Source organism: Nocardia sp. TBRC8007, assembly GCF_056629435.1.
Window position 1 is genome coordinate 288,068 of record NZ_JBWSOR010000003.1, and the last position, 54,499, is coordinate 342,566.

Below are 54,499 nucleotides of genomic sequence, written 5' to 3' on the forward strand. Positions count from 1 at the left end.
GCAGGGCATCGCCACCCGTGTGGTGTCCATGCCCTGTGTGGAGTGGTTCGACGCGCAGGACAAGGCTTACCGGGACGAGGTGCTTCCACCCGCGGTCACCGCTCGCGTCGCCGTCGAGGCCGGTATCGCGATGCCATGGCACCGGTTCACCGGTGACGCGGGCGAGATCGTGTCGATCGAGCACTTCGGCGCTTCCGCCGATTACAAGACCCTGTTCCGCGAATTCGGTTTCACTCCGGAAGCCGTCGTTGCCGCCGCGCGGCGCACGCTAGAGAACGTGAAGGGATAAGCGCTCATGGCTCAGAACGAAAATCTCGCCGGCCTCTCCACGGCGGGGGTGTCGGTATGGCTCGACGATCTGTCCAGGACACGGATCCGGTCCGGCAACTTGGCCGATCTGATCGCCACTCGCAGCGTCACCGGGATCACCACCAACCCGACGATCTTCCAAGGTGCGCTCAGCCAGGGCCATGCCTATGACGATCAGGTGAAAGAGCTTGCCGCGCAAGGCGCCGACGCCACCGCCGCGATTCGCACCATCACCACCGACGACGTCCGGGCCGCCTGCGACATACTCGCTCCGGTCTATGAAGCGACAGACGGGGTGGATGGCCGAGTCTCCATCGAGGTCGACCCCCGCTTGGCGTTCGATGCGGACAAGACCGTAGCGCAGGCGGTCGAGCTGTGGAAGGTCGTCGACCGCCCCAATCTGTTGATCAAGATTCCGGCCACAGTGGAATGCCTGCCCGCGATCACCGCAGTGCTCGCGCAGGGCATCAGCGTGAACGTCACGCTGATCTTCTCGGTCGAGCGTTATCGCGCGGTGATAGCCGCTTACCTGGACGGCGTGCGGCAGGCCGTGGCGGACGGATACGACCCGGCCACGATTCATTCCGTCGCTTCGTTCTTCGTGTCCAGGGTGGATACCGAGATCGACAAGCGGTTGGAGACGATCGGCACCCCGGCCGCGCTCGCGCTGCGCGGAAAAGCCGGTATCGCCAATGCCCGCGCGGCCTATGCCGAATATCAGGACGTATTCGACGGAGGCTCGCATGCCTCCACCTACGCGACACTGGCCGCGGCCGGCGCGAATCGGCAACGGCCGCTGTGGGCCTCTACCGGCGTGAAGAATCCGGAATACCCCGACACGATGTATGTCACCGAACTGGTCGCACCCGACACGGTGAACACGATGCCGGAGAAGACGCTCGAAGCGGTCGCCGACCACGGTGCGAGCCACGGCGATACCGTCACCGGCACGGCCGCGGCGGCCGAAGAAGTCTTCGACCAGCTCGTCGCGGCCGGTATCGATCTCGACGACGTATTCGCGGTGCTGGAGCGCGAGGGTGTCGACAAATTCGAGAAGTCCTGGGCGGAGTTGCTTTCCGCCACTACCGAAGAGCTGCGCTCGGCCTGCTCTTCCACCGAGTCCGGGAACAGCTGACCGATGACCGGTACCCCGTCCACCAAGCAGCAGGCCGCGACCGAGTGGCAGAACCCGCTTCGTGTCAAGGGGGACAAACGACTCCCTCGTATCGCGGGACCGTGCAGCATGGTGATCTTCGGTGTCACCGGTGATCTGTCTCGGAAGAAATTGATGCCGGCCATCTACGACTTGGCGAACCGGGGGCTACTGCCCCCGGCCTTCGGTTTGGTCGGTTTCGCCCGCCGCGACTATGCGGACGAGGATTTCGCCGCAGTCGTGCTCGATGCGGTGAGAACGCACTCGCGTACCCCGTTCCGTCAGGAGGTCTGGGATCAGCTCGCCGAGGGCATCCGATTCGTCCAAGGCAGCTTCGACAACGACGCGGCGTTCGCCGAACTCGCCGATACGCTGGCCACTCTGGACAAGGAGCGCGGCACCGGCGGCAACCACGCCTTCTACCTTTCGATCCCGCCGAAGACCTTTCCGCTCGTGCTCGATCAGCTCTCCGAAAATGGTCTGGCACAACGTAAAGCCCCCGACGAGTTCGGCCGCAGACCATGGCGACGCGTGGTGATCGAGAAACCGTTCGGGCACGACCTGAAAAGCGCACAAGAGCTCAACGCTCTGGTCAATCGGGTGTTTCCAGAGGAGACAGTGTTCCGTATCGATCACTATCTCGGTAAAGAGACCGTACAGAACATTCTGGCGCTGCGCTTCGCCAACCAGCTGTACGATCCGATTTGGAACGCCAACTTCGTCGACCATGTACAGATCACGATGGCGGAAGATATCGGCTTGGGCGGTCGCGCGGGCTATTACGATGGTATCGGGGCCGCACGTGATGTCATCCAGAACCATCTAATGCAATTGCTGGCGCTCACCGCGATGGAAGAGCCGATCAGCTTCGAGCCCACCCAATTGCAGGCCGAGAAGATCAAGGTGCTCTCGGCGACGCAGCTGATCGAACCGCTGGACGAGACCACCGCGCGCGGGCAATACGCGCAAGGTTGGCAGGGCAGCGAGCACGTCGTCGGTCTGTTGGACGAGGAGGGGTTCGACCCGCATTCGCGGACCGAGACCTATGCCGCGATCAGCCTGGAGGTCAACACGCGCCGGTGGGCAGGCGTCCCGTTCTTCCTGCGTACCGGTAAACGACTGGGCCGCAGAGTCACCGAGATCGCGGTGATCTTCAAACGGGCCCCGCACCTGCCGTTCGACCAGACCATGACAGCAGAGTTGGGGCAGAACGCACTGGTCATCCGGGTACAACCGGACGAAGGCGTCACCACGCGATTCGGCTCGAAGGTGCCCGGCTCCGGTATGGAGGTGCGTGATGTCAGCATGGACTTCAGCTACGGTGAGGCATTCACCGAATCCTCGCCCGAGGCCTACGAACGGCTGATCCTCGACGTGCTACTCGGCGAGCCCTCCCTGTTCCCGGTGAATGCGGAGGTCGAATTATCCTGGCGCATATTGGATCCGGTGCTGGAACGCTGGGCCACCGATGACATGCCCGAACCATACGAGGCGGGTACTTGGGGCCCGCCCTCCGCCGACGAAATGCTCGCCCGCACCGGACGGGAATGGCGGCGGCCATGATCATCGACATGCCCGAGACCAGAACCAGGGAAGTCACCAAGCGCATTGTGCGACTGCGCGAGAGCTACGGCGTGATCACGATGGGCCGGGTACTGACCCTGGTAGTGTGCACTCTCGACAGCTCCGAGGCCGAGGAGGCTATCGACGCGGCGAACGACGCCAGTCGCGAACATCCCTGCCGCGTGGTGGTGCTCGCCCGCGGCGACCGGAAAGCTGCCACCAGGCTGGATGCGCAGATCCGTGTGGGCGGGGACGCCGGAGCCGCCGAAGTGATCGTGCTCCGACTACAGGGCGAACTGGTCAACCAGGAAAGCAGCGTCGTCATCCCGTTTCTCCTGCCGGATACACCGGTGGTCGCCTGGTGGCCCCGCGGGGCCCCGGAGTTCCCGGCCAAAGACTCGGTAGGACGCCTGGCCTCCCGGCGCATCACCGATGCCACCTTCGCCGCCGACCCGCAGGCGGCGATCAAGAGACGGCTCGGTTCCTATGCGAGCGGCAATACTGATCTGGCATGGAGCCGGATCACCTACTGGCGCGCACTGCTGGCCGCGGCTATGGATGAACCGCCGTTCGAACCGGTGAGTTCGGCGATGGTGTCCGGGTTGCGCGACGAACCCGCCCTGGATGTTTTGGCCGGCTGGCTGGCCACTAGGCTGGGCTGCCCCGTACACCGCCGCACCGGCCCGCTGCGCGTGGAGTTACACCGCCCCACCGTCTCTATCGCGATCGAGCGGCCCCAGACCGGCCGCACCGCGACACTCACCCGCACCGGCGATCCGGTCCAACGAGTCGCGCTGGCGCGCAGGGAGACCCGTGACTGCCTCGCTGAAGAACTACGCAGATTGGATGCCGATGACAGCTACGCGGAAGCACTGGCCGGAATCGAGAAGGTGATCTATGAGTAACCGTACCGATTCGTCGTTCCCCCGCGACACGGTCGAGGTCCATCTCGATGTCGAATCGCTGGTCGCTACCGCGGCAGCCCGCTTCGTCTCGGTGGTCACCGCGGCCCAGGCCGAACGTGGCTCGGCCTCGGTAGTGCTGACCGGTGGCGGCACCGGTATCGCACTGCTGGAGCAGGTGCGCAAGTCGCCAGGAAATATCGATTGGTCCCAACTCGATGTGTTCTGGGGCGATGAGCGTTTCGTACCGACGAGTGATCCGGAGCGCAACGCGTTGCAAGCCGGACAGGCGCTGCTCGACCACGTACCGGTGGACTCGGCGCGAGTGCACCCAGTGGCCGCCTCCGACGGTGAGTACCCCGACCCCGTGGAGGCGGCAGCCGAGTACGCTGCGGCCGTGCACGCCCATCTCGCCGACCACGGCGCATTCGATCTGCATCTGCTCGGCATGGGCGGCGAGGGGCACGTGAATTCCTTGTTCCCCCATACCGAGGCAGCGCGCGAGGAGCACGAACTCGTTGTCGCCGTGACTAATTCACCAAAGCCGCCGCCGGTACGGGTGACTCTCACCATGCCCGCCATCCGGAGGGCTCGCCATGTCGTACTGGTGGTCAGCGGCGCGACCAAGGCCGAGGCGGTCGCCGCAGCTATCGGTGGCGCATCCCCGCTGGACATTCCGGCGGCGGGCGCGACAGGCATCGATTCCACCACATGGTTGCTCGATCGGGAGGCTGCGACGGCGCTGAACTGAGCTCGACAGTCAAGTTTCGATATCAGACCTGATATTCCCGTAAATTTTCCCGCTATCCTCTAGCGATTACAGGATATATCGCAACTTACGCCCCGCTGTTAGTTGGGGTATGTGGGATGATCGTTCGGTGACCGAGCAGGCGCCAGATCTGGACGAGCGGTTCTTGACCGCGCTCGCGGAACTCGCTCCGCGACCGAGCCGACCGGCGAACCTGCCGATTGTACCCGGCAATACGATGACTGGCGCGGCATGCCTAGAACTGTTCGAGTCGCAAGCGACCAGCAGGCATCTAGACCTCGCAGCCCGGCGCCTGGGCGGCGCCCGGCGCGGTTACTACAGCATCGGCTCTTCCGGTCACGAAGGTAATGTCGCAGTGGCCGCGGCCCTTCGGGTCACCGATCCTGCCCTGCTGCATTATCGATCCGGGGCGTTCTTCGTGCACCGGGCTCGTCGGATTGCCGGTGTCGACCCGATCCGGGATGTGTTGCTCGGGGTAGTCGCCGCAGCGGCGGACCCGATTTCCGGCGGGCGGCACAAAGTGTTCGGCAACTCAGTGGCCAATGTTATTCCACAGACCTCCACCATCGCCTCGCACCTCCCACGCGCGGTGGGGTTGGCGTTCGGCATCGATCGCGCGACACGGCTGAATGTTCCCGGACCATGGCCCTCGGACGCGATAGTGATGTGCAGTTTCGGCGACGCGTCGGTGAACCATTCCACTGCGACCGGGGCGATCAATACCGCAATGCATACCGCGCACCAAGGGATTCCGGTGCCGGTCTTGTTCATCTGTGAGGACAACGGCATCGGGATCAGTGTCCCTACCCCTTCGGGCTGGATCGAGCAGGCGTTCGGCCACCGGCCCGGCCTACCATACTTCAGCGCGGATGGATGCGACGTCCTCGACGCACTGCAAGCCGCGCACACCGCCGTCCAATGGGTGCGCGAGCACCGCGGACCCGCATTCCTCCATCTGCGCACCGTGCGGCTGCTCGGACACGCGGGCTCGGATGTCGAAGCCGCCTACCGGCGCCCTGCCGACATCGCCGCCGATCTGCTCCGCGACCCGCTGCTCACGACGGCACGGCTTCTGGTCGGATCCGGTGTGACCACGCCCGCCGATGTGCGCGCCCGATACACCGAACTGGGACACCGCGTCGCCACGGCAGCCGAACGCGTGTGCCGGGAACCGAAACTCGGCTCCGCCGCAGCAGTGATTGCGGCGATCGGTCCGGCCCGACCCGCACTGGTGCGCGCCGACGTGCATCGATCCGGTCCACTGCCGGACCAGCGGCCTGCTGCGCCGAGTCGGACGAACACCAGCCCGACAACAGCACTGAACGACACTCCTGACATCATCAGCGAAAACGACACTGCCGAGCAGAAGGGTCCGACAACCCTCGCCCAAGCGATAAACAACACTCTTCGGGAGCTGCTTTCCCGTGATCGCGATGTGCTCGTCTTCGGGGAGGACGTCGGTCGCAAAGGTGGCGTGTATGGAGTGACCAAGGGATTGCAGAAATCATTCGGTGCGCGCCGGGTGTTCGACACGCTGCTCGATGAGCAGAGCGTGCTCGGTACCGCGCTCGGAGCGGCGCTGGCAGGCTTCGTACCGATCCCGGAAATCCAATACCTGGCTTATCTGCACAACGCCGCCGACCAGATCCGTGGTGAAGCGGCTACACTGTCGTTCTTCTCCGACGGTCGATTTCGGAACCCGATGGTGGTGCGGATCGCGGGCTACGCCTATCAGAAAGGCTTCGGCGGACATTTCCACAATGACAATTCGATCGCCGCGCTGCGGGATATCCCCGGAGTAGTCCTCGCCTCCCCGGCCCGAGCCGACGACGCCGCAGCCATGCTGCGCACCTGCGTATCCGCGGCCAGAGTGGATGGCAGAGTGTGCCTGTTCCTGGAGCCTATCGCGCTGTATCACACCCGCGACCTGTATATACCCGGCGACGACGGCTGGTTGGCGCACATGTCACGCACCGAGCACGTCGAGATCGGCCGGGCTCGCGTCTACGGCGATGGCAAAGACCTGACTCTGGTCAGCTTCGCCAACGGCATACCGATGAGCCTGCGCGTGGCGCGACAGCTGGCGCGCCAGGACATCCACGCACGCGTGCTCGATCTGCGCTGGCTGGCTCCACTACCGGTGCACGATCTGCTGCGGCACGCACGTGCGACCGGCCACGTGCTCGTCGTGGACGAAACCCGCCGTTCCGGCGGCGTATCCGAGACAGTGTTCGCGGCCCTGATCGACGCTGGTTTCTCCGGAAAGCTCGCGCGGGTCACCAGCGCGGACAGTTTCGTACCACTCGGCCCGGCTGCGGACACCATATTGCTCGACGAAGAACGAATCGAAGCTGCCGCGCGCGCACTCTCGGGGAACGAGGGGACAACCCCGGTCCAGACCCCACGGCACCGTCGAGCACGACTTTCCATGGAGCTCGATTCGGCCACAGAGTAGTGGAGAAGAATAGGGGACAGCGTGTAGGTGATAGCGACCAGCGGCGGAAGGAAGTACCGATGACCGCGATGTCCATGCTCGGCGAGGTACGACCGGAGCACCAGCACACCGCAGATGGCGACAGGGTGCTCCTGCGCTACCTACGTTCTTTCCGAAGCCCGGTACTAGAGGTGTGGACGGCGGCCACCGAACGCGGCCGACTCGGCCGTTGGTTGGGCACTGTCTCCGGCAGTAACGACAATTTCACCATCGAGTTGCTCGACGGTCCCGTCTGCGGACCGGTCACCGTGCGCGTGGACCACTGTCAGGCGCCGCACGAACTGGTCGTGCACATCGACGGATGTCTGTGCGAGATCGACATGAACCAGATCGGGGTCGTCACCACGGTCGAACTCACTCGTCGCCACGTCCGCCCCACCGACGCGGGCGCCATCGGCCCACGCTGGCAATACGTGCTCGATCGTCTCACCGCTTATCTCGACCGTCAGCCGCTACCGCACTGGCCCTGCTATCCGAAGCTGGCCGACGAATATCGGTAGCCGATTCCGAGGCTTTCTGAACCTGGAAGGGCGCGGAGGGATGTGTGGCCAGATCGCGCAGATGCGCGGCGATCAACGCGTTCACCTCCTCGGTGCGTTCGAGTTGCACAAGGTGGCCCGCATCCGCGACCTCGGTCACCGCGCGCAGGTCGACGACGTTCTTGCGCATGATGGCCAATGGGTCATGTCCACTGAACCCCTCCATATCGGGATCGTGATCGCCGTAAAGAAAGTATGTGGGTACAACAACTTTCGCATTAGCGTAATCAGCGGTGAGTTCCCAGTTACGGTCCAGGGCCCGGTACCAGTTCAATCCACCGGTGAATCCCGTGCGTTCGAAATCCCGCGCCACAACATCCACCTCGTGTTCGCTCAGCCAGCGCCACGGCAGTGCGGGCGCCTTCGGCAGCACATCGAGATAGCCGGTGCCCTCCGCCGGGAACCGCCACGTGTCCAGATAGTGATAGTCGGCACTGAGCGCGTAGTACACACGAGTGAGAAACTCCTTCGGCCGGGCGCCGAGTTCCGCATCGGCGACGCCTGGGGTCTGAAAATAGTGCAGGTGCAAGAAATGCTGGGCGGCGGCCTTCGCCCACAATTGCGACGGAGTGCGCCGCGGTCGCGGTGCGAACGGATTGTTCAGAGCGATCAAGCCGCGCACCCGCTGCGGGGCACGTAACGCCAGCTCCCACACCAGCACGGCGCCGAAGTCCAAGCCGACGAACACCGCGTGCTCCGCATCGATATCGTCGAGCAGACCGAGCAGGTCGGCGCAGACAGTGCGATTGGTATAAGCCGCGGGCTCGGCCGGAATATCGGTCTGTCCGTAGCCACGCAGGTCGGGCGCGATAGCGCGGTATCCCGCCGCAGCGACCGCGGGAAGCTGGCGGTGCCAGATATACCAAGTATGTGGAAAACCGTGACAGAAGATTACCGGCTGCCCCTCCCCCTGTTCAGTTATATGCATGCGGATGCCATTTGTCGTCACAAATCGTTGCGTGAACTCCATACAGCCCTCCCAGAGACCTAGAACACGTTATCGTTTCACGGTAATGTTCCGGTTCCGTGAACGGAATACCCGACGGGCTCGAAGGAAAGATCGCGGTGGTCACCGGCGCCAGCCGCGGCATCGGCAGAGGAATCGCGCTGGAGCTGGGCGCGGCAGGAGCCACAGTGTTCGTCACCGGGCGCTCGGTGACTCAAGGAAAGCTACCCGGCACGGTACACGCGACAGCCGCCGACATCGACGCGGCGGGCGGAATTGGCATTCCCTTCGTCTGCGACCACCGCGACGACGACGCGGTAGAGCGACTGTTCGAACTGATCCGCGGCGAGCACGGCAGGCTGGACGTGCTGGTGAACAATGTCTACAACTCCCCCGCCGCGGCTCGCTGGCTCGGCAAGCCGTTCTGGGAGGTCCCCCCGACCGTATGGGACGAGACCTTCGACGTAGGCGTCCGATCGCACTACGTAGCCGCTGTCTTCGCCGCACCACTGTTGATCGAATCGGGTGGATTGATTGTCAACATCTCCTCCCCCGGAGCGAACAGGTACATGCACAACGTCGTGTACGGCGTTGCGAAAGACGCATTGGACCGGCTCACCACCGATATGGCACACGACCTCGCGGGCACCGAGGTGACTGTAGTGTCGCTCTGGCCGGGAATCGTAGATACCGAATTACTGCAGCTGGTTCCGCCCGACACACATGGTCGACGCCTGGTCACACTGCCCGGCGAAGGTACGTTCGATCTTGCCGGGGCACAGACACCACAGTTCTGTGGCCGCGCGGTCGTCGCGCTGGCCACCGACGCCGGGCGCCACTCACGCACCGGCTTGTCCTGGCAGGTCGATGATCTCGCCGAGCACTACGGCTTCACCGATATCGACGGACGGATTCGGCGCACCGATTAATCCAACCAGGGTACGCCGGGCATGCCGCCTGTATCAGGACAGTACGCTATGACGGGAATCACGGCACGTTGGGCGATGGCCCGATCAAGCGAATTTGATCTCCAGGCCGATACCGAGAATGGCGATCAGCCAGACGATACCGACGAAAATGGTGACTCGGTCGAGGTTCTTCTCGGCAACGGTGGAGCCGGACAGACTGGACTGCACACCGCCGCCGAACAGGCTGGACAGACCTCCACCCTTAGCGCGGTGCAGCAACACCAGCAACACCAGCAACAGGCTGGTGACGATCAGGAGGATATCCAGGAACATCCGCATGCAGGACAGTCTATGTGGTCGGCGCGATCACACCGAATCAGGCACTCGGTGGCCGCTTGCCCGGATGCTGGTCCGGCGGACTGGGATGGCCTCTCCGATCATCCGAGGGTAAAAGGGGACAGCGAACAGCCCGGCATCACAGCGAGCGATACCGGGCTGTCGTGCGGAGTTTTGAGACGGATCAGGGAAGAGGTCCGCCCGCGGCGATCGCGGCGAGAGTGGCGAATTCGCCACCCGCGAGTGAAGCACCGCCGACCAGGGCGCCGTCCACCTCGGTTTGCGCAATCAGCTCCCCGGCGTTCTTGGTGTTCACCGAACCGCCGTAGAGCACGCGAATCTCCGCAGCGATCGCGGGCGAAGCCAGCTGGGCCAGTTCGGCGCGGATCGCGCCGCAGACCTCTTGGGCGTCGGCCGGCGTCGCGACCTTGCCCGTACCGATCGCCCAGACCGGCTCGTAAGCGATGACGATCTTCGAGATCTCTTCCGCCGTAAGCCCCTTCAGCGATCCACGCACCTGCTCCAGGTTGTATTCGACGTGCGTGCGGGCCTCACGGATATTCAAACCCTCACCGACACACACGATCGGGGTGATCCCGTGCTTCAGCGCCTGCTTGGTCTTGGCCAGCACAGTAGCGTCGTCCTCGGCGTGGTATTGCCGACGCTCCGAGTGCCCGACCACGACAAAGGCACAGCCCAGCTTGGCGAGCATACTCGCGCTGATCTCGCCGGTGTAGGCACCCGACTCGTGCACCGAGACATCCTGCCCGCCGTAGCCGAGCAAGAGCTTGTCGCCCTCCACCAGCGTCTGCACGCTGCGGATATCGGTGAACGGCGGCAGAACCACCACTTCCACCTTCTCGAAATACTTCTCGGGCAGCGCGAAGGCGATCTTCTGGACCAATGCGATGGCCTCTAGATGATTGAGATTCATCTTCCAGTTGCCCGCGATGAGCGGTTTGCGTGCCATGATCAGTCCTCCAACACCGCGATACCAGGCAGTTCCTTGCCCTCGAGATACTCCAGCGAAGCGCCGCCACCGGTGGAGATATGCGAGAAACCATCCTCCGGCAGGCCGAGCGCACGAACTGCCGCGGCCGAATCGCCGCCGCCGACCACGGTGAACGCGCCCTTTCCTGTGGCGGTCGCGATCGCCTCGGCGACCCCTCTGGTGCCTGCGGCGAATGCCTCGAACTCGAATACACCCATCGGGCCGTTCCAGAAGATGGTCTGTGCCTCGTTCAGCAGGGCAGTGAAACGTTCCACCGATTCCGGCCCCACATCCAATCCCATCCAGCCGTCCGGGATCTCGTGTGCGGGCACCACCTTCGATTCGGCGTCCGAGGCGAAGGCGTCGGCTACCACGACGTCACGTGGTAGATGGATGACATCGGCGTATTGGTCGAGCAGTCGTTTACAGGTGTCCACCATCTCCTCTTGCAACAGCGAGGACCCCACTGCGAGACCCTGCGCGGCGAGGAAAGTGAAACACATACCCCCGCCGATGACCAACGTGTCGACTTTCGGCGCGAGTGCTTCGATGACAGCGAGCTTGTCGGAGACCTTGGACCCGCCGAGCACGACCGCATACGGCCGCGCCGAACTCGCGGTGAGCTCGGCCAGCACCTCGGCCTCGGCCGCGACCAGCGTGCCCGCGTAGTGCGGAAGCAACGTGGCCACGTCGTACACCGAGGCCTGCTTGCGGTGCACCACACCGAAACCGTCGGAGACGAATGCGCCATCGGCACCGACCAGCTCGACCAGTGCCGCGGCGAGCTTTCCGCGTTCGGCGTCGTCCTTGCTCGTCTCGCGCGGATCGAACCGGATGTTCTCCAGCATCAGCACATCACCGTCGGTGAGCCCCTCGGACCGCGCGAGCGCATCCTGCCCCACCACATCGCCGGCCAGCTGGACATTGCGCCCCAGTTCCTCGGCAAGCGCGGCGGCCACCGGCGCTAAGGAGAACTTCGAATCCGGTTCTCCCTTCGGACGGCCGAGATGGGCGGTCACGATAACTTTGGCGCCCGCGTCGGCCAGCGCCTTGATGGTCGGCGCCGAGGCGATGATCCGGCCGGGATCGGTGATCCGGCCATTGTCGAGCGGAACGTTCAGGTCGGAGCGTACGAGCACACCCCGGCCCTCGATGCCTTCGGCGAGCAGTTCTACGAGTGTCTTGACGGACATGCGCGTCAGAGCGACTTGCCGACGAGGCCGATGAGATCAGCGAGGCGGTTGGAGTAGCCCCACTCATTGTCGTACCAGGAGACCACCTTGACCTGATCATCGATCACCTTGGTCAGCGGCGCGTCGTAGATCGACGAGGCCGGGTCGGTGACGATGTCGCTGGAGACAATGGGGTCGGTGTTGTACCGGAGGATACCCTTCAACGGCCCCTCAGCAGCGGCCCGATAGGCGGCGTTGATCTCATCGAGCGTAGCGGACTTGCGCACAGTGGCGGTCAGGTCGGTGACCGAACCCGTGGGCACCGGTACGCGCAGCGCGTAGCCGTCCAGCTTGCCCTGCAGCTCTGGTAGCACCAAGCCGATAGCCTTCGCGGCGCCGGTCCCGGTCGGCACGATGTTCAGCGCGGCGGCGCGGGCACGACGCAAGTCGCCGTGCGGGCCGTCTTGCAAGTTCTGATCCTGCGTGTAGGCGTGGATGGTGGTCATCAGGCCGCGCTCGATACCGAACTCGTCATCGAGCACCTTGGCCAGCGGGCCCAGACAGTTGGTGGTGCACGAGGCGTTGGAGATGATGTTCTGGCTGCCGTCGTACTTGTCGTCGTTCACGCCCATCACGATGGTGATGTCCTCGCCCTTGGCCGGAGCGGAGATGACGACCTTCTTCGCGCCTGCGGCGAGGTGCCCTTTGGCCTTGGTGGCATCGGTGAAGATGCCGGTGGACTCGACGACCACATCGACGCCGAGATCGCCCCACGGCAGCGCGGCGGGCCCCTCCTTGATGGCCAACGCCTTGATCCGCTGGTCGCCCACCACGATGGTGTCCTCACCGTCGAGCGAGACATCCTGCGACAACCGGCCAAGGATCGAATCGTACTTGAGCAGGGTCGCGAGGGTCGCATTGTCGGTGAGGTCGTTGACCGCGACGATCTCGATATCGGTGGTGCCGAGCGCCTTCTGCGCCTCCACCGCCCGAAAGAAGTTACGTCCGATACGGCCGAAGCCGTTGATGCCTACCCGGACAGTCACGTTATCGCTCCTCAGCTTTCCAGCAGATCATTCCGATGCCTACTCACACTAATGCCCTGCCACGGCCTCGCCACACGCACTGGTGTACCTGCGGACTGAATACCAGGTCAGACGACCGGCCGTCCGTAATTCTCCATCGAATACGCGAGGTATCGCACCGAGAAACAGGCCGAGGGGTACGCGGTACGAACGGTTCAGGCTTCATCGAGCAACTCTGCCGTGACAGCGGATTCCGTATCGGGCACACCGAGTTCCTTGGCGCGCCGGTCCGCCATCGACAACAGCCGCCGGATCCGGCCCGCCACCGCGTCTTTCGTCATCGGCGGATCGGCGAGCTGACCGAGTTCCTCCAGTGATGCCTGACGGTGCTGGATACGCAGCCTGCCCGCGGCGGCGAGATGATCGGGTACGTCGCCACCGAGGAGCTCCAGTGCGCGTTCCACCCTGGCTGCCGCGGCGACCGCGGCCCGCGCCGAACGACGCAGATTGGCGTCGTCGAAATTGGCGAGCCGGTTCGCGGTCGCGCGGACCTCGCGGCGCAGTCTGCGCTCCTCCCAGGTCATCCGGGTGCCGTGGGCGCCCATCCTCGTCAGCAGGGCTCCGATCGCCTCGCCATCGCGCACCACGACGCGGTCGGTCCCACGCACCTCCCTGGCCTTGGCCGCGATCCCGAGCCTACGGGCCGCTCCGACCAGTGCCAGGGCCGCCTCCGGTCCCGGGCAGCTGACCTCGAGTGCCGAGGAACGCCCTGGTTCGGTCAGTGAGCCGTGCGCGAGAAACGCGCCACGCCACGCGGCCTCGGCGTCCGCGACACTGCCACCGACCACCTGCGCGGGCAAACCACGCACTGGACGACCACGGACGTCGAGCAAACCGGTCTGCCGGGCCAGCGCCTCCCCTTCCTTGGAGACACGCACAACATACCGGGAGGTCTTGCGCAGTCCCCCGGCACCGAGCACATGCACGTCGGAGCCGTAGCCATAGAGCTCGAAGATCTCCCGGCGCAGCCGACGCGCGATGGAACCCATGTCCACCTCTGCCTCGACGATCACCCGACCACTGACAATGTGTAAGCCACCCGCGAATCGCAGCAATGCGGACAATTCCGCCTTGCGGGAACTCACCTGTGACACCGCGAGCCTACTCAGCTCGTCTTTCACATCGGCTGTCATCGCCACGAGACGCGCTCCTTTCCACCCAACCCGGAACGCACATCCTGCCCCATGTGTCGTCCCTCGACTCGAAGCCCTGCCATATGCGGCCGAGGTTGCCGGATCACGTGATCCAGAGCGACGGCGAGTTTTCCGGGATGATGCCGACCTGTTCCCCCTTCGGCGACATCGGAGAAGATTACTCGCGCCCGCAATTGTTCGGCAGCCCTGGCCACATGTTCCCGCTCACGCCCCTCCGGTACCGAGCCGGAGTCCACCAGCACCTCGTCGACCGCGAATTCCGGTGCGTGCTGAGACAATACATGCAAGTGCCGTTCCGCGGAGAACCCGGCGGTCTCCCCCGGCTCCGCGGCGAGATTCAGTACGAGGATCTTCCGCGCCCTGGTGTATACCAGTGCCTCGCGCAGCTCAGGCACGAGCACATGGGGAATCACACTGGTAAACCACGATCCGGGGCCGAGCACCACGATATCAGCGTGTCCGATAGCCGACGCCGCCTCCGCGCTGGCCGGCGGATCGGAGGGAATCAACCGAACCCGGCGAACCTTACCCGGCGTCGTCGCGATGGCGACTTGACCGCGAATACAACGGCTCACTCGTGGGTCTGCTTCCAGCCCGGAAACATCCGCCTCGATATCGAGCGCGATCGGCGACATCGGCAACACTCGTCCCGTGATACGCAATATCTTGGCAAGTTCGTCGAGCGCGGCGACCGGATCACCAAGCACTTCGGTGAGCCCGGCCAGAATCAGGTTGCCGACGGAATGCCCGGCCAAGGCGCCGGTGCCACCGAACCGGTGCTGCACGGTATGCGTCCAAGTCCCGTCGGCATCCGCGGCCAGAGCCGCCAGCGCCATGCGGAGATCCCCCGGCGGCAGTGCTCCCAGCTCGGCGCGCAGCCGACCGGAAGAACCACCGTCGTCGGCGACAGTGACCACGGCACAGATCTCTCTGGTCAACCGCCGCACTGCGGTCAGCGTCGCATAGAGGCCGTGCCCACCGCCCAACGCGACGATACCTGGACTGGATTCCCAGCCGGTCATTCGCGCCCCAGGTCTCGATGCACGACCCGGACCACATCGGCCGATCCGTCCGGCCCGTCGGTACTCTCGCTCATCAGCTCGCCCAATGCCTCGGCTATCGCGACGCTCCGATGTTTTCCTCCGGTGCAGCCCACTGCGACCGTCATGTATCGTTTCCCCTCTTGGCGGTAACCGTTCGTCGTCAGTTCGACCAAGTGATGGCAAGTACGCAGGTAGTCGTCCGCCCCAGGGCGCGACAATACATACTCGCTGACCACGGCCTCCTGACCTGTCTTTCCCCGCAATTCCGGTATCCAATGCGGATTGGGTAGAAAACGCACATCCAACACCATGTCGGCATCGAGCGGAACCCCGTACTTGAAACCGAAGGACTGCACGGTGAGTTGCAGCGCGCTCGGCGCGCCACCACCATAGGCCTCCTCCAGCTTGCGGTGCAGCTGGTGGATGGACAACTCGGTAGTGTCGATCACCAGGTCAGCGGCGGCCTTCACGACTGAGAGCCGCACTCGTTCAGCGGAGATACCCGCCGACAGCGTGCCATCCTCGCTCTCGCTCTGTAGCGGATGTCTGCGCCTGACGAAGCCGAAGCGGCGGATCAACACATCGTCGGAGGCCTCCAGGAACAGGACCCTGGTACGCACACCTCGGTTGCGCAACTGCTCGACAACCACCGAGAGATCACCGGTGAAGAATCGGCTGCGCACATCCATGACCAGAGCGAGACGGCGGATCGGCGGCTTCGCCGCCGATCCGAGCTCGACCATCCGGCCGAAGAGCTCGGGCGGCAGATTATCCGTGACGTACCAGCCGAGATCTTCGAGTACGCGCGCAGCGGTACCGCGTCCCGCGCCCGACAGCCCGGTCACGATCACGACCTCGACTTGTGGGTTCGCTCTGCCACGGATGCCGGAGAAACCCGCCCGCCTCGCGCTCGACGACGGGCTGCCCGTACTTCTGTTCGATTCGACGCGTGTCATGTCCCACCGAATTCGTCTCTGGATACCTTCCGATCATCGCGCACCATGTTCGGTATCGGGTGCAAACACACAACGTACGCGAAACCAGAACGTCAAGTGCGGTGACTACTCGGACCGGAGCGCGGTGCGGACCGCTTCCGCTGTCGCCACCCCGATACCGGGCACCTCCGTGATCTGCTCGATCGTGGCCTGCTTCAGCTTGGCCACCGACCCGAAATGAGTGACCAGCGCGGTGCGACGCGCGGCGCCGAGACCGGGCACCGAATCCAGCACCGAGGCAGTCATCCGCCGTGAGCGTTTACTACGGTGGAAGGTAACCGCGAAGCGATGCGCCTCGTCGCGGACGCGCTGCAGCAGGTAGAGAGCCTCGCTGTTCCGTGGCAGGATCACCGGTTCTCGCTGACCCGGCACCCAGACCTCCTCCAGCCGTTTAGCGAGGCCGATCACCGCGATATCGGTGATGCCGAGCTCGTCGAGCACTTCAGCGGCCGCCGCGACCTGAGGTGCGCCACCGTCGACCACATAGAGATTGGGCGGGTAGGCGAATTTGCGCGGGCGACCGGATTCTGGATCGATACCAGGGCGCGCGGTGAGCTCCATTGCTTCGGTAGCTCTTTCCGGCTCGACAGGATCTTCGCTCTCCGGCGTGTCGCGCTCACGGCGCAACCGGAGAAACCGGCGACGGGTCACCTCCGCGATGCTGCCGACATCGTCGGACCGGCCGTCTCCTGCTGCCTCCCGGATCGTGTAATGACGGTAATCGGACTTGCGCGCGAGACCATCTTCGAAAACCACGAGCGAAGCGACCACATCGGTACCCTGCACATGACTGATATCCACACACTCGATGCGCAGCGGCGCGGTGTCGAGTTCCAGCGCATCCTGGATATCTTGCAGTGCTTGCGATCTCGAAGTCAGGTCACCCGCGCGCCGGAGTTTGTGCTGAGCCAGTGCCTCCGCCGCATTGCGCCGCACGGTCTCGGCGAGCGCCTTCTTGTCCCCACGCTGCGGCACACGCACCCGCACCGCCGAGCCGCGCAACCGTGACAACCACTGCTGGAGCTGCTCGATGTCGGCAGGCAGCTCGGGCACGAGCACCTCACGCGGCACCACCATGGCGGGCTGCTCGTCGGCCGCCTGCTCGGCCACCGTGACCTGCTCACCATAGAACTGCGTGAGAAACTGCTCGACCAGCGCGGCGAGTTCACCGCCCGCTGCGGGGACATCGACAGCATCGCCCGATTTGTCGACCACCCAGCCGCGCTGGCCACGAACCCGGCCGTCCCGAACGTGAAAGACTTGTACCGCTACCTCCAGCTCATCGGTAGCGAAGGCGATCAGGTCGGCATCGGTGCCGGTGCCGAGCACCACTGCTTGTTTCTCCAGCGCGCGGCGTAGCGCTTGGACGTCATCGCGCAGCCGGGCGGCGAGTTCGAAGTCCAGCTCTTCGGCGGCGGCATGCATACGGCGTTCCAGCTCCCGGACCAAACGGTCGGTACGGCCGGCAAGGAAGTCGCAGAAGTCATCGACGATCCGACGGTGCCGCGCAGCGCTCACCCGCCCGACGCACGGCGCCGAACATTTGTCGATGTAGCCGAGCAGACAGGGACGACCCATCTGACTGTGCCGTTGGAAAACTCCCTTCGAACAAGTACGCGCGGGAAACACCCGCAGCAGCAGATCAAGGGTCTCGCGGATCGCCCAAGCATGGGCGTATGGGCCAAAGTAGCGGACACCCTTGCGCCGCGCGCCACGGTAGACGAACAGCCGAGGGTATTCTTCGTTCAGGGTGACCGCGAGCACCGGATATGATTTGTCATCCCGGTAACGGACATTGAAGCGCGGATCGAACTCCTTGATCCAGTTGTACTCCAGCTGCAGCGCCTCCACTTCAGTGGCGACGACTGTCCACTCGACACTCACGGCCGTGGTGACCATTTGCCTGGTGCGTGGATGCAGGCTCGCTACATCGGCGAAGTACGAATTCAGCCTGCCGCGCAAGCTCTTGGCCTTACCGACGTAGATGACCCGCCGATGAGCATCCCGGAACTTGTAGACACCGGGTTCGACCGGAATGGTGCCCGGCGCGGGCCGGTACGTCGCTGGATCTGTCACTCGTCCAGCCTATCCACCAGACCTGACAATCCGACGTGGCCGCGTTGCCCGGTCATCGTTATCCGACCGTCAAGGATCCCGGATACCGAACCATGCCTTGGCCTCCGGTCGGCCCAACAGGTGTACCACGGCCGCCGAGGCACCGAGCGAATACCCTGCGGCGGCGACGCCGACCAGCGGCGGGACCGTCTCGAGATCACCTATCACATACCACCCGACAACAGCCTGCAGGAGCGCGAAACCCATTGCCAGCGCGCGCACGAAGCACGCTCCTTCGACAAACCCGAAGGCGAGCAGTCCGAGCGCCCAGGCGACACAGAATTGGGTGGCTGCCGTAGCTGCCGCGTCCGCGCCACGGGTCAGTCCCATGAGCACCGGGTAGACCAGCGCGAACCCCGCCATACCGAATACGGCTTCCCGCGCCTCTCGAACCGCCTCCGGCATGGCCATTTCCGCACCGGAGGCCGATTCTTCACCACAGTACGCTGCGCTCATGGACGCACCCCTGTCGGTACCGAACGAACCGATATACCCGATGAACCTCCTGACCGGACCGTAACACGGTCCTATCCCGGACAACTCGAACTTCGACAACTCGGACTTCGACAACTCGGACTTCAGCAACTCGGCTTCGACGATCGGTAGGAGCAGGCACCAGGGCGAAGCGGCAACCGAGCACGGTGGCTCCGCCATCAGCGGTAAGGGCGATCTCTTTCGAGGAAGTCGACCAGCCAGGGCCCAGGTAGCGGGATATAGAGTCCCTAACGTGAACCGCAAGCAAAGAATCAGCGTCGCCATCATGGCGCTTGTACTCGCCACCGGAACGGCTACAGCCTGTTCCTCTGGCGAAGACCAGGCGAACGGCATCTGCGAGATCGTCCCGAATGGTACGCCGGTGGCTGCGACCGCTTCAGAGTCGACAGACAAGGGCGCGAAAGATCTGAGCACCCATCCCGAAGTCGCGACCGGATACCGCGCGGACATGACGCCGGTGCGCACACACACATTCTCGGTCTCGACCGCCAACCCGGTGTCGACCAAAGCCGCGTGCGAGGTGCTGCGGGACGGAGGTACCGCCGCAGACGCCATAATCGCGGCGCAGACCGTGCTCGGGCTGGTCGAACCACAGGCCTCCGGTATCGGTGGCGGCGCCTTCCTGCTCTATTACGACGCGAACACCAAGACTGTGGACGCTTATGACGGTCGCGAGATGGCGCCCGCTGCCGCGACCGAGAATTATCTGCGCTGGATCAGCGACACCGATCGCACAGAGCCCACACCGAACACCCGGGCCAGCGGCCGCTCTATCGGAGTGCCCGGTGTTCTGCGGATGCTCGAACTGGCCCATCGCGACCATGGCAAGACCCCATGGCGCGAGCTGTTCGATCCCGCCATCGGGCTCGCTGATCGCGGATTCGCGATCAGCCCCCGTCTTGCGAGTCAGATCGCCGATTCCGCGAAAGACCTCGCTATCGACGAGAACACCAGGACGTACCTCCTCAATCCGGACGGCAGCCCGAAGTCCGTCGGTACTGTGCTCACCAACCCTGCCATGGCCAAAACACTCAACGCTGTCGCCACTGAGGGCGCACAAGCCTTCTACACCGGCGCCCTCGCCGACGATATCGTCGAAGCCGCGGGCAGCTCATCCAGCGGGCGCACCCCAAGCCTGATCACAACCGAGGACCTGAACGGCTACCAGGCGAAGAAACGCACAGCACTGTGCTCCGACTATCGCGAACACGAGATCTGCGGCATGCCCAGTCCATCCTCTGGCGGCCTCACCGTCGCCGCAACCCTGGGCATCTTGGAGAACTTCGACCTGTCGGCCCTGCCTCCGGACGAGATCGACCGTAACGGCGGGAGGCCGAAGGCCGAGGCCGTGCACCTCATCTCGGAGGCCGAACGTCTCGCCTACGCCGACCGCAATAAATACGTGGCAGACACAGATTTCATTCCTTTGCCCGGAAATTCGGCGCAGACCCTGTTGAACAAGGATTACCTGCGCCAGCGCGCCCAGCTGATCAACCCCGACCACAGCATGGGCACCGCACGAGCAGGCGATTTCGGCCCGGTCCCGCTCGGCGTCGGTCCTCAGCCCCCCGAGCACGGCACCAGCCATATCTCGGTTGTGGACCGATACGGCAACGCCGCCAGCATGACCACCACTGTCGAGTCCGCGTTCGGTTCGTTCCATATGGTCGACGGCTTCTTCTTGAACAACCAACTGACCGATTTCAGCGCCGACCCGCTCGGTGTCGACGGCGTGCCGGTGGCCAACCGTGTCCAACCGGGTAAACGCCCGCGCAGCTCGATGAGCCCCACCCTGGTGTTCGCCAAGAACGCCGATGGCTCGCGCGGCGAACTCACCCATGTCGTCGGTTCGCCGGGCGGTTCTGTGATCATTCAGTATGTCGTGAAAACCCTCGTCAACCTGTTCGATTGGGGACTGGACCCGCAACAGGCGGTCTCCGCGGTCGCGTTCGGCGCCGGTAACAGTCCGGTCACCGGTGTCGGCGGCGAGCATCCGGCGATCAACGCCACCGATAACGGCGACCACGATCCGCTCGTGCTCCAGCTGCGCCACCTCGGCCATCAAGTATCGGTCGCGCCACAATCCAGCGGCCTCAGCGCTTTGGAACGCGACGGCACTAACGGCTGGATCGGCGGTGCCGATCCCCGCCGTGAGGGTGTGGTCCTCGGCGACACACACTAGGGGCGACACGCACCAACAAGGTCATCGCGCCGATCTCGCTGTCCCTGAGTGCGCTTACCGACTCCGGTGAGCGCACTCAGGGACAGACCGGTGATCGCGGTTTCCCGCTCGACGTCTCCCCTAGCGCCCCTCGAGACACCGACATCCCGGCATACGCACTGCTCGAAAACACAGCTGGGAACTGATCAAGCGTGATAACCCGAGCCGCGCGGACAGTCGGCGCAAGACCGGAGAACTGGTTGTGCCGCAGCGCCGATCAGCGGCCGGTTTCGGTCACTGTATATTTCGCTCCGAGTTCGCGCAGCCGGTCCATGGCGCGCGCCGCGTGCTCCTTATCGTTGGAACGAATAGCCAGTAGAGGGACGTATTCGTCGTCGATCAATTCCAGACGCGCCCAGGATTTCCGATCCGGAAACGACACACCCTGAATGTACTTCCAGGAGAAGTCTTTGTCGCCCATAACGTTCCGCACAGTGACGCCATGGGCACCGGCTCGCACTCTCGGCCTGGTCAACAGCAACACCGCCGCGCCGCCGAGAACACCGATGACGATCATCGCGATCTGGTCGACAAACCGGAAGTTGACACCGGTCGACCCGGTACGCAACGTGACGCCACCCACAGTGAATATGACCGCGATCAGCACCGCCACGATCCGGGACGTCCGCACTGCGCGCAGCGGACGTACCTCGAACTCCCATTCGAGCGCATCGCCGGGGGCCGCGTGCGCACTCGCATTCCTCCGGAACAGACGGTCGATCGGCATCACTGCGCGGACCACCGCAGGGAGCGCAACGTCAGAGCGGCGTCCAATGCCGCGGCAGCGGCCTGCTCACCCTTGTTCTCCAACGAATCGGGCAGTCCGGCTCGATCGAGTGCCTGCTGTTCGTTATTGGTGGTCAGTACCCCGTTGGTGACCGGGGTTCCCTCATCCAGGGATACCCGGGTGAGCCCAGCGGTCACGGCGTCGCAGACGTACTCGAAATGCGGTGTTTCGCCACGGATCACCACACCGAGCGCGACCACCGCGTCATGTGTCCTGGCCAGTTCCTGAGCCACCACCGGCAACTCCATGGCTCCCGCACAACGCACCACTGTGATGTGCTGAACGCCGGTATCTTTGGCCACTCGCTCAGCATTCGCGAGCAAAGTGTCGCAGATCCGCGTGTGCCAACGTGATGCGACGATGCCCATGGTGAGGGCCTTGGCGTCGGCCAGAGCGAAGGTTGGTACCCCGGTACCGCTCATCGATATCCACCTTTCGGAGTCTGCCCGCAGGTCAAGGTGCAGTCTCGCCGAGATCTAGTTCTTCGAGATCCAGCTCGTCGAGACCGATCAGATCATGTCCCATCCGATCCCGCTTCGTGCGCAGATAGTGCAGGTTTTCCGAGTTGGCGCGCAACGGCATCGGCACCCGCTCGGTGATCCGCAGGCCGTAACCGTCCAAGCCGACCCGCTTGGCCGGATTGTTGGTGAGCAGCCGCATCGAACTGATGCCGAGATCTACCAGAATCTGCGCACCGGTGCCGTAATCGCGGGCATCAGCGGGCAACCCCAGCTGCAGATTCGCCTCGACCGTGTCATGCCCGGAATCCTGTAACTGGTAGGCCTGCAACTTGTGCATCAGGCCGATGCCACGCCCTTCGTGGCCGCGCATGTACAGCACGACACCACGTCCTTCGGCGGCGACCATCTCCAGCGCGGCATCCAGCTGTGGACCGCAGTCGCAACGCAGTGAGCCGAACACGTCTCCGGTCAGGCACTCCGAATGCACGCGCACCAGGACGTCCTCGCCGCCGCTTATGTCGCCGCGCACCAGCGCGACATGTTCGACCTCGTCGTAGATGCTCTGATAGCCGACAGCCTTGAACTCGCCATGCGCTGTGGGAATACGCGCCTCGGCAACCCGCACCACGTGCTTCTCGTGCTTACGCCGCCACGCGATCATATCGGCGATGGAGATCAGCGCGAGTTCGTGCTCGTCGGCGAACACGCGCAACTCCTCGGTGCGGGCCATATGGCCCTCGTCCTTCTGGCTGACGATCTCACAAATCACGCCCGCCGGCCGCAACCCCGCCATCCGCGCGAGATCCACAGCGGCCTCGGTGTGGCCAGGGCGGCGCAGCACGCCGCCGTCCTTGGCGCGCAGCGGCACCACGTGACCGGGCCGGGTGAAGTCGTCGGCCTTCGCATCGGCATCAGCCAGCAGCCGCATGGTGGTCGCACGGTCGGCACCGGAAATCCCGGTGGTAATGCCTTCCCGTGCGTCCACCGAGACAGTGTAGGCAGTGCCGTGTTTGTCCTGGTTCATCGCATACATCGGCGGAAGGCCGAGCCGATCACAGTCGTCGCCGGTAAGCGGGACGCAGATGTAACCGGAGGTATAGCGGATCATGAAGGCGACCAATTCCGGGGTGGCCTTCTCTGCCGCGAAGATGAGGTCGCCCTCGTTCTCGCGATCCTCGTCGTCGACGACGACAACCGCTTTACCAGCGGCGATGTCGGCGACTGCGCGCTCGATACTGTCGAACCTGGTCACGTCTGCTGCGCTCCATCTCGAAATAGGTGCCCTACTACAGTACTGTGCCCGGTTCGTCACGCCTGCGGCACCGCGAGATTGCTGTATGCGCACTACGCCAGGGCCGTTCGGCGTCGCGCGACCGGATGAAGCGCAAGCCTGGAGCGTCGACGAACAAGAAGCATCCGGACACGCATCGACCGGCTCCGTACCGGAGCTATCGCTGGTCGAATCGTCCCGAACCCCACTCAGCCGCGCTGCTGGAGGCGTTCGACGTATTTGGCGATGACATCGACTTCCAGATTCACCAGAGCACCGACGGAAGCCGCGCCGAGGTTGGTCAACGAGAGTGTGGTGGGGATAAGGGAGACCTCGAACCAGTCCCGGTCGTCGTTCTCACCCAGCTCGTCCGAGACGCCGAGGGTTGACACGGTGAGCGAGACACCGTCGACAGTGATCGAGCCCTTTTCCACCACATAGCGGGCAAGGTTTCCTGGCAACGAGATCCGCACCACGTCCCAGTTCTCGGACGGGGTGCGTGCGAGCACGGTGCCGGTACCGTCGACATGTCCCTGCACCAGATGGCCACCGAGTCTGCTGTTCAGCGCGGCAGCGCGCTCCAGGTTCACCTTGGCACCGAGCCCCAGTGCGCCGATGCTGGAACGGTTGAGCGTCTCTGCCATGACGTCAACGGTGAACGAGTCCGCGTCGATAACGTCGACAACGGTCAGGCACACCCCGTTCACGGCGATCGAATCGCCGTGAACGGCGTCGGAGGTCACCAGCTTGCCCTTGATCGTCAGCCGCGCGGCGTCGGTCAGCTGCTCGCTGGCGATTATCTCGCCGAGTTCCTCGACGATGCCTGTGAACATATGCCATGACTCCTGTCGCATCGTTGTCGTCCGATTGCCGGACGACATGGACGCCGGTCGCGGCGTCCGCGTCTGTTCAGACTGTCTGTTCAGACTAACGGCGCCACGTCGTAGCGATAGCGCGCATTCCACTCCGTGCGTGCGCTGGCTCTGCGGGACCGAAGCAGACCGCCGACCAAGCCGATGACACCTCCCCTCTGGACACAACCATGCCGCGTATTCATACGTGAAAGACGAGAGAAGCGATATCGTTGTAAAGCCGATTCGCCCGTTCAATGGTCGACACGAGCCGTTCTTCACACCGGCCCTGAATCTATGCCGTGCCACTACAAAGCCGTGCCACTACAAAGCCTGACGCACCATGCTCGACTGCTCGAGGAAAACAACGTTGGGAAAGAACGAATTCTGCACATCTGGGGGCGCGATGATTACATTTCTCGATTCGACGCCGGAGGCGCGATGTATGCGGTACGTCCGCGAATTCCGCCTTCCCGCGGCACTGGATACCGGCTCGCACCATATCCTGCTACGCATCGGCATCGATTACGGTGCCATCAGCATGCCTACCGAGCTGGGCGAACAGGTATTGCGGCGATTGACCCAGGAGGGGATCGCCGGTCCGGTCATCGACCATCCCCGGGCCAGACGGTGGACCTTCCTTACCGGTCCTGCTCGGCCCGGCCTGCTCGGCACCGCGGTCTCGGCCGAATTGTTCCGGCTGTACGCCACGGTGGCAGGCGCGGGCTGCCAGGTCGTGCTGCCCTCTCCGGACGATGAACGTACCGGCTACCGGACCTGGATCCGATCACCCGAGAACCCCGCGCGCCGACCATCGCTGAACATGGTGCTCGCGGCGATACGCACCACCGCCCGTGAAATCCGAGCCATGTAGCTCATGCCCGGTCGGGTAGTCCGGTCAGCGCGTGTGCACCGCCGCCTGCCTGCGCAACGCCTGCACGGCGCTGGCCGGGTCGGCGGTGCTGTAAACTGCGGACCCGGCGACGAAGCAGTCGACCCCCGCTTCCGCGGCGGCCTCGATGGTGTCGGTGTTGATGCCGCCATCGATCTCGACCAGCAAGCGCAGCTCGCCGGAATCGACCAGGTTGCGCACGATGCGCGCCTTCTCCAGCACCCGCGGGATGAACGCCTGCCCGCCGAACCCTGGCTCCACGCTCATCACCAGCAGTGTGTCGAACTCTCGCAGGATCTCGAGGTATGGCTCGATCGGTGTGTCGGGCTTCACCGAGAGCCCCGCCTTGGCACCCGCGGCACGGATATCGCGCGCGACCGCGACCGGATCATCAGTGGCTTCTGCGTGAAAGGTCACGTTGCGCGCGCCTGCTTCCGCGTAGGGCGGAGCCCAGCGGCCCGGATCCTCGATCATCAGATGACAATCCAGCGGGATATCGGTCACCTTCAACAAGCTTTCGACCACAGGGAGGCCGATGGTGAGGTTCGGCACGAAGTGCGCGTCCATCACATCGACGTGCAGCCAATCGGCGCCGGCGACAGCCTCCACCTCATCGGCGAGACGCGCGAAATCAGCGGACAGGATAGACGGGGCGATCATCGGCGCGGCCGGGCGCGGGTAACTCGGGGTGGGCACAACGGGGAAGTCTAATGGTCGCCGAGGTTGTCCGGCGCGAGAGTGGGTAGCCTGCATAGGGTGATCAATATTTCGGCGGAACAGGGGCTCTACAGCACTCCGGTAGAGATTCGGGTGGCTGCGTCGGTGACACAACTGCCCATTGTGCGTGGGCTCGCCGAAACTCTCGTCCTCCTCAGTGATTTCACACTGGACGAGGTGGCCGACATCCGACTTGCCGTCGATGAGGTCTGCTCGACGCTGATCGCTCTCGCCGCTCCGGAAACAAGCCTGAACTGCCGGTTCACCGTAGGGGACACCGAACTCTTCGTCCGGGTCGACGGCGTGGCAAGCAAACAGGGACTGCCCGACCAGCACAGCTTCGGCTGGCATGTACTGCGCACACTCACCGACGCGGTGGACGCGACGCAGGATTCGTTCGATGCGACAGTTTCCGGATATCCGACGACGGTGCGGTTCCGTCGGGTCCGGGGGAAGGCGTAGTGGCGGACGAGGATACCGTGTTCGATTCCCAGCAAGACGACGATGCCGACACCCTGACCACAGAAGAGGACACCGAAGACAGCGAAGCCCTGGAAAATTCCGACACGGTACCCGGTTATGACGATGTCGGCGTGCTCTTCCAACAGCTCGCCGCCACGGAGACCGGGTCGGCGCGGCATACCGCACTACGTGCGGAACTGATCAACCGTTGTATTCCGCTCGCCGATCACATCGCCCGCAAGTTCAGCGGACGCGGTGAGCCGTTCGACGACCTGACCCAGGTGGCCCGAGTCGGACTGGTACATGCGGTGGACCGTTTCGACGTCGAGCGGGGCTCCAACTTTCTGTCCTTCGCGGTGCCGACCATCATGGGTGAGGTCCGCCGGTACTTCCGCGACAACACGTGGGCTATGCGTGTCCCCAGACGAGTCAAGGAGACTCACCTGCGCATCGGCGCGGCGATCGACTCCCTCTCCCAGTCCCTCGGCCGCTCGCCGACCGCCAAAGAGATCGCGGCGGAACTCGGGGTGGAACCGGACGAGGTTACCCAGGCTGTCATCGCTGGCAACGCATACCAGCCCAGCTCCATCGATGCGGCCACGCTCGGCCGCGAAACAGAGGCCTCGCTGCTGGACACCCTCGGCGAGGAAGAGTCCCAGTTCGACCGGGTCGAGGAGTATGTCGCGATCCGACCGCTACTGGCCGGGCTGCCCGAGCGGGAACGCCGCATCCTCACCATGCGGTTCTTCGAATCGATGACCCAGACCCAGATCGCCCAGCAGATGGGCATCTCCCAGATGCACGTATCGCGTATCCTCGCGAAAACACTTGCTCGCCTGCGCGAACAGTCCAACCGGGAATGACCGTGCGCATCGAGACGCGCGGCCGAGGGGATTCACACTGCTCGCGCGGGAGTTCAGCGTGGCTTGCGCAGCGCAGCCAGGAACATGGCATCTGTGCCGTGCCGGTGCGGCCATAGCTGTACTCCCGGTCCGTCTCCCGCATCGGTGACATTGGGCAACAGATCGCGGGTATCCACGTATTCCGCACCGAACCTGCGTGCGACAACAGCGACAACAGATACGGTCTCAGGTAGATGTGGTGAGCATGTGGAGTACACCACGACCCCACCTGGGCGCAGCAGATCCCACGCGGCGGCAAGTAATTCGCGTTGCAATACGATCAGCTCACGGACATCGGCGGGAGTACGCCGCCAGCGCGCTTCCGGCCTCCGCCGCAACGCCCCGAGACCAGAGCACGGGGCATCCACCAGGATGCGATCGTACCCCGGAGTCAACCCACTGGCCCGGCCGTCCGCGACATGAACCTCGACCGGGAGATCGTGCACTGCCTTACGCACCAGTTCAGCGCGATGCTCAGCAGGCTCGACCGCGTCCACCTGGAAACCATCGACCGCGGCGAGCGCTCCTAGCAACGCGGCCTTGCCCCCTGGCCCTGCGCACAGATCGAGCCAACGGCCGTTATCCGGGCCGTCGAGACAAGCCCGGGTCAGCGCGAGCACCACCAACTGGCTACCTTCGTCCTGGACGGCCGCCATACCCGCACGCACCGGTTCGAGCTTGCCTGGGTCACCTCCGTCCAGGTACACCGCATACGGCGACCATTGCCCTTGCGTACCGCCGGTCACCAGCGCGAGTTCCTCCGCAGTGATGTCACCGGGCCGGGCTACCAGATGTACCAGCGGGCGGGCATCGTCGGCGGCGAGCGCCTCACGCAATTCTCCTGCCCGTGCGCCGAGCGCGTCGGCGAATGCCTGCGCGATCCACACCGGATGCGCGTACTCGAAAGCCGACCGGCCCACCGGGTCGACGGGAGCAAGCATCTCGATCCACTGTCGCATGGTCTTCTCCCCCGCCCGGCGAAGCACAGCGTTGATGAAACCAGCCTTACCCACGCCGAATTCGGCGCGGGCCAACGTCACCGAGGTGTCGACGGCGGCGTGTGCGCCGATCCTGGTCCGCAATAGCTGATAGACACCGAGCCGCAGCACATCCAGCAGCGGTCCATCGATCTCGTCGATCGGCCTACCAGCCCCCTCGGCGATCACCGCGTCGAGCAAGCCGAGGGACCGGCACGCACCGTAGGCGAGTTCGGTCGCCAACGCCGCGTCGCGTCCGGACAATCCCCGTTCTCGCAGCAGTGCAGGCAGGATGAGATTGGCGTATGCGTCCCGTTCACGCACCGCGCGCAGCACCTCCCAGGCGACCGACCGCGGCGGTTCGACCGCTTCCCGGCGAACTGGCCCGCCGGTAGTCCCTGGTCCTTGTCGCGTTACCGCTTTCGGTACGGTACGGGCCGAGCGCCGTTGCGTGGAACGATCCGATCTGTCCACCTCCGACCGCCGTTGCCCCTCTGATCCGCGCCGCTCCGCCCGATCGCGCCCATCCTTATCGCCTCGGGACCGCTGCTCAGCCGCCCTCGGTCGTCCCCCGCCGTTCCGGTCTTGCTGCCGGGCCACGCGCGGGGACTGCCCCTGCGCACGGATTCGACCAGACGCGGCGGACCGGTCAAGGCGACCGGACCGATTCGCGCGATTCTGCGCACCGACTTGTTCGTCCCGTCTCCGGCTGCGCTCGTTGTCCTCACCGGAGCGATTGTCGCGCGCGCTCATTCACCCACCATTCCCGGTCGCAACCGAGCACCACGCGCCCAGTCGAGCGCGGCCATTATCCGTTTGCCTTGCGGCTGCACCTGGCCGAGCCGCACGGCAGTGGTGGCGGTGCCGATGTAAACGCCCGACTTGCGGACTTCGATCACCCGCTCTGGCAGTACCTCTTCGACCAGCTCGACCGGGCCGAGCTTCACTCGAGTGCCATCGACCTCGGTCCATGCCCCTGGTGCCGGAGTCACCGCACGAATCCGCCTGCTGATGGCCAGCGCGGGCTGGCTCCATCGAATGTGCCCGGCCTCGCCACCGAGCTTGGGCGCATAAGTTATCCCCTCGTTGGACTGCGCGATCGCCTGCACAGTGCCGTCCTCCACTCCGTCCAGCGTCGCTTCCAGCAGCCGAGCACCACTGTCGGCCAGTCGTTGCAGCAACATCCCCGCAGTGTCGGTGACCGAGATCTTTTCGGTCACCACTCCGAACACGGGGCCGGTGTCCAGTCCGGCTTCGATCTGAAAGACGGTCGCCCCGGTGATCTCGTCGCCCGCGTCGATCGCCGCCTGTACCGGCGCGGCGCCACGCCAGGCGGGCAGTAGCGAGAAATGCAGGTTGATCCAACCGAAGCGCGGGATGTCGAGTATCTGTTGAGGAAGAAGCGCACCGTAGGCCACGACCGGACAGCAGTCCGGCGCCAATTCGGTGAGCTGCGCGATGAATTCCGGCTCCGTCGGCCGCCGCGGGGCCAGCACCGGAATGCCGTGTTCGTCGGCCAGCCTGCCGACCGGCGACCGAGTCACTTTCCGGCCACGTCCGGCCGGCGTGTCGGGCCGGGTCAATACCGCGACCACTTCATGGCGCGCCGATTCCAGCAAACACCGCAGCGACGGTACCGCCGGTTCCGGGGTACCCGCGAAGACGATGCGCATCAGCGGTCCGATCCGAACAGATCGGACCGGCTGACATTACTCAACGAGCGTGTGGATCGCATCGTCGACCCCGCCGCAAACCAATCGGATTCACGAATGAACCGCATCGCTTCCTTACGCTGCGCCGGATCGAGCCGATCGATGAACAACACGCCGTCCAAGTGATCGGTCTCATGCTGCACACACCGAGCCAATAACCCCTCGGCCTCGAATGTGACCACGGCACCGTCGAGGTCGACACCGGACGCGCGCACACGCAACGCCCGCCGCGTGTCATAGCGCAAGCCAGGGATCGACAGACATCCCTCCGGGCCGACCTGCTCCTCGTCGCCGACGACCTCCCATTGCGGGTTCACCAGATGCCCGGCGGCGTCTCCGGTGTCGTAGACGAACACTCGTAGCCCGACCCCGATCTGCGGCGCGGCCATACCGACCCCACCGTCGTCGTGCATGGTCTCGGTCAGGTCGGTAACCAGCTGTCGCAGCTCTCGGTCGAATACAGTGACCTCCGCGGCACGAGCACGCAAGATCGGGTCGCCGAACAGGCGAACTGGCTTAATGGTCACGACTGACTCCCGGAAGCGAACGAATATGGTCGCCTCATTCTAGTGAGGCGACCGGAAATCCCTGATCCACCAGCCAGAAGCTGGTAGAACTCCTGCGCGGTCCGGGTGGAGTGTCGATCCATCCGCCCAGCCGCCCGGAACGATCCTGATCGGCAACCCGAATCGGTCGACCGAGCTTCTATCTGCCAACGATCATCGTCCGCGTCCGCGGCGACTGCCGATGGCGTCGATGGATCTCGGGCGATACGGTAGCAACTACGAATCGCGTGCAGGACAGTGGCAATCGTGTCAATACACGTAGGACAGCACGCTCATCATTCCCGCTTCGGCGTGGTACGCATTGTGGCAATGCACCATCCATTGTCCCGGATTATTCGTGTCGAGATCGGCTTCGACGGTTCGCATCGGTAACACCAGCGAAGTGTCTTTACGAGGCCCATTGCCGGTGGAGTTGTGTACCTGGAACGTATGGCCGTGCAGATGTATCGGGTGATACATCATCGTATTGTTGATAAAGCGCAACCGAATTCTTTGTCCTGCGGTGACGTCCAGATCCGTGTGATTGGGGAACGCCTTCCCGTTGATAGTCCAGATGTATTTCTCGGCGTCGGAACCGAGTGTGAGATCGAGTGTCTTGTCCGGTTTCCGACTCGGCAACCGTACCGCTTCGGCGGCAATCAGCTTGTCCGCGGTGATCGGGGGAGCATCGAGTTCGGCTGGATGTATATCGGCTGATGGTGCGGCGCCTCCGCCGGTACGGATCAGGGCGAATCCTTGGCCGGACTTCCCTTCGGCAGAAGCGACAAGCGGGAATACCCCGTCTGCCAAGTCGATGACCACGTCATAGCGTTCACCCATACTGATCAACAGACTCGCGCCCGTGACCGGTTGCACCGGGTAGCCATCGCTATGAGTAACACGCAACTGATGACCGCCGACCGCCACTCGAAAAGCGGTGTCCGCGGCAGCATTGATGATCCGCAGCCTCATCCGCTGTCCCGGCCGTCCGGCGAAGGTCGCCGGATCGGTACCGATCTTGCCGTTTATCAGGTAGAAGGGATAACGCACGTCACCGGCGTCGGAACCCAACGGCCTGCTGGGATCGACACGCATCGGCATCTTCGATGAACCGCCCATGTGCATACCGCTATGGCCCATACCGCCCCCCATATGCATTCCCGCCATACCCTTGTCACGCAACTGCTGCAACTGTTTGTCCGGGTTGCGGCCATCGATGCCGTCGAGCCAATCATCCAATACGACAACGGCCTCCAGGTCGTAGCCGGTGCCGTCCGCGGGATCTTCGACGATCAGCGGCGCGTAGAGTCCTCTGTCGAGTTGGACCCCAACGTGCGGATGGAAGAAATAGGTACCGGCATCGGGCACGGTGAACTCGTAACGAAAACTCTTCCCTGGTTCTACGGGCGGCTGGGTCACGCCAGGCATACCGTCCATATCGTTACGCAATGCGATGCCATGCCAGTGGATTGTCGACGGGGCAGGCAACGCGTTGGTGAACTCTGCTCGTAACACCTCGCCGCGGGTAAGGCGAATCTCCCGCCCGGGAAGCCTGCCGCCATAGACCCAGGTCTGCACTTGAATACCACCGAGATCCACCGTGGTGGGCTCGGCACGGAGCGCGACTTGTCGAACTGTCGCCGAAGCGGATCGGCGGTTGTTCTCGGCGGCCAGGACCGCGTCGGAATCGGGCTGGACGAGAGTGGTCGAGGTCTGCCCATCCTTGCTGCAGGCGGCGAGAGCTGTGGCCGCGGCGACGCCGGTGCCAAGTGCGAGGAAGCCGCGTCTGGTCATTGGTGTCGAATGCGGGGACTGTCGGGACAGCATGGTGGTTTCTCCCTGATTTCTGGTGTTCGAGTGCTGCGTCCTCGTTGTTCAGGACGCCAGGTGTGCGGTATCCCGTGCGACGCGATGGCTCGGCGCCATAGGTATCGAGACCGTCGGCGCAGCGAGGTCGAGCGGGCGGCTCGGTAGATGTTCCACACCGGTCGCCACAAGCCGGGGAGAATGCGCCCGGTATGCCTGGTCCGGCACACCGGCTTCAGACCCCACGCAGAGCGAAATGCGATCGGCTACGGATTCCGAGCAGGCGAGACTGCCTCCGAAACGCTCGGCGCGCGGAAGCGACCGACTCTGTCAGATCCGCAAGATCGTCAACTCGGCCAGGGAGAGCACTGTCCACGGTGGTGGACGTGCTTGGTCCGCTCGGGGGTGACGAGGCTTCGACAGAAGACTGCCGCCGATACCGGTCCCGAACCAGTAGAGCAGTGCGAGACCTATCGCCAGGGTTATATCGGACAGGATGAACACACATGCGTGCGTCACTTCGTGCCCGCCGTCATGGTGTTTGGTACTCAGTGCGGAATCAGAGGGTTGGCCGTGGTCGACTATTCGCAGCACTGCGGCAGCGGGCTCGGCCACCGTATTTTCGGGGTGAGCGTCGGAATGACTCCACAACGGGCTGATATGCATGACAACGATGCCGAACAGCAGCACCAGCAAGCCGAGGGTTCGGGTCGCGCCCGGTCCTCGAAACGGAAGGTGCCGAAAGATCACGTCGACATGATAGGCGCGCTGCGGAAGCACATACACACCAACCCGTATGGGGTATACCACATACTGCCTGCGGCCAGGACCACACACCGCAGCGACACGGCAATCCCGTTCTGGCCGAACTGGTCGTCCGAGACGGGATTCCGGAGCACTCGCCGCAGAACACCTATGATTCGAGGACACCTGCCATCAACACCTCGACGGCGGTAGGAGGACATGCCTGTTCCCCGCATCGTCCGCCGGAGATCGCAGGTCACGAATTCCCCGCAATGATCACTTCGGGAATACCGGTACCTAGTGGGACCGGTCGGCATACCGGGGCAGGGCTGCTCGGGTCGAGCACGTTGAGCAACAACCCCTGCACGAACGGGTCGTACACCATGTGGAAATGCCCGGTGAGGTCGACCGGGCACAGATCCTGCAGGACCAGGTTCCTGGCGCCGGGCCCTCGCAACTCGATGTTGTCGAACGGCTGGATCATTTCATCGACACGGCTGCCGATGGTCACATATTTCACACCAGGGACGGTATCGCCGCCCGCATTGAGATCGAGCATGATCGGTGATCCCTCGGCCTGCTGAACCGCAGCGAGCGACGTCATCCACGCGAACACATGCATGGCACCGGGAATTGCCTCGACGAGGGGCACCAGCCCGTACATCTCACCACCATAACTGGGCGAGGCTAGACCGACCCACTGCTCGACCTTGGGCGCGCCGCCGAGCTTATTGGTGTAATAGCGCGTCACAACGGCACCTTGGGAGAACCCGACCAGATCGACCTTGCTCGCGCCGGTAGCCGCGAGTACCCGGTCCACGAACTCCCCCACCTGATGGGCACTCAACACCAGATCACCGGTTCCATAGCTATCCGCGCCAGGACTGCCGCCATAGTTCAGCGCGAACACGCAGAATCCGGCCGCGGCCAAATGCGGCGCGATGACCGACCAGTCGGAATAGGCCGTAGAGTCGGTCCCATGCGCGAGCACCACCGGCCGGGGATGCTCAGCGCTCGGTACGCAGTCGAAGTTGTTAGTGCCCATCGGGGCCACATTCAAATGGTTCTTCTGATACCGCGCGGCGGCCAGATGGTCGGACTGCGGTGGCCCGTAGTTCATCGGTACGTCGGGCGGACGGAAGTTACTGGGCTCAGCCGACGCCATACCGGAGCCCAATACGGTGGCTCCGGCGAACAACCAGGCCAGCATGACGCTCCGCAAGGGTGAACAACTCCGAATTACTGATCTACTCCGCTGTTGCATATCACAATAATCCCCTTGATCGGATCGGATTTCCTACTTGTCGGGCCGTTTCACATCCGTTCGCTGATCTCGGTGAGGAGTTCCGCGGCGCGTACATCACACCATGTCTGCCCGGCTGCCCCGAGCACGACCCGGATATCACCAGCACGACCTGCCCACGCCCTTCGAACAGCACGATCATCCATTGTCGGCGCTCGCCCTACCTCAGCCGATGTCGATCGGGTCGATCTGGACGCGTAAAGGGGCTTCGGAGCGGTGTGTGCTGCGCACCGCCTGGGCGGTGCGTAAAGCGTGCGCCAGTGCCGCTCCGGAAGCACGCTCTACCCGCAGCAGCACCCGCTCGACCTCGGCGGAAGAATCGCCGGAGGAGAAGGGCTTGCGCGCGCCGTTCGGCAACGGCACCGGGCCCAATCGGTCGACGGTTTCTGGCAGATCTGCCGCGGAGAGCAATCCGGCGATAGCGTCGATAGTGCCGTCGATCGCGGCAAGGCGGACCGCGGGCGGAAACCCGACCTCGGCGCGCGCGGCCACCTCGGCGCGCGCTGCGCCCACCGGATCCCAGCGGACCAGCGCCTGCACAGTGGGAATCGACGGCTCGGCCATCACGATGGCCTGGCCATGTGCGCGGACTAGCGCGGCAGCGGCCATCCAGCGCCGCAACGCGTCCTCAGCGGCCCGCAGATCCGCACGACCGAGTAGTGCCCAGCCATCCAGCAGCAACGCGACCCCGTAACCACCGGGGACCATGGGTTCGGCACCCACAGTCGCGACAACAACCTGCGGCCCCGGCTCCACAGTGTCGAGCACAGCTCCTCCTCCGGAACCACGGATCGGCACACCGGGAAACGCTCGGCCGAGCTCCTCTGCTGTGCGAGCCGCGCCGATCACCGCTGCGCGCAATGCACGCGACCCGCAGGTAACGCAGCGGAACGCGGCCTCGGCGATGCCACACCAGCGACAAGCGGGACGCTGAGCGACCACACTGGTTCCTGCTGCCGATCCGCGTGCCTCGGGCAGGGTGAGCGGACCGTTGCAGCGCCTACACTGAGCGGAGGTGCGACAAGTAGCACAGGCCAACGCTGGGATGTAGCCACGGCGTGGCACCTGCACCAATACCGGCGCGCCCTCGCGTAATGCGGCACGGGCCGCCGCGAACGCGACACCGGGAATCCGGACCGCGCGCGCGACCGGGTCGCGTTCCAGCGCGATATCGCTGTCACCAGGAGCGCTGATTCGCGGAACGGCTTTGCGCAACACGGCACGATCGGCGATCACATCGTGCGCCCAGCCAGAATCGACCAGCGCTTGGATTTCCGCGGTCCGCGCGAAACCTGCCGCCACAAATGCCGTCCCGGTCTCGTGTGCGCGCAGCAACGCCACCTCGCGCGCGTGCGGATAGGGGGCACGCGGTTCTGCGTAAGTACCGTCACCGTCGTCCCAGAGGGCGATCAGCCCGAGGTTCACCGCAGGCGCGAAAACGGCGCTGCGGGTGCCGACCACCACCCGCGCTGCACCGCGCAGCACCGCAAGCCAGCGCCGGTATCTGACCGCGGGGCCGAGACCAGCCGCAAGACCGACTACTGAATCCCCTACCAACCGAACACATTCCGTCAATACGCGATCCAGATCTCGCTGATCAGGGACTATGAGGATCGCGCTGCGCCCATGCCTGGACACTGCGGCAGCGAGCTCGGCCAGTCGCCGCGGCCAGTTCTCGCCGGGCAGCGCTTGCCAGGCCGCACGCGCGCCTTTCCCCTGCGCCAACGCACCGAGAAAGGCGTCGCCATGGACGTACCGCTTCCATGCTGTGATGTCCACAACGCTGTCCGAGAGCGCCGGAGCCTCCGGCATACCAGCTGATACAGCCGAAGAATCCTGTGCCACACAATCATCGATTTCTGTCGTGGACAGAAACGACACCCGCAGATCCACACTCGCATGGTGTATTCGTGCCGAATGCGCCGACATTTCTCGCGATTCGGCCTCGACCGCGTCGGCCACCACCGAGGGAGCAAGCACGGTTTCACCACAGGCATCGGAAACATCCCTTGCCGCAGAGGGTTTTCCGGTTCTCCTGTTTTCGGTGCGGGCATGGCGCGGGGGAACGGCCAGCCGCAGTACATCAGCACGGGTACCCGCATACCGCGCAGCCACTGCGGTAGCCAGCTCGAAGATCTCCGGCGTCAACACACGTTCGCCGGAGACGACCCGCTCCAGCTCGACCAACTTGCCACTGTGATCACTGCGTGCAAGCCGGGTGATCAGATAGCCGTCGACGAGACGGCCCGCGAAACGCACCCGAACCCGAACCCCCGGCTGGGCGATCTCGTCCAGCTCAGGGGGAACCAAATAATCGAAACAGCGGTCCAGGTGCGCCGGTGTCAACAGTGGAAGCACGCGTGCGATCGGGCACCGCACTGCTGACGAGCCCGCGACCGGATTATCCGCCGGTTCGGCGGGAGCGCCCGCCACGGGCTCGCTCACTCCGCCTGATCAGGTCAGAGACCGACGGCCGCACGCAACTTGTCCGCGCGGTCGGTGTGCTCCCACGGCAGATCGACGTCGGTGCGGCCGAAATGACCGTACGCGGCTGTCGGCGCGTAGATCGGGCGCAGCAGGTCGAGATCGCGGATGATCGCGCCGGGGCGCAGGTCGAACACCTCGGTGATCGCGGTGGAAATACGTACCGGATCTATCCGTTCAGTACCGAAGGTCTCGACGAACAGCCCCACCGGAGCCGCCTTACCGATCGCGTAAGCTACCTGCACTTCGACCCGGTCGGCCAAGTCGGCGGCGACCACATTCTTCGCGACCCAGCGCATGGCGTACGCGGCCGAGCGATCCACCTTCGACGGGTCCTTGCCGGAGAAAGCGCCACCACCGTGGCGAGCCATACCCCCATAGGTGTCTACGATGATCTTGCGGCCGGTCAGGCCCGCGTCGCCCATGGGGCCACCGAGCACGAACTTGCCGGTCGGGTTGACCAGCAGCCGAACCTGCGAGGTGTCCAAGGATGGCACCTCCAAGTCTGCGAGCACCGCGTCGACGACTTTCTCCCGGATATCAGGCGCGAGCAGGTTGTCCAAGTCGATATCGGCAGCGTGCTGTGTGGAGATGACGACCGTGTCGAGGCGAACCGGGCGGTCGCCGTCGTACTCGATAGTGACCTGCGTCTTGCCGTCCGGACGCAGGTAGGGAAGCACACCGGTCTTGCGCACCTCGGTCAGCCGACGCGATAACCGATGCGCGAGCGCGATCGGCAGCGGCATCAACTCACGAGTATCTTTGGTGGCGTAGCCGAACATCAGGCCCTGGTCGCCCGCACCCTGCCGCTCTATCTCGTCGTCGGAGCCACCGATACGCGCCTCATGCGAGGTGTCCACCCCCTGCGCGATATCCGGTGACTGCGCACCGATCGCGATGTTCACACCGCACGAATTACCGTCGAAACCCTTTGCCGAGGAGTCGTATCCGATCTCGAGGACCTTGTCTCGGACGATACGCGGAATATCTGCGTAGGCCGACGTGGTGACCTCACCGGCGACATGGACCTGACCGGTCGTCACGAGGGTCTCCACCGCGACCCGGCTGCGCGGATCTTCCGTGAGTAACGCGTCGAGAACGGAATCGCTGATGGCATCGCAAATCTTATCCGGATGCCCCTCGGTCACAGACTCACTGGTGAAAAGCCGGCTGCCGGAAGTGCCCACAGTTCTTCCTCTCCCTCAACGGGTTACTCGTATCGGCTTGTGACAGTAGCGTGATCCGCTACCCCGCAACCCTCTTATTCCAGACTATTCCCATACCGCCGCTGCGACGAACCCGCCCCGCACAGCTCGTCCCGCTTGCGAAACACACGATGTCGGCGGATGACGCCAACGAATACCAGCTGATCAAAGGACGATCCTGACAAAAGCGCGGCCGAAGCCGACGCAGCGAAGATCAACGCAACAGCGCACCCAGCGCATCGAGCACCCGGCTCGCGAGCAATGCCTTCGAGCCGTGATCGAGCGCCTGCTCGGTGCCGTCCGCACCGAGCAGCCAGCCATCGTTGGTATCCACCTCGAATGCCTTGCCTTCGCCCACCGCGTTGACCACCAGCAGATCACAGCCCTTGCGTTTCAGCTTGGCCCGAGCATGGGTGAGGACATCGCCGTGCTCGTCGCCGGTCTCCGCAGCGAAACCGACGATAGCGGTGTCGGGCAGCTGACCGTCGCGCCGCGCCTGCACCAGTCCGGCGAGGATATCATCGGTCTTGGTCAACGTGATGACGTCTGGCTCACGCGCACCCTTCTTGATCTTGGCCGCAGCCACGTTGGCCGGCCGGAAATCCGCGACAGCCGCAGCCATGATCACCGCGTCTGCTCCGACGGCGTGCTTGTCGACAGCGGTCTTCAACTGTTCGGCGGTGGTGACGTGCACCAGGTCGACGGCAGCGGGCGCGGCCATTTCGATCGTATTGCCCGCGATCAACGTGACCTGAGCGCCGCGCTGAGCCGCCACCCTGGCGAGGGCGTAGCCCTGTTTACCAGAGCTACGGTTACCGAGAAACCGCACAGGATCCAATGGCTCCCTGGTTCCGCCTGCGGTGACGACCACCCTGCGACCGCTCAGATCGCGCGGAATCGCGTCGGCGCGCTCCAAGAGCAGCGACGCGAGACCGAAGATCTCCTCCGGTTCGGGGAGCCTTCCCGGACCGGTATCGACACCGGTGAGTCTGCCTGCGGCAGGCTCCATGACGACCGCGCCGTGCGCGCGCAGTGTCGCCACGTTGGACATCGTCGCCGGATGCTCCCACATCTCAGTGTGCATCGCCGGCGCGAACAGGATCGGACATCGGGCCGTCAACAAGGTGGCGGTAAGCAAGTCGTCGGCACGACCGGTCGCAACGCGCGCCATGAGGTCGGCAGTCGCCGGGGCGATGACCACCAGATCCGCCTCCTGCCCCAGCCGAACGTGCGGGACCTCAGGCACATCATCGAAGACCCCGGTACGCACCGGGTTCCCGGACAACGCTTCGAAAGTAGCCGTGCCGACGAATCGCAGCGCCGCCTCGGTGGGGATCACCCGGACGTCGTGTCCGGTCTCGGTGAATCGCCGAACCAGCGAACAAGCCTTATAGGCGGCGATCCCCCCACCTACGCCGACGACGATCCGAGTAGTCACTGCCCCTCCGGTAGTCACTGCCCCTCCGGTAGTCACTGCCCCTCCGGCTTGGTCGTAGTCACGGCGAACCCGGCTCGCCTCACTCGCCTTCGGAGTGTTCGAGTAGGTCGGCGTGGATTTCGCGCAATGCGACCGACAGCGGCTTCTCTTGCAACCCCGGCTCGACCAGCGGGCCGACATACTCGAGGATGCCGTCGCCGAGCTGGTTGTAGTAGTCGTTGATCTGACGGGCCCGCTTGGCCGCGTAGATGACCAGGGCGTACTTGGACGAGGTACGCTCCAGCAACTCATCGATCGGCGGGTTGGTGAGGCCGACCGGCGTGTCGTAGGCGGGCGCGGTCTTGGTGTCCGTACTGCTCACTAGGGGACTCCTGCTGTATCGGATGTCACATGAGCGAGGGGCCTTGCAGTCACGCGGGCTGTCTCTTCTCGGCCCTGATCACTCCGGCCCTGATCACTCATGCACAGATGGGGTCACGAACTCGAATTTGTGCTAACGAACAAGGATATCAACTGCTCACACGCGCTGGTCACCTCGTTGTTGACGATGACAGTGTCGAACTCGTCACATGCCGCCAACTCGGTCCTGGCGGTTTCCAACCGGCGCTCGATCACCTCGGGCGGCTCGGTACCGCGTGTTCGCAGCCGCGCCACCAGCTCGTCCCAGCTCGGCGGAGCGAGGAACACCAGGATCGCGTCCGGGATCGCCTGGCGCACCGACCGCGCGCCCGCCAGATCCACTTCGACCAGCACCGGGCGCCCCTGGGACAAAGCGGCGCGCACCGGCCCGGCAGGGGTGCCCGACCGCTGCAACCCACCATGGATATCCGCCCACTCGAGCAGTTCGCCCGCCTCGATCATCTCATCGAACTGCGCACGGGACACGAAGTGATAGTCGAGGCCGTCGACCTCCCCGGGCCGCGGGGCCCGGGTCGTTGCCGACACGCTGAAGACCAGGTCGGGCAATCGCTCGCGGGCGCAGCGGACCACGGTGGACTTGCCCACGGCCGAGGGGCCGACCAGTACGACCAGCCGACCCTTCCGCATGTGTTCGGTCACTCTCGTCAGGCGTCGAAATCGAACCGGGCCAACAGCGCCTTGCGCTGCCGATCACCGAGTCCGCGCAACCGGCGGGTGGGAGCGATCTCCAGCTCGCTCATGATTTCCGCCGCCTTGACCTTGCCCACCTTCGGCAGGGCCTCCAGCAGCGCCGACACCTTCATTTTGCCGAGGATCTCATCGGTCTCGGCATCGGTGAGGACCTGCTTCAGATTGGTGCCGCCACGCTTCAAGCGCTCCTTGAGCTCCGCCCGAGCGCGGCGAGCGGCAGCCGCCTTCTCCAAAGCAGCGGCGCGCTGCTCGTCAGTCAGCTGGGGAAGGGCCACGGTTCCTCCGTCTCATCGTTCATTGCATCAACTCCCGCCGGTAACCCGGCAGTCCCAGCGACCGTACCCACGCCGTCCGTCAATTGCGAACCCACCCCCCAGGTCAGCGCATGATTCCGGATGTTTTCCGGATGCCGCGAGCATACTCGCGGCACGCCGTGGGTCAATCCGCGCCACTGTGCAAATCGTACCGCCTCTGCCACGAAATACCCCGCTATCAGGGCGTTTCCGACGCATCTGGCGGTTGCGGAAAGGTTGCGATATCGGTGTGCGCCACTTCGGCAATCTCACACCCGCGCGACCAGGAACTTTCTCGAAATTCTCCGCGTGTCGTATGCTACCCGTGCGTGTCGGGCATCACATCCAGCCGATACACACCGACGGCGATACACACCGACAGTATTGTGCGCATATCGGCGGTACCATGCCGCAGCAGCCAACCAGGTGCGAGATTCGGACTTGAGTATCTCGCCCCCGGATTACCTCTGCAGAAACGCGAACGTGTCCTGCAGCGCGTGTACGCAGGCACGCAGCGTCGGGACAGCAGGTCCTTCCCACAGCACCTCTCGCGAGATACTCGGTACAATATGCCGCAGGATCGATTCGGGAACCAGATCACGAATGGTTTCCGGGCCACCGCCCTGGGCACCGACGCCCGGCATGAGAATCGGTCCGTTGAACGCGGACATATCCGGCGCCTCGACCAGCGTGGCACCCACCACTACGCCCACCGAACCGAACCGAGCGCCCGCATTGCGCGCTGCGGCCTCGTCTACCATTGTCTGCGCGACTGTGCGCCCTTCTGCGGCGACTGCCCGCTGTACCTGAGTTCCTTCCGGATTCGACGTGGCTGCCAGCACGAACACACCACGGTGATTGGCCTCGGCCAAAGTCAGAGCCGGTGCCATGGCACCGAAGCCGAGGTAGGGCGAGACCGTCACCGCATCAGACCCGAGCGGTCCGTCGGCCAGCCAGGTACGGGCGTAGGCCGCCATGGTAGAGCCGATATCGCCGCGCTTGGCATCGGCGAGCACCAACGTTCCCGAAGCGCGCAGCACCTCGATGGTGCGCTCCAAGACGGCGATTCCACCGCAACCATAGGCCTCGAAGAACGCGACCTGCGGTTTGACCAGCGCGACCCGACCGTCGAATGCCTCGACGCAGATCTCGGCGAAGCGCTCCAGCCCCTCCACATCCTCGGTCAGGCCCCAGGCCCGCAATAGTTCCGGATGTGGATCGATGCCGACACACACCGGGCCGAAGTGCCGCATCGCGTGCCGCAGCCTGCTACCGAAGGATTTCATCGCACTCGCTCCGTCTCGCGGTAGCTCATCCACGGAGCACCGAATGCAGTTCCTGCAGAGAGCGCACCCCGATCCCACCGTTGATGCTGGCCTCGATCCCCTGCACCGCGGCAGCGGCGCCTTGCACAGTGGTGATGCACGGGATGTTCGCACCTACTGCCGCACTGCGGATCTCATAACCGTCCACTCGAGGACCGGAATTGCCATACGGAGTGTTGAACACCATGTCGACCTCACCGTCCCTGATCTGATCCACAATCGAAGGAAGCGGGCCTTCTGCCCCCTCCAGGTATTCCGGCTGAGAGTGCTTGCGCACCCGCTCGCACGGGATACCGTTACGGCGCAGCATCTCCGCGGTACCTTCGGTGGCGAGAATCCGGAACCCCAGGTCGTTGAGGCGCTTCACCGGGAAGACCATCGCACGCTTATCCCGGTTGGCGATCGAGACGAATACCGTGCCCTCGATCGGCAGCGAGCCATAGGCCGCGGTCTGACTCTTGGCGAAGGCGGTACCGAAATCGACATCGATACCCATCACCTCACCGGTGGACTTCATCTCTGGTGACAGCAGCGAATCCACACCGCTGCCGTCGACACGGCGGAACCTGTTGAAGGGCAACACAGCTTCCTTGACCGCGACCGGAGCGTCCAGCGATACATGGCCACCATCGCCTTCGCTCGGGAGCATTCCCTCGATGCGCAGCTCGGCGATGGTGGCACCGAGCATGATCCGCGCGGCAGCCTTGGCCAGCGGCACTGCGGTGGCCTTGGAGACGAACGGAACGGTCCGGCTGGCCCTCGGATTGGCTTCCAGTACGTAGAGCACGTCATCCTTGAGCGCGTATTGCACATTGAGCAGGCCCTTGACACCGATCCCCTTGGCCAGCGCGATGGTAGACCGACGCACTGCCTCGATATCGCTGCGCCCCAGCGTGATCGGTGGCAGCGCACAAGCGGAGTCACCGGAGTGGATGCCCGCCTCCTCGATATGCTCCATCACACCGCCGAGATAGACTTCCTCGCCATCGCACAACGCGTCGACGTCGATCTCGATCGCATCCTCCAGGAACCGGTCGACCAGCACCGGATGCTCCGGGCTGAGCTCGGTCGCACGGGAGATGTAGCCCTCCAGGGATTTCTCGTCGTAGACGATCTCCATGCCGCGCCCGCCGAGCACATAGGACGGGCGCACCAACACCGGATAGCCGATATCCATGGCGATCTTCTTCGCTTGCGCGAAGGTGGTCGCCGTACCGTATTTCGGAGCAGGTAACCCGGCCGCGACCAGCACATCACCGAACTCGCCACGGTCCTCGGCCAAGTCGATGGCAGCCGCGCTGGTACCGACTACCGGTACCCCCGCCTCGGTGAGCCGCTGGGCGAGACCGAGCGGAGTCTGACCGCCCAACTGCACGATGACACCCGCGACAGCGCCGGACTCGCGTTCGGCATGGTAGACCTCGAGCACGTCTTCGAAGGTGAGTGGCTCGAAGTATAGCCGGTCAGCGGTGTCGTAGTCGGTGGAGACGGTCTCGGGGTTGCAGTTGACCATCACCGTCTCGTACCCGGCCTGCGACAATGTCTGCGCCGCGTGCACACACGAATAGTCGAACTCGATGCCCTGGCCGATCCGGTTCGGCCCGGAACCTAGGATGATCACTTTCGCACGTTCACGCTGCGGTGCGACTTCCGACTCGGCCGCGGGGTCGAGTTCATAGGCTGAGTAATGGTACGGAGTCTTCGCCTCGAACTCGGCAGCGCAGGTGTCGACGGTCTTGAAGACCGGACGGATATCGAGCCGGTGCCGCAGAGCCCGCACACCGCTTTCCCCCGCCAGTTCCGGGCGCAACGCAGCCAGCTGACGATCGGACAGTCCGTAGTGCTTGGCCCGGCGCAGCAGGGGCTCGTCCAGTACAGGCGCGGCGATGATCTCGCAACGCAGCTCGACCAGAGCAGCCAGCTCAGCGACAAACCACGGGTCGATACCGGAGGCCGCAGCGACATCCTCGATGCTTGCACCGTGGCGCAGCGCGCGCTCGACCTGATAGATACGCCCCTCGGTCGGTGTACGCAGATCGTCGAGAACAGCTTGAACATCGGCCCATCCACCGTCACCCTGGGTCCAGAAGCCAGTGGCCTTGGTCTCCAGCGAACGCAGCACTTTGCCCAACGCCTCGGCGAAGTTACGTCCGAGCGACATCGCCTCGCCCACCGACTTCATGGTGGTTGTCAGCGTGGGGTCGGCACCGGGGAACTTCTCGAACGCGAACCTTGGCGCCTTGACCACGACATAGTCCAGCGTCGGCTCGAAGCAGGCCGGGGTTTCCTTGGTGATGTCGTTGACAATCTCGTCGAGTGTGTAACCGATGGCCAGCTTGGCGGCGATCTTCGCGATCGGAAAACCAGTCGCCTTGGAAGCCAGCGCGGACGAGCGCGACACGCGCGGGTTCATCTCGATGACGATCAAGCGGCCGTCCTGCGGGTTCACCGCGAACTGGATGTTGCAGCCACCGGTGTCGACGCCGACCTCCCGCAGGATGGCGATGCCGAGATCACGCAGCTTCTGATACTCGCGATCGGTGAGCGTCATGGCCGGGGCGACGGTGACCGAGTCGCCGGTGTGCACGCCCATCGGATCGACGTTCTCGATCGAACAGACCACCACCACGTTGTCGCGGCCGTCGCGCATCAACTCGAGCTCGTATTCCTTCCAACCGAGAATGGACTCCTCGATGAGAACATTCGCAGTGGGTGAGGCAGCCAGACCACCACCGGCGATACGGACGAGATCGTCATCGTTGTAGGCCATGCCGGAGCCGAGCCCACCCATGGTGAACGAAGGACGCACCACCACGGGGAAGCTCAGTTCGGCAACCGCCTCACGAACCTCGTCCATGGTGAAGCAAACCCGCGATCGGGCACTCTCCCCGCCCACCTTGGCGACGATGTCCTTGAACTTCTGCCGGTCCTCACCACGCTGAATGGCGTCGAAATCAGCGCCGATCAACTCCACACCGTATTTCTCCAGCACACCGCGCTCATGCAGCGCGACCGCAGTATTCAACGCGGTCTGCCCGCCGAGTGTGGCCAAGATGGCGTCCGGGCGCTCCTTCTCGATGACCTTCTCCACGAACTCCGGCGTGATCGGCTCGACGTAGGTGGAGTCGGCGAACTCCGGATCGGTCATGATCGTCGCCGGGTTCGAGTTGACCAGCGATACCCGCAGGCCCTCCGCCCGCAGCACCCGGCACGCCTGCGTGCCGGAATAGTCGAATTCGCACGCCTGGCCGATGACGATCGGGCCAGAGCCGATCACCAGGATGTGCTCGAGATCCTCGCGACGAGGCATCAGGCTCCTTCCATGAGACCGGCGAAACGGTCGAACAGATATGCGGCGTCATGTGGGCCCGCAGCGGCCTCGGGGTGGTACTGCACCGAGAAGGCGCGGCCGTCGAGCAGCCGGACGCCCTCGACCGTGCCGTCATTGGCGCAGACATGACTCACCTCGGCTGTACCGAAGGGAGTATCGAACCGCTCGCCCTGCTCACCTTCCAACGCGAACCCGTGGTTCTGCGCAGTGATCGAGATCCGGCCGGTCTCGTACTCCACCACTGGGATATTGATGCCACGGTGGCCGAACTTCATTTTGTAGGTGTTCCGGCCGAGCGCGCGGCCGAGAATCTGGTTGCCGAAACAGATCCCGAACAACGGCAGCCCCTTGTCGAGCACTCCACGGGTCAGCTCGACCGCACTATCGGCGGTAGCCGGGTCACCGGGGCCGTTGGACAAGAAGACCCCGTCGGGCTTCAGCTCGAGGATCTCTTCCACTGTCGTAGCCGACGACACCACATGCACCCGCATGCCGCGCTGGGCGAACATACGCGGGGTATTGGTTTTGATACCGAGATCGACCGCGACAACAGTGCACCGGTACTCGCCATCCGGCTCGATTGTGTACAGCGCGTCAGTGCTCACCTCGCCCGCCAGGTCGGCACCCAGCATCGACGGTTGACCATTGACCCTGGCCACCAGCTCGTCGGCGGCAGCGAGCGCGGCTCCGGAGAAGATACCCGCCTTCATCGACCCACGAGTGCGAAGATGGCGCACCAGCGCACGAGTGTCGATCCCCGCGATACCCACGACCTGCTGACGTTCGAGCTCCTCGAGTAGCGTCGTCGTCGCACGCCAATTGGAAGCACGCTGCGCTGGGTCACGGACCGCATACCCGGCGACCCAGATCTTCTCGGACTCGTCGTCTTCGTCGTTCCAACCGGTATTGCCGATCTGCGGCGCGGCTGCCACCACGATCTGCCGGTGGTAGGACGGGTCGGTAAGGGTCTCCTGATACCCGGTCATCGCGGTGCAGAACACCGCCTCACCGAGCGTCTGGCCCACCGCGCCGTAGGCCCGGCCACGGAATACCCGGCCATCCTCCAGCACAAGTGCTGCGTCTGTTCTCGCTCTGCTCGCGACAGCATCAACCCCCACCCTGCTCCCAGCAGCATCAACCCCCACCCTGCTCCCACCCGTGTCGCGCGTCATCCTTCGTTATCTCCCGTTCTCGTCCCAGCCTGATCCGCTGGCGAAAGCTGCCGCCAAGCTGGATAGACCGACTTGTCGTCACCACGGAAACCGGTATCGACCTCGGTTCCGGTCGGCAGCACCCAACGAATGACCAGCACACCGTCTTTTGTCATCACCTTGCCCGCATGGCCACGTTCCGTACGCACCGCGATGATGGACTTCTGTGGAATCCAGATCGCCGCCGCACCGTGGCGTTCGAGCAGAATTCCTCGTTCGAACCGCGTGAGCTCCGCTATCGCTCGAAAACCCAGGTCACCCACCGTGATCCGGTCCTGCCAGCTGGGCGCGACGGTACTGCCGAGATACAGGCCGGTGGTCGGCTCCAGCACCTGCGCACCGAGTTCGGTGGGCACGGTAGGCAAGTCACCGATACGTTCCGCCTGGCGCATCGCGCGGTTGCGCCAGCCTCGGTACATCAACCAGAGGCAGGCGGCGAACAGCACGAGCAGCCCGACAACCCAGAGTATTCGCTCCATTCACGAACCTCCCGTACTCGATCTGCGACACTCCCAGTGCCCTGGTCGAGCACACTTCGCTCCCCTCTCCGGACCGGTCACGCGGGCCACAGTGCCTCGCGGGATACCCGCACCAAGTCGGCTCCGCCGAACGAATGCGCCGGGATCGCCGCTCATCCGCGCCTTCGCACGTCTATACTGCGGCACGATCGCCCCTTACCTTGCCCCCGCGGGCGGTCACCCGGCCACGCAGCAGCGTCGTCGTTACCCGAGCCGGGAGGACCATCTCCTCGAACGGGGTGTTGTTCGAGATACTCGCGAGTTCGGTCCCGTGCACCGTCCAACTCGCGGCCGGATCGACCAATGTCAGATTCGCGGGCTCACCCACCTCTAGGGGTCTGCCGTGTTCATCGAGACCCACGATCTGGGCAGGGCGCTCGCTCATCACGCGAGCGACGCCACGCCAGTTCAGCAGCCCCGGCTCGACCATGGTCTGCACGATGATCGACAACGCCGTCTCCAGACCGAGCATGCCAGGACGAGCAGCGGCGAACTCACAACACTTGTCCTGCTCCGCGTGTGGCGCGTGGTCAGTGGCGACACAGTCGATGATCCCATCGGCCAGAGCCTGCCGCAGCACGGCGACGTCAGAGGCTTCGCGCAACGGTGGGTTGACCTTGTTGACCGCGTCGTAGGTCTCCAGCCGGGAGTCGTCGAGCAGCAGGTGATGTGGAGTGACCTCGGCGGTGATCGAGATTCCCTGGGACTTCGCCCAGGTGATCAACTGCACGGTGCCCGCGGTGGAGGCGTGGCAGATATGCACCCTGGCATCCGCGTCCCTGGCCAGCAGAGCATCGCGCGCAACGATGGACTCCTCAGCCGCTCGCGGCCATCCCGACAGACCGAGCCGAGCGGCGTTCGGGCCCTCGTGGGCGACCGCACCCTCGGTCAGCCGCGGCTCCTCGGCATGCTGGGCGATCAATACCCCAAGCGAGTTCGCGTACTCCAAGGCACGGCGCATAACCAACGGGTCATACACACAGTGGCCGTCGTCAGAGAACATACGCACCGCCCCGACCCCTGCGGCCATGGTGCCCATCTCGGCGAGCTGTTTACCTTCCAGCCCGACAGTGACCGCTCCGACCGGGTATACATCGACCAGGCCGACCTCTCTGCCACGTCGCCATACGTGGTCGGTGACCACCACCGAGTCGGCCACCGGATCGGTATTGGCCATCGCGAATACCGCGGTGTAGCCACCGAGCGCCGCGGCGGCGGAACCGGACTCGATGGTCTCGGTATCCTCCCGGCCCGGTTCACGCAAGTGGGTGTGCAGGTCGACGAAACCTGGGAGCAGGATCTGTCCCCGCGCATCGATGACATCGCCGTCGACCGCGTCCAGATCGGTGCCGATCCGCCGGATTTCACCATCGGTGACGAGCACATCGACCGGCTCACCCTCGCCGTAGCGCAATACGCCTTTGATCAGCACTGCCGAGCCCTCCGTGGTCACACTCCGCTGCTGCCTCCGAGCCTGACCGCTCATGCTGTTCACGCCACCGCCTCCTGTACCCCGACGAGCAGGCGGAACAAAACTGCCATGCGCATATGCACGCCGTTGGTGACCTGTTGCAGCACGGCGGCTTTCGGCGAGTCCGCGACCGCGGAGGCGATCTCCATGCCGCGCAGCATCGGGCCCGGGTGCAACACGACGGCGTGGTCTTCCAACAGGGCGAGCCTGCGTTCGGACAGGCCGTAAGCGATCGAGTATTCGCGGGCCGACGGGAAGAACCCGCCGTTCATCCGCTCGGCCTGCACCCGCAGCAGCAGCACCGCGTCCGCACCGAACAGTTCGGCATCCAAGTGGTGTGAAATGCGGGCGGGCCAGGCGGTAACACCGACCGGAAGCAGCGTACGCGGGGCGACCAGCACTACCTCGGCACCAAGGGTGGCCAGCAGGAAGACATTGGACCGCGCTACCCGACTGTGCAGGATGTCGCCGACGATGACGACTCGTTTGCCTTCGATATCGCCGAGCCGCTGCCGGAGTGTCAGCGCGTCCAGCAGGGCCTGGGTGGGGTGTTCATGGGTACCGTCGCCTGCGTTCACGACCGCCGCCCCACCGGTGGGTCCGGCCGCGACCGCCCATTCGTCCATCCAGCGGGCGATCTGATGCGCAGCACCCGAGGCCGGGTGCCGGACAATCAGCGCGTCGGCGCCTGCGGCGTTCAGCGTCAGTGCCGTGTCACGCAGCGATTCCCCCTTCGCGACCGAGGATGCGCTCGCACTGACATTGATCACATCCGCGCTCATCCATTTGCCGGCAACTTCGAACGAGACCCTGGTCCGAGTGGAATTCTCGTAGAAGACGGTCATCACAGTGCGACCACGCAAAGTGGGTAGCTTGTGCACCTCACGGCCGAGCAGAGCCTGTTCGAACCGTTCGGCCTCGTCGAGCAGTTCCGTCGCGGCGCCGCGATCGAGATCGGTGACAGACAACAAATGCCTCACGCGTCCGTTCCCTCCGCCGAGCCGCGTCGTTGCACTGGAACGACGCATAGGAAGGACATCATGCTTCCTCCTGGTACAGATAGACGCCGTCGCGGCCGTCGTGCTCAGTGAGCAGCACCGAGATGTCCTCGGACCGATTGGTTGGCACGTTCTTGCCGACGTAATCGGCACGAATCGGCAGTTCTCGATGGCCACGATCGATGAGCACCGCCAGCTGCACGGCACGAGGACGACCCAGATCGCGCAGTCCGTCGAGCGCGGAGCGGACTGTACGGCCGGAGAACAGCACGTCGTCGACCAAGACCACCAGCGCGTCCTCGATACCGCCTTCGGGAACCGAAGTACGTTCGAGCGGCCGGTGTGGACGGCTGCGCAGGTCGTCGCGATAGAGCGTGATGTCGAGTGAGCCCAGCGCCGGGCGGACACCAGCGAACTCCTCGATTTTATCGGTGAGCCGCGTGGCCAGCGTGGTGCCACGGGTGGGGATGCCGATGAGCACCACGCGCGGAGCGTCCGACTCATCCGCATCCAGCGCGGTCTTCTCGATGATCTGGTGCGCGATGCGCGCGATGGTCCGGCCGACATCCGAGGCCGACAACAGCTCTCGTCCCGCCCACTGTCGAGAATGCCGCCGCGATATCTCGGCAGCACCCGGCTTGGCGGCCCGCCCTTCGGGCACAGCCATGCCGACCTCCTTCTCCGCCTCACGGGACGGTCCGTTAAAGGATGCCTTACGGAAAGCAGCCTAGCAGCGCCCCGACTCCCACTTTCACCAGGCATATCGCACTGTGAGCTGAACCACCCGGAAGCCTCGTCGCACTCCCGCGCGACCGACCCCGCATCGTTCGCCGGCATCCGTGTCTGGCGGCTGATCACCGGACCGAGCCCGTCGCGGCGAGGACCTCTGGACTGCGCGACCGCGGATAAGGTGGGACAATGCAAGCCACCCTGGAATCCCATATCCGGGCCGCCAACGCACTCACCACACGGTGGTGCGCGGAGCTGGGCGAGCGTGACTTCGTAGCGTCCGGTACAGGGGTGTGGCCGTTGCTGGCGATACTCGCCACCGCGGCAGAGGGACAAGCACGGGACGAGCTGGCGACGGCGATCGGAATACCCGCGGCGACAGGGGAGGATGCGGCATTGCGGTTGCTGCGCGACCTCGACCGTGCGGAGACGGTGGCAGCGGCGCTCGGCGTGTGGGTGCACCGTGACCTCCCGCTGCACGAGGCGTGGTCCGGACGACTGCCCCCGGACATCGTCGCACGGTTGACCGAGCAGACCGCGCTGGACCGCTGGGTGACCCGGCACACCGATGGCCTCATCGAACGCTTTCCGCTCGCGGTAGATCCTGATGCGCTGTTGGTACTCGCCACCACGCTTGTCTCGAAGACCTGTTGGCGCGAACCCTTCGATGTCGGGATGTTGTTGCCGGAAGACGGACCGTGGCAGGGGCGGCACTGCCCCGGACTGTTCCGTACGAGCACCGACCTGTCTGCCGTCGCGATTCTGGACGCCCCGGAGCCTGTCACACGAGTCATCGTCGAAGGGGTCGATGACCTCGATGTCCACCTGCTGCTCGGTGCGGGTGCGCCCGGCGCAGTACTCGGAACGGGACTGGCGGCCTTATCGGCGACAGTACCGATGCGCACTGGCCTTCCTGTCGGAACCGAAGGGCCCGGGCTCAGGGTGCGCACCGAGACAGTCCGATCGAACACCGACGAGCTGCGGATTCAGCTGCCTTCCTTCGAACTTCGATCCACCCACGATCTCCTCGCCGAATCCGACCTGTTCGGCCTGACCGCCGCGACCGACTGCACCCGTGGTCATTTCCCCTCGGTCTCCCCGGTGCCACTCTGCGTCGGTCAAGGGGCCCAAGAAATCCTCGCCCGATTCAGCAATGAGGGTTTCGAAGCGGCGACGGTGACTGCCTGCACCGTACACGCGGTGAGTGCGCCGCTGTGGCAACACCGTGCGACTGTCGTCTCCGCGACGTTCGACCGACCGTTCGGCTTTCTCGCCGTGCACCGGCCGACAGGTTCGGCGGTCGTCGCCGGGTGGGTCGCTACCCCGCCGCCCATCGATTCCGGGTAACCGTCGGGTTGCCGACATTCGACAGTCCGGTCGAAAGCGATGTCGCGAGCACAGGAGCCGCAGTCGGAATGCTGCCATGATGGCGGATGTGCCCGAACGGATCGAGTCCATTGATCAGCCTCCACCCGCACCTCACCCGATACCGGTACCCAACGGACGCCAGCGACTCAGTGTCCTGGACTTGATCCAGCTGGCATTGTTGCTGGCTGGTCTGCTGTGCGTGGTCACCGGGCTGCTACCCAGAGACGAGGCGGTCGCGAATATGCGCCGCATCAGCCCCCTTCTGCTGTTCCTCGGCAGTGTGATCGTACTGGCCGAACTCACCAGAAAAGCCAAGGTCTTCGACACTATCGCCCATCGTCTGGCGATTCTGGGTCGCGGTCACTACCCGGCGCTGTTCTTCCTATGCGTACTGTTCGCTTCGGGTACCACCATCCTGCTGAATCTGGACACCACCGCGGTGCTCATCACCCCGGTAATGCTGGCGCTGGCCGCTCCCACACGGATTCCGCCGCTACCATTGGCCATGACCACGCTCTGGTTGGCCAATACTGCCAGCCTGCTGCTGCCGGTCTCCAACCTCACCAATCTGCTCGCCGCGGATCGGATAACCCTGTCTGCAAACGAATTCGCAGCGAAGATGTGGGCACCACAGCTGGTTTCGATCGGCACGACAATGGCGTTCCTCTGGCTGTGGTACTGGCGGCGTGGGCGCCGCGAGGCCGATCGCTATCTGCCGCCCGAGCCGATCCGCCCGGCGAATTTTCCGGAACGCGCACTGCTGTTCGCCACCGGCGGGGCATGCTTGCTGTTCATCTTCACGATCCCATTGGTCGGCGACCGGATCGGTCTCGCAGCCACCCTCGCCGCAGCCGTCTCAGTGGCGGCCTTCGCGATCTTCGACCGTAACGCGCTGCGACTGTCACTCATCCCATGGCGACTACTTGTCTTCGTAGTCGGGCTGTTCCTCGTGATGCCCACACTGAACAGATTCGGCCTTGCCGATCTGATGCATACCTTGATCGGCACCGGTCCGGACGGGTCCGGCGCCTATCGGGCCGCCGCGACGGGCGCCGCCCTATCTAATCTCGCCAACAACCTCCCCATCTACACCGCGGGTGAGGCGGTGATCGCGACACAGAACAGAGAGCAACTTCTCGCGCTGCTGATCGGGACCAATATCGGCCCGATCGTCACCCCATGGGCTTCGTTGGCCACTCTGTTGTGCCTGGAATTCTGCCGCACCCACGATGTCCGTATACCGATGAAGCGTTTCGTGCTGACCGGTCTCGCTCTCGCTACCGTGGCCACGACCACCTCCGTAGCCGTGCTGCTGGCCACAACCTAGTGGTCACTTCCACAACCGTCGACGCCGTCACTCGGCCTTCGGTATGCGATCTCCGATCGAGTACGAGATGAAGCAGTCATCCATCCAACCCGTGGCCTGAAGTCCAGTATCCCGACTCCGAGAAAACCGGGGAACATCACGGTGCGCATCGAACTCGGGGCGGTTCACAACCTACGATTCAAGGTCTGTCCAACAAATCGCATGTTATCGACCCGATCGAAGTCCTCATGCGCGCAGTCGACCTGAACGACTTCGATGCTGCCTGCGATGTATCCATGCCAATCCTGCATCAATCTCGTTCCGGTCTCCGAGATTCTGTTTCCTGAAGAATCAAGAGCGGCTTCGAAGAGCAGAGCGTTACCGGAGAAAACCGGTGACGAGTAACTCTTGGCCATCTTGATGTTGTTCAGCGTTATTTCCATTGCCCGGTCGAAACCGTCTCTGAGGGCCGGTGTGTCCAGCTGGTCTCCGTATCGGTCGGCCGCCCAGACGCTCAACTGCTCTATGACTTCGCTGTCGGGTATGTCGGGCAGCGGGTTGTCCGGGTCCGAGGGGCTGCTGTCGATGAGTCCGAGAAATACCACTGAGCGTCCTCTGGCTTGGAGTTCGCATGCGGTGGCATGCGCTACGGTCCCACCGTAGGACCATCCGAGTAGATGTATCGGACCGTGTTCTTGAACGTCGATGATCTGGTCGGCGTAGTCCGACACCATCTCTTCGAACGAGGTCGCGGTCTGTGCACCGTCCAATCCTCGGGACTGGATGGCGTAGATCGGCCGGTCCGCTATCTCCAGTGTCAGTGCGTGGTAGAACCACCCCATGCCTCCACCCGGGTGGATACACCATAGCGGCGGCAGCGCTCCGGACTCCCGTAGCGGCAATAGTGGCTCGAACATCGTCTCGATGTTCCCCTCGTCGAGTCGTGTGACCAGTTGCGCGATGGTCGGGGCGTCGAATACCCTCCGGATCGCGACCTCCACCCCCAGCACCGACCGGATCCGGCTCACCAACCGCGTCGCCAACAGTGAATGCCCACCCAGTGCGAAGAAGTTGTCGTCGATACCGACCCGGC

Annotated in this window: 50 protein-coding genes (1 of these 50 only partly in view); 14 read left to right on the forward strand and 36 right to left on the reverse strand. The window is 64.2% G+C overall.

Annotated elements, in window-relative coordinates:
• The 7 genes from tkt to ACX4ZE_RS05540 all read left to right on the forward strand — a co-directional run.
• Positions 1 to 289, forward strand: partial view of a transketolase gene (tkt, locus tag ACX4ZE_RS05510; protein ID WP_480272198.1) — the end only. 1,853 nt of this gene lie to the left of the window's left edge; only the last 289 of its 2,142 coding nucleotides appear in the window; its start codon lies beyond the left edge, outside the window; it ends in the stop codon at positions 287 to 289.
• 6 nt (positions 290 to 295) lie between these two features.
• Entirely contained in the window at positions 296 to 1,444 is a 1,149-nt protein-coding gene (tal, locus tag ACX4ZE_RS05515) for a transaldolase (protein WP_480272199.1), read from the forward strand.
• Between the two features lie 3 nt (positions 1,445 to 1,447).
• Entirely contained in the window at positions 1,448 to 3,025 is a 1,578-nt protein-coding gene (gene zwf / locus ACX4ZE_RS05520; protein WP_480272200.1) for a glucose-6-phosphate dehydrogenase, read from the forward strand.
• Positions 3,022 to 3,930: a glucose-6-phosphate dehydrogenase assembly protein OpcA gene (gene opcA, locus ACX4ZE_RS05525; protein WP_480272201.1), complete on the forward strand. Its 909-nt coding sequence runs from the start codon at positions 3,022 to 3,024 to the stop codon at positions 3,928 to 3,930. The genes zwf and opcA overlap by 4 nt, the downstream gene beginning before the upstream one ends.
• Positions 3,923 to 4,678 carry a 6-phosphogluconolactonase gene (gene pgl, locus ACX4ZE_RS05530; protein ID WP_480272202.1) on the forward strand — a complete coding sequence of 252 codons (756 nt, stop codon included), beginning with the start codon at positions 3,923 to 3,925 and terminating at the stop codon, positions 4,676 to 4,678. Before opcA ends, pgl begins: the two co-directional genes overlap by 8 nt.
• A 109-nt stretch (positions 4,679 to 4,787) precedes the next feature.
• Positions 4,788 to 7,151 carry a thiamine pyrophosphate-dependent enzyme gene (locus ACX4ZE_RS05535; RefSeq protein WP_480272203.1) on the forward strand — a complete coding sequence of 788 codons (2,364 nt, stop codon included), beginning with the start codon at positions 4,788 to 4,790 and terminating at the stop codon, positions 7,149 to 7,151.
• 59 nt (positions 7,152 to 7,210) lie between these two features.
• Positions 7,211 to 7,690 (forward strand): SRPBCC family protein, encoded by a 480-nt coding sequence (locus ACX4ZE_RS05540; protein WP_480272204.1) that lies wholly within the window; start codon positions 7,211 to 7,213, stop codon positions 7,688 to 7,690.
• Here ACX4ZE_RS05540 and ACX4ZE_RS05545 read toward each other — a convergent pair.
• Positions 7,617 to 8,657: an alpha/beta hydrolase gene (locus ACX4ZE_RS05545; protein ID WP_480272205.1), complete on the reverse strand. Its 1,041-nt coding sequence runs from the start codon at positions 8,655 to 8,657 to the stop codon at positions 7,617 to 7,619. The two genes, ACX4ZE_RS05540 and ACX4ZE_RS05545, sit on opposite strands and share 74 nt — an antisense overlap.
• A gap of 98 nt (positions 8,658 to 8,755) precedes the next feature.
• On the opposite strand from ACX4ZE_RS05545, the gene ACX4ZE_RS05550 reads away from it, so the two are divergent.
• The gene (locus tag ACX4ZE_RS05550) at positions 8,756 to 9,604 is read left to right on the forward strand and encodes an SDR family NAD(P)-dependent oxidoreductase (protein WP_480272206.1); all 849 of its coding nucleotides are present in this window, start codon (positions 8,756 to 8,758) and stop codon (positions 9,602 to 9,604) included.
• Positions 9,605 to 9,688: 84 nt separating this feature from the next.
• On the opposite strand, the gene secG is transcribed toward ACX4ZE_RS05550, so the two are convergent.
• The 9 genes from secG to ACX4ZE_RS05595 form a co-directional block, all read right to left on the reverse strand.
• The gene (gene secG, locus ACX4ZE_RS05555; protein WP_480272207.1) at positions 9,689 to 9,922 is read right to left on the reverse strand and encodes a preprotein translocase subunit SecG; all 234 of its coding nucleotides are present in this window, start codon (positions 9,920 to 9,922) and stop codon (positions 9,689 to 9,691) included.
• Between the two features lie 181 nt (positions 9,923 to 10,103).
• Complete coding sequence (gene tpiA / locus ACX4ZE_RS05560) at positions 10,104 to 10,889, reverse strand: triose-phosphate isomerase (RefSeq protein ID WP_480272208.1); 786 nt, start codon at positions 10,887 to 10,889, stop codon at positions 10,104 to 10,106.
• A 2-nt stretch (positions 10,890 to 10,891) separates the two neighbouring features.
• Positions 10,892 to 12,103: a phosphoglycerate kinase gene (locus ACX4ZE_RS05565; RefSeq protein ID WP_480272209.1), complete on the reverse strand. Its 1,212-nt coding sequence runs from the start codon at positions 12,101 to 12,103 to the stop codon at positions 10,892 to 10,894.
• A gap of 5 nt (positions 12,104 to 12,108) precedes the next feature.
• Positions 12,109 to 13,128: a type I glyceraldehyde-3-phosphate dehydrogenase gene (gene gap, locus ACX4ZE_RS05570; RefSeq protein WP_480272210.1), complete on the reverse strand. Its 1,020-nt coding sequence runs from the start codon at positions 13,126 to 13,128 to the stop codon at positions 12,109 to 12,111.
• Between the two features lie 194 nt (positions 13,129 to 13,322).
• The gene (gene whiA, locus ACX4ZE_RS05575; RefSeq protein WP_480272256.1) at positions 13,323 to 14,300 is read right to left on the reverse strand and encodes a DNA-binding protein WhiA; all 978 of its coding nucleotides are present in this window, start codon (positions 14,298 to 14,300) and stop codon (positions 13,323 to 13,325) included.
• Entirely contained in the window at positions 14,297 to 15,343 is a 1,047-nt protein-coding gene (locus ACX4ZE_RS05580; RefSeq protein ID WP_480272211.1) for a gluconeogenesis factor YvcK family protein, read from the reverse strand. Before ACX4ZE_RS05580 ends, whiA begins: the two co-directional genes overlap by 4 nt.
• Positions 15,340 to 16,320, reverse strand: a complete 981-nt coding sequence (rapZ, locus tag ACX4ZE_RS05585; RefSeq protein WP_480272212.1) for an RNase adapter RapZ — start codon at positions 16,318 to 16,320, stop codon at positions 15,340 to 15,342. Before rapZ ends, ACX4ZE_RS05580 begins: the two co-directional genes overlap by 4 nt.
• Before the next feature lie 105 nt (positions 16,321 to 16,425).
• Complete coding sequence (uvrC, locus tag ACX4ZE_RS05590) at positions 16,426 to 18,435, reverse strand: excinuclease ABC subunit UvrC (protein WP_480272213.1); 2,010 nt, start codon at positions 18,433 to 18,435, stop codon at positions 16,426 to 16,428.
• Positions 18,436 to 18,504: 69 nt separating this feature from the next.
• Positions 18,505 to 19,128, reverse strand: coding sequence for a hypothetical protein (locus ACX4ZE_RS05595; protein ID WP_480272214.1), 624 nt, complete (start codon positions 19,126 to 19,128; stop codon positions 18,505 to 18,507).
• Positions 19,129 to 19,234: 106 nt separating this feature from the next.
• Here ACX4ZE_RS05595 and ggt point away from each other — a divergent pair, with 106 nt between their 5' ends.
• Positions 19,235 to 21,151, forward strand: a complete 1,917-nt coding sequence (gene ggt, locus ACX4ZE_RS05600; RefSeq protein ID WP_480272257.1) for a gamma-glutamyltransferase — start codon at positions 19,235 to 19,237, stop codon at positions 21,149 to 21,151.
• A 256-nt stretch (positions 21,152 to 21,407) separates the two neighbouring features.
• On the opposite strand, the gene ACX4ZE_RS05605 is transcribed toward ggt, so the two are convergent.
• The 4 genes from ACX4ZE_RS05605 to ACX4ZE_RS05620 all read right to left on the reverse strand — a co-directional run bounded on the left by ACX4ZE_RS05605 (position 21,408) and on the right by ACX4ZE_RS05620 (position 24,541).
• Positions 21,408 to 21,932 carry a PH domain-containing protein gene (locus tag ACX4ZE_RS05605; RefSeq protein ID WP_480272215.1) on the reverse strand — a complete coding sequence of 175 codons (525 nt, stop codon included), beginning with the start codon at positions 21,930 to 21,932 and terminating at the stop codon, positions 21,408 to 21,410.
• Positions 21,917 to 22,399 carry a 6,7-dimethyl-8-ribityllumazine synthase gene (gene ribH, locus ACX4ZE_RS05610; protein ID WP_480272216.1) on the reverse strand — a complete coding sequence of 161 codons (483 nt, stop codon included), beginning with the start codon at positions 22,397 to 22,399 and terminating at the stop codon, positions 21,917 to 21,919. Before ribH ends, ACX4ZE_RS05605 begins: the two co-directional genes overlap by 16 nt.
• A 31-nt stretch (positions 22,400 to 22,430) precedes the next feature.
• A complete protein-coding gene (locus ACX4ZE_RS05615; protein ID WP_480272217.1) occupies positions 22,431 to 23,690 on the reverse strand; it encodes a bifunctional 3,4-dihydroxy-2-butanone-4-phosphate synthase/GTP cyclohydrolase II in 1,260 nt (419 codons plus the stop codon).
• A 227-nt stretch (positions 23,691 to 23,917) separates the two neighbouring features.
• Positions 23,918 to 24,541 (reverse strand): riboflavin synthase, encoded by a 624-nt coding sequence (locus ACX4ZE_RS05620; protein ID WP_480272218.1) that lies wholly within the window; start codon positions 24,539 to 24,541, stop codon positions 23,918 to 23,920.
• Between the two features lie 463 nt (positions 24,542 to 25,004).
• On the opposite strand from ACX4ZE_RS05620, the gene ACX4ZE_RS05625 reads away from it, so the two are divergent.
• A complete protein-coding gene (locus ACX4ZE_RS05625; protein WP_480272219.1) occupies positions 25,005 to 25,433 on the forward strand; it encodes a hypothetical protein in 429 nt (142 codons plus the stop codon).
• Between the two features lie 24 nt (positions 25,434 to 25,457).
• Here the strand turns inward: ACX4ZE_RS05625 and rpe are convergent, their stop codons facing one another.
• Positions 25,458 to 26,111, reverse strand: a complete 654-nt coding sequence (rpe, locus tag ACX4ZE_RS05630; protein ID WP_480272258.1) for a ribulose-phosphate 3-epimerase — start codon at positions 26,109 to 26,111, stop codon at positions 25,458 to 25,460.
• A gap of 96 nt (positions 26,112 to 26,207) precedes the next feature.
• On the opposite strand from rpe, the gene ACX4ZE_RS05635 reads away from it, so the two are divergent.
• A complete protein-coding gene (locus ACX4ZE_RS05635) occupies positions 26,208 to 26,630 on the forward strand; it encodes an anti-sigma factor (RefSeq protein WP_480272220.1) in 423 nt (140 codons plus the stop codon).
• Positions 26,630 to 27,493, forward strand: coding sequence for an RNA polymerase sigma factor SigF (locus tag ACX4ZE_RS05640; protein ID WP_480272221.1), 864 nt, complete (start codon positions 26,630 to 26,632; stop codon positions 27,491 to 27,493). Before ACX4ZE_RS05635 ends, ACX4ZE_RS05640 begins: the two co-directional genes overlap by 1 nt.
• 53 nt (positions 27,494 to 27,546) lie before the next feature.
• On the opposite strand, the gene ACX4ZE_RS05645 is transcribed toward ACX4ZE_RS05640, so the two are convergent.
• The 20 genes from ACX4ZE_RS05645 to pyrR all read right to left on the reverse strand — a co-directional run bounded on the left by ACX4ZE_RS05645 (position 27,547) and on the right by pyrR (position 50,670).
• Positions 27,547 to 28,983 carry an RsmB/NOP family class I SAM-dependent RNA methyltransferase gene (locus ACX4ZE_RS05645; RefSeq protein ID WP_480272222.1) on the reverse strand — a complete coding sequence of 479 codons (1,437 nt, stop codon included), beginning with the start codon at positions 28,981 to 28,983 and terminating at the stop codon, positions 27,547 to 27,549.
• A 275-nt stretch (positions 28,984 to 29,258) separates the two neighbouring features.
• A complete protein-coding gene (gene fmt, locus ACX4ZE_RS05650; protein ID WP_480272223.1) occupies positions 29,259 to 30,182 on the reverse strand; it encodes a methionyl-tRNA formyltransferase in 924 nt (307 codons plus the stop codon).
• Entirely contained in the window at positions 30,182 to 30,748 is a 567-nt protein-coding gene (gene def / locus ACX4ZE_RS05655; protein WP_480272224.1) for a peptide deformylase, read from the reverse strand. Before def ends, fmt begins: the two co-directional genes overlap by 1 nt.
• Positions 30,749 to 31,036: 288 nt before the next feature.
• Positions 31,037 to 32,593 (reverse strand): multicopper oxidase family protein, encoded by a 1,557-nt coding sequence (locus ACX4ZE_RS05660; RefSeq protein WP_480272225.1) that lies wholly within the window; start codon positions 32,591 to 32,593, stop codon positions 31,037 to 31,039.
• 309 nt (positions 32,594 to 32,902) lie between these two features.
• Entirely contained in the window at positions 32,903 to 33,322 is a 420-nt protein-coding gene (locus ACX4ZE_RS05665) for a DUF6153 family protein (protein WP_480272226.1), read from the reverse strand.
• A gap of 250 nt (positions 33,323 to 33,572) precedes the next feature.
• Positions 33,573 to 34,481: an esterase/lipase family protein gene (locus ACX4ZE_RS05670; protein WP_480272259.1), complete on the reverse strand. Its 909-nt coding sequence runs from the start codon at positions 34,479 to 34,481 to the stop codon at positions 33,573 to 33,575.
• Between the two features lie 149 nt (positions 34,482 to 34,630).
• Positions 34,631 to 34,765 carry a hypothetical protein gene (locus ACX4ZE_RS05675; RefSeq protein ID WP_480272227.1) on the reverse strand — a complete coding sequence of 45 codons (135 nt, stop codon included), beginning with the start codon at positions 34,763 to 34,765 and terminating at the stop codon, positions 34,631 to 34,633.
• 19 nt (positions 34,766 to 34,784) lie between these two features.
• Positions 34,785 to 36,998 carry a primosomal protein N' gene (locus tag ACX4ZE_RS05680; RefSeq protein ID WP_480272260.1) on the reverse strand — a complete coding sequence of 738 codons (2,214 nt, stop codon included), beginning with the start codon at positions 36,996 to 36,998 and terminating at the stop codon, positions 34,785 to 34,787.
• 80 nt (positions 36,999 to 37,078) lie between these two features.
• Positions 37,079 to 38,290 (reverse strand): methionine adenosyltransferase, encoded by a 1,212-nt coding sequence (gene metK / locus ACX4ZE_RS05685; RefSeq protein WP_480272228.1) that lies wholly within the window; start codon positions 38,288 to 38,290, stop codon positions 37,079 to 37,081.
• Positions 38,291 to 38,522: 232 nt separating this feature from the next.
• Positions 38,523 to 39,782: a bifunctional phosphopantothenoylcysteine decarboxylase/phosphopantothenate--cysteine ligase CoaBC gene (gene coaBC, locus ACX4ZE_RS05690; RefSeq protein WP_480272229.1), complete on the reverse strand. Its 1,260-nt coding sequence runs from the start codon at positions 39,780 to 39,782 to the stop codon at positions 38,523 to 38,525.
• A 43-nt stretch (positions 39,783 to 39,825) separates the two neighbouring features.
• On the reverse strand, positions 39,826 to 40,107 hold the full coding sequence (gene rpoZ / locus ACX4ZE_RS05695) for a DNA-directed RNA polymerase subunit omega (protein ID WP_040780043.1): 282 nt from the start codon (positions 40,105 to 40,107) through the stop codon (positions 39,826 to 39,828).
• Positions 40,108 to 40,220: 113 nt separating this feature from the next.
• Positions 40,221 to 40,793, reverse strand: a complete 573-nt coding sequence (gene gmk, locus ACX4ZE_RS05700; protein WP_480272230.1) for a guanylate kinase — start codon at positions 40,791 to 40,793, stop codon at positions 40,221 to 40,223.
• Positions 40,794 to 40,810: 17 nt separating this feature from the next.
• On the reverse strand, positions 40,811 to 41,131 hold the full coding sequence (gene mihF / locus ACX4ZE_RS05705) for an integration host factor, actinobacterial type (RefSeq protein WP_028476708.1): 321 nt from the start codon (positions 41,129 to 41,131) through the stop codon (positions 40,811 to 40,813).
• A 479-nt stretch (positions 41,132 to 41,610) separates the two neighbouring features.
• Entirely contained in the window at positions 41,611 to 42,435 is an 825-nt protein-coding gene (gene pyrF / locus ACX4ZE_RS05710) for an orotidine-5'-phosphate decarboxylase (protein ID WP_480272231.1), read from the reverse strand.
• A gap of 25 nt (positions 42,436 to 42,460) precedes the next feature.
• Positions 42,461 to 45,784, reverse strand: coding sequence for a carbamoyl-phosphate synthase large subunit (carB, locus tag ACX4ZE_RS05715; RefSeq protein ID WP_480272232.1), 3,324 nt, complete (start codon positions 45,782 to 45,784; stop codon positions 42,461 to 42,463).
• Positions 45,784 to 46,875, reverse strand: a complete 1,092-nt coding sequence (gene carA, locus ACX4ZE_RS05720; RefSeq protein ID WP_480272261.1) for a glutamine-hydrolyzing carbamoyl-phosphate synthase small subunit — start codon at positions 46,873 to 46,875, stop codon at positions 45,784 to 45,786. The genes carB and carA overlap by 1 nt, the downstream gene beginning before the upstream one ends.
• Before the next feature lie 98 nt (positions 46,876 to 46,973).
• Positions 46,974 to 47,495: a PH-like domain-containing protein gene (locus ACX4ZE_RS05725; RefSeq protein WP_480272233.1), complete on the reverse strand. Its 522-nt coding sequence runs from the start codon at positions 47,493 to 47,495 to the stop codon at positions 46,974 to 46,976.
• Positions 47,496 to 47,667: 172 nt separating this feature from the next.
• The gene (locus tag ACX4ZE_RS05730) at positions 47,668 to 48,987 is read right to left on the reverse strand and encodes a dihydroorotase (protein ID WP_480272234.1); all 1,320 of its coding nucleotides are present in this window, start codon (positions 48,985 to 48,987) and stop codon (positions 47,668 to 47,670) included.
• A gap of 38 nt (positions 48,988 to 49,025) precedes the next feature.
• Positions 49,026 to 49,985, reverse strand: a complete 960-nt coding sequence (locus tag ACX4ZE_RS05735) for an aspartate carbamoyltransferase catalytic subunit (protein ID WP_480272235.1) — start codon at positions 49,983 to 49,985, stop codon at positions 49,026 to 49,028.
• Positions 49,986 to 50,043: 58 nt separating this feature from the next.
• Positions 50,044 to 50,670 (reverse strand): bifunctional pyr operon transcriptional regulator/uracil phosphoribosyltransferase PyrR, encoded by a 627-nt coding sequence (pyrR, locus tag ACX4ZE_RS05740; RefSeq protein ID WP_480272236.1) that lies wholly within the window; start codon positions 50,668 to 50,670, stop codon positions 50,044 to 50,046.
• 251 nt (positions 50,671 to 50,921) lie between these two features.
• Here pyrR and ACX4ZE_RS05745 point away from each other — a divergent pair, with 251 nt between their 5' ends.
• A complete protein-coding gene (locus ACX4ZE_RS05745) occupies positions 50,922 to 52,079 on the forward strand; it encodes a serpin family protein (RefSeq protein WP_480272237.1) in 1,158 nt (385 codons plus the stop codon).
• Between the two features lie 79 nt (positions 52,080 to 52,158).
• The gene (locus ACX4ZE_RS05750) at positions 52,159 to 53,427 is read left to right on the forward strand and encodes an ArsB/NhaD family transporter (protein WP_480272262.1); all 1,269 of its coding nucleotides are present in this window, start codon (positions 52,159 to 52,161) and stop codon (positions 53,425 to 53,427) included.
• 164 nt (positions 53,428 to 53,591) lie between these two features.
• Here the strand turns inward: ACX4ZE_RS05750 and ACX4ZE_RS05755 are convergent.
• A partial coding sequence (locus ACX4ZE_RS05755; RefSeq protein ID WP_480272238.1) for an alpha/beta fold hydrolase occupies positions 53,592 to 54,499 on the reverse strand: 908 nt, incomplete at its 5' end.

Excerpts from the sequence above, each read along its gene's own strand:
- tal (WP_480272199.1), top strand. The coding sequence starts at position 296 with ATGGCTCAGAACGAAAATCTCGCCGGCCTCTCCACGGCGGGGGTGTCG.
- zwf (WP_480272200.1), top strand. The coding sequence starts at position 1,448 with ATGACCGGTACCCCGTCCACCAAGCAGCAGGCCGCGACCGAGTGGCAG.
- opcA (WP_480272201.1), top strand. The coding sequence starts at position 3,022 with ATGATCATCGACATGCCCGAGACCAGAACCAGGGAAGTCACCAAGCGC.
- pgl (WP_480272202.1), top strand. The coding sequence starts at position 3,923 with ATGAGTAACCGTACCGATTCGTCGTTCCCCCGCGACACGGTCGAGGTC.
- ACX4ZE_RS05535 (WP_480272203.1), top strand. The coding sequence starts at position 4,788 with ATGTGGGATGATCGTTCGGTGACCGAGCAGGCGCCAGATCTGGACGAG.
- ACX4ZE_RS05540 (WP_480272204.1), top strand. The coding sequence starts at position 7,211 with ATGACCGCGATGTCCATGCTCGGCGAGGTACGACCGGAGCACCAGCAC.
- ACX4ZE_RS05545 (WP_480272205.1), bottom strand. The coding sequence starts at position 8,657 with ATGCATATAACTGAACAGGGGGAGGGGCAGCCGGTAATCTTCTGTCAC.
- secG (WP_480272207.1), bottom strand. The coding sequence starts at position 9,922 with ATGCGGATGTTCCTGGATATCCTCCTGATCGTCACCAGCCTGTTGCTG.
- tpiA (WP_480272208.1), bottom strand. The coding sequence starts at position 10,889 with ATGGCACGCAAACCGCTCATCGCGGGCAACTGGAAGATGAATCTCAAT.
- ACX4ZE_RS05565 (WP_480272209.1), bottom strand. The coding sequence starts at position 12,103 with ATGTCCGTCAAGACACTCGTAGAACTGCTCGCCGAAGGCATCGAGGGC.
- whiA (WP_480272256.1), bottom strand. The coding sequence starts at position 14,300 with ATGACAGCCGATGTGAAAGACGAGCTGAGTAGGCTCGCGGTGTCACAG.
- ACX4ZE_RS05580 (WP_480272211.1), bottom strand. The coding sequence starts at position 15,343 with ATGACCGGCTGGGAATCCAGTCCAGGTATCGTCGCGTTGGGCGGTGGG.
- rapZ (WP_480272212.1), bottom strand. The coding sequence starts at position 16,320 with ATGACACGCGTCGAATCGAACAGAAGTACGGGCAGCCCGTCGTCGAGC.
- ACX4ZE_RS05595 (WP_480272214.1), bottom strand. The coding sequence starts at position 19,128 with ATGGCGGAGCCACCGTGCTCGGTTGCCGCTTCGCCCTGGTGCCTGCTC.
- ggt (WP_480272257.1), top strand. The coding sequence starts at position 19,235 with ATGGCGCTTGTACTCGCCACCGGAACGGCTACAGCCTGTTCCTCTGGC.
- ribH (WP_480272216.1), bottom strand. The coding sequence starts at position 22,399 with ATGAGCGGTACCGGGGTACCAACCTTCGCTCTGGCCGACGCCAAGGCC.
- ACX4ZE_RS05620 (WP_480272218.1), bottom strand. The coding sequence starts at position 24,541 with ATGTTCACAGGCATCGTCGAGGAACTCGGCGAGATAATCGCCAGCGAG.
- ACX4ZE_RS05625 (WP_480272219.1), top strand. The coding sequence starts at position 25,005 with ATGCGGTACGTCCGCGAATTCCGCCTTCCCGCGGCACTGGATACCGGC.
- rpe (WP_480272258.1), bottom strand. The coding sequence starts at position 26,111 with ATGATCGCCCCGTCTATCCTGTCCGCTGATTTCGCGCGTCTCGCCGAT.
- fmt (WP_480272223.1), bottom strand. The coding sequence starts at position 30,182 with ATGCGCATCGTCTTCGCGGGTACCCCGGAACCGGCGGTACCGTCGCTG.
- ACX4ZE_RS05660 (WP_480272225.1), bottom strand. The coding sequence starts at position 32,593 with ATGCTGTCCCGACAGTCCCCGCATTCGACACCAATGACCAGACGCGGC.
- ACX4ZE_RS05670 (WP_480272259.1), bottom strand. The coding sequence starts at position 34,481 with ATGGCGTCGGCTGAGCCCAGTAACTTCCGTCCGCCCGACGTACCGATG.
- ACX4ZE_RS05675 (WP_480272227.1), bottom strand. The coding sequence starts at position 34,765 with ATGGATGATCGTGCTGTTCGAAGGGCGTGGGCAGGTCGTGCTGGTGAT.
- gmk (WP_480272230.1), bottom strand. The coding sequence starts at position 40,793 with ATGCGGAAGGGTCGGCTGGTCGTACTGGTCGGCCCCTCGGCCGTGGGC.
- pyrF (WP_480272231.1), bottom strand. The coding sequence starts at position 42,435 with ATGAAATCCTTCGGTAGCAGGCTGCGGCACGCGATGCGGCACTTCGGC.
- carB (WP_480272232.1), bottom strand. The coding sequence starts at position 45,784 with ATGCCTCGTCGCGAGGATCTCGAGCACATCCTGGTGATCGGCTCTGGC.
- ACX4ZE_RS05725 (WP_480272233.1), bottom strand. The coding sequence starts at position 47,495 with ATGGAGCGAATACTCTGGGTTGTCGGGCTGCTCGTGCTGTTCGCCGCC.
- pyrR (WP_480272236.1), bottom strand. The coding sequence starts at position 50,670 with ATGGCTGTGCCCGAAGGGCGGGCCGCCAAGCCGGGTGCTGCCGAGATA.
- ACX4ZE_RS05745 (WP_480272237.1), top strand. The coding sequence starts at position 50,922 with ATGCAAGCCACCCTGGAATCCCATATCCGGGCCGCCAACGCACTCACC.
- ACX4ZE_RS05750 (WP_480272262.1), top strand. The coding sequence starts at position 52,159 with ATGGCGGATGTGCCCGAACGGATCGAGTCCATTGATCAGCCTCCACCC.